This is a genomic window from Leptospiraceae bacterium, assembly GCA_016708435.1.
In the GTDB taxonomy this organism is placed as follows: domain Bacteria; phylum Spirochaetota; class Leptospiria; order Leptospirales; family Leptospiraceae; genus UBA2033.
The window spans coordinates 1-57,671 of record JADJFV010000009.1 but is presented as its reverse complement, the minus strand read 5'-3'; the positions used below and the strand labels follow the sequence as shown (position 1 = coordinate 57,671).

55 protein-coding genes and 2 pseudogenes (1 of these 57 running past the window's edge) are annotated in these 57,671 nt (G+C 35.8%); 14 read left to right on the top strand and 43 right to left on the bottom strand.

Annotation, left to right across the window (positions count from 1 at the left end):
• On the top strand, window positions 1-305 hold the end of the coding sequence (locus IPH52_14620) for a hypothetical protein (GenBank protein ID MBK7056251.1). It extends 1,957 nt beyond the left edge of the window; 305 of the gene's 2,262 nt are visible here — the last part of the coding sequence; its start codon lies off the left edge, out of view; it ends in the stop codon at window positions 303-305.
• 103 nt (window positions 306-408) lie between these two features.
• Here IPH52_14620 and IPH52_14615 read toward each other — a convergent pair whose 3' ends face one another.
• From IPH52_14615 to IPH52_14525, 19 genes and pseudogenes are all read right to left on the bottom strand, one after another.
• A complete protein-coding gene (locus IPH52_14615; GenBank protein MBK7056250.1) occupies window positions 409-876 on the bottom strand; it encodes a hypothetical protein in 468 nt (155 codons plus the stop codon).
• Between the two features lie 45 nt (window positions 877-921).
• Window positions 922-2,799, bottom strand: a complete 1,878-nt coding sequence (locus tag IPH52_14610) for a 1-deoxy-D-xylulose-5-phosphate synthase (protein MBK7056249.1) — start codon at window positions 2,797-2,799, stop codon at window positions 922-924.
• Window positions 2,800-2,801: 2 nt separating this feature from the next.
• Window positions 2,802-5,087 carry an adenylate/guanylate cyclase domain-containing protein gene (locus tag IPH52_14605; GenBank protein MBK7056248.1) on the bottom strand — a complete coding sequence of 762 codons (2,286 nt, stop codon included), beginning with the start codon at window positions 5,085-5,087 and terminating at the stop codon, window positions 2,802-2,804.
• Window positions 5,088-5,182: 95 nt separating this feature from the next.
• Window positions 5,183-5,983 (bottom strand): tryptophan synthase subunit alpha, encoded by an 801-nt coding sequence (locus IPH52_14600; GenBank protein MBK7056247.1) that lies wholly within the window; start codon window positions 5,981-5,983, stop codon window positions 5,183-5,185.
• A complete protein-coding gene (gene trpB / locus IPH52_14595; GenBank protein MBK7056246.1) occupies window positions 5,983-7,179 on the bottom strand; it encodes a tryptophan synthase subunit beta in 1,197 nt (398 codons plus the stop codon). Before trpB ends, IPH52_14600 begins: the two co-directional genes overlap by 1 nt.
• 225 nt (window positions 7,180-7,404) lie before the next feature.
• A complete protein-coding gene (locus tag IPH52_14590; GenBank protein MBK7056245.1) occupies window positions 7,405-10,713 on the bottom strand; it encodes a proline--tRNA ligase in 3,309 nt (1,102 codons plus the stop codon).
• Between the two features lie 8 nt (window positions 10,714-10,721).
• Window positions 10,722-11,865, bottom strand: a pseudogene (locus tag IPH52_14585) (1-deoxy-D-xylulose-5-phosphate reductoisomerase).
• A gap of 9 nt (window positions 11,866-11,874) precedes the next feature.
• Complete coding sequence (locus tag IPH52_14580) at window positions 11,875-12,792, bottom strand: phosphatidate cytidylyltransferase (GenBank protein MBK7056244.1); 918 nt, start codon at window positions 12,790-12,792, stop codon at window positions 11,875-11,877.
• On the bottom strand, window positions 12,789-13,466 hold the full coding sequence (uppS, locus tag IPH52_14575; protein MBK7056243.1) for a di-trans,poly-cis-decaprenylcistransferase: 678 nt from the start codon (window positions 13,464-13,466) through the stop codon (window positions 12,789-12,791). The genes IPH52_14580 and uppS overlap by 4 nt, the downstream gene beginning before the upstream one ends.
• Window positions 13,467-13,513: 47 nt before the next feature.
• Window positions 13,514-14,062, bottom strand: a complete 549-nt coding sequence (gene frr, locus IPH52_14570) for a ribosome recycling factor (protein MBK7056242.1) — start codon at window positions 14,060-14,062, stop codon at window positions 13,514-13,516.
• Window positions 14,055-14,816 (bottom strand): UMP kinase, encoded by a 762-nt coding sequence (locus IPH52_14565; GenBank protein ID MBK7056241.1) that lies wholly within the window; start codon window positions 14,814-14,816, stop codon window positions 14,055-14,057. The genes frr and IPH52_14565 overlap by 8 nt, the downstream gene beginning before the upstream one ends.
• A complete protein-coding gene (tsf, locus tag IPH52_14560; protein ID MBK7056240.1) occupies window positions 14,817-15,716 on the bottom strand; it encodes a translation elongation factor Ts in 900 nt (299 codons plus the stop codon). It lies immediately after the preceding gene.
• A gap of 4 nt (window positions 15,717-15,720) precedes the next feature.
• Window positions 15,721-16,605, bottom strand: coding sequence for a 30S ribosomal protein S2 (rpsB, locus tag IPH52_14555; protein ID MBK7056239.1), 885 nt, complete (start codon window positions 16,603-16,605; stop codon window positions 15,721-15,723).
• 2 nt (window positions 16,606-16,607) lie between these two features.
• Window positions 16,608-16,838, bottom strand: a complete 231-nt coding sequence (locus IPH52_14550) for a hypothetical protein (GenBank protein MBK7056238.1) — start codon at window positions 16,836-16,838, stop codon at window positions 16,608-16,610.
• Between the two features lie 89 nt (window positions 16,839-16,927).
• Window positions 16,928-17,929 (bottom strand): PQQ-binding-like beta-propeller repeat protein, encoded by a 1,002-nt coding sequence (locus IPH52_14545; protein ID MBK7056237.1) that lies wholly within the window; start codon window positions 17,927-17,929, stop codon window positions 16,928-16,930.
• Between the two features lie 154 nt (window positions 17,930-18,083).
• Window positions 18,084-18,458 carry a hypothetical protein gene (locus IPH52_14540; GenBank protein ID MBK7056236.1) on the bottom strand — a complete coding sequence of 125 codons (375 nt, stop codon included), beginning with the start codon at window positions 18,456-18,458 and terminating at the stop codon, window positions 18,084-18,086.
• A gap of 90 nt (window positions 18,459-18,548) precedes the next feature.
• Complete coding sequence (locus IPH52_14535) at window positions 18,549-19,496, bottom strand: hypothetical protein (protein MBK7056235.1); 948 nt, start codon at window positions 19,494-19,496, stop codon at window positions 18,549-18,551.
• Window positions 19,497-19,592: 96 nt separating this feature from the next.
• Entirely contained in the window at window positions 19,593-21,467 is a 1,875-nt protein-coding gene (gene topA, locus IPH52_14530; protein MBK7056234.1) for a type I DNA topoisomerase, read from the bottom strand.
• Entirely contained in the window at window positions 21,464-22,609 is a 1,146-nt protein-coding gene (locus tag IPH52_14525) for a deoxyguanosinetriphosphate triphosphohydrolase (GenBank protein MBK7056233.1), read from the bottom strand. Before IPH52_14525 ends, topA begins: the two co-directional genes overlap by 4 nt.
• 53 nt (window positions 22,610-22,662) lie before the next feature.
• On the opposite strand from IPH52_14525, the gene IPH52_14520 reads away from it, so the two are divergent.
• From IPH52_14520 to IPH52_14510, 3 genes are all read left to right on the top strand, one after another.
• Window positions 22,663-23,268: a DedA family protein gene (locus IPH52_14520; protein ID MBK7056232.1), complete on the top strand. Its 606-nt coding sequence runs from the start codon at window positions 22,663-22,665 to the stop codon at window positions 23,266-23,268.
• Window positions 23,269-23,826: an HNH endonuclease gene (locus IPH52_14515; GenBank protein MBK7056231.1), complete on the top strand. Its 558-nt coding sequence runs from the start codon at window positions 23,269-23,271 to the stop codon at window positions 23,824-23,826.
• A 75-nt stretch (window positions 23,827-23,901) separates the two neighbouring features.
• Entirely contained in the window at window positions 23,902-24,381 is a 480-nt protein-coding gene (locus IPH52_14510) for a hypothetical protein (protein MBK7056230.1), read from the top strand.
• Here IPH52_14510 and IPH52_14505 read toward each other — a convergent pair whose 3' ends face one another.
• From IPH52_14505 to IPH52_14395, 23 genes and pseudogenes are all read right to left on the bottom strand, one after another.
• Entirely contained in the window at window positions 24,382-24,852 is a 471-nt protein-coding gene (locus tag IPH52_14505) for a hypothetical protein (GenBank protein ID MBK7056229.1), read from the bottom strand. It abuts the gene before it with no gap.
• Between the two features lie 33 nt (window positions 24,853-24,885).
• A complete protein-coding gene (locus IPH52_14500) occupies window positions 24,886-25,197 on the bottom strand; it encodes a hypothetical protein (protein MBK7056228.1) in 312 nt (103 codons plus the stop codon).
• A complete protein-coding gene (fliS, locus tag IPH52_14495) occupies window positions 25,197-25,643 on the bottom strand; it encodes a flagellar export chaperone FliS (protein ID MBK7056227.1) in 447 nt (148 codons plus the stop codon). The genes IPH52_14500 and fliS overlap by 1 nt, the downstream gene beginning before the upstream one ends.
• A gap of 237 nt (window positions 25,644-25,880) precedes the next feature.
• Window positions 25,881-26,018 (bottom strand): hypothetical protein, encoded by a 138-nt coding sequence (locus tag IPH52_14490; GenBank protein ID MBK7056226.1) that lies wholly within the window; start codon window positions 26,016-26,018, stop codon window positions 25,881-25,883.
• A gap of 646 nt (window positions 26,019-26,664) precedes the next feature.
• Window positions 26,665-28,947: a hypothetical protein gene (locus IPH52_14485; protein ID MBK7056225.1), complete on the bottom strand. Its 2,283-nt coding sequence runs from the start codon at window positions 28,945-28,947 to the stop codon at window positions 26,665-26,667.
• A gap of 64 nt (window positions 28,948-29,011) precedes the next feature.
• The gene (locus IPH52_14480) at window positions 29,012-29,170 is read right to left on the bottom strand and encodes a DUF45 domain-containing protein (protein MBK7056224.1); all 159 of its coding nucleotides are present in this window, start codon (window positions 29,168-29,170) and stop codon (window positions 29,012-29,014) included.
• 36 nt (window positions 29,171-29,206) lie between these two features.
• The gene (locus IPH52_14475) at window positions 29,207-30,841 is read right to left on the bottom strand and encodes an NERD domain-containing protein (GenBank protein ID MBK7056223.1); all 1,635 of its coding nucleotides are present in this window, start codon (window positions 30,839-30,841) and stop codon (window positions 29,207-29,209) included.
• A gap of 3 nt (window positions 30,842-30,844) precedes the next feature.
• Entirely contained in the window at window positions 30,845-32,677 is a 1,833-nt protein-coding gene (locus IPH52_14470) for a DUF1998 domain-containing protein (GenBank protein MBK7056222.1), read from the bottom strand.
• Window positions 32,678-32,680: 3 nt separating this feature from the next.
• Window positions 32,681-36,082 (bottom strand): helicase, encoded by a 3,402-nt coding sequence (locus IPH52_14465; protein ID MBK7056221.1) that lies wholly within the window; start codon window positions 36,080-36,082, stop codon window positions 32,681-32,683.
• Window positions 36,083-36,146: 64 nt separating this feature from the next.
• Window positions 36,147-37,088: a hypothetical protein gene (locus tag IPH52_14460; protein MBK7056220.1), complete on the bottom strand. Its 942-nt coding sequence runs from the start codon at window positions 37,086-37,088 to the stop codon at window positions 36,147-36,149.
• Window positions 37,085-38,593 carry an AAA family ATPase gene (locus IPH52_14455; protein MBK7056219.1) on the bottom strand — a complete coding sequence of 503 codons (1,509 nt, stop codon included), beginning with the start codon at window positions 38,591-38,593 and terminating at the stop codon, window positions 37,085-37,087. Before IPH52_14455 ends, IPH52_14460 begins: the two co-directional genes overlap by 4 nt.
• A gap of 86 nt (window positions 38,594-38,679) precedes the next feature.
• Complete coding sequence (locus tag IPH52_14450; GenBank protein MBK7056218.1) at window positions 38,680-39,291, bottom strand: hypothetical protein; 612 nt, start codon at window positions 39,289-39,291, stop codon at window positions 38,680-38,682.
• Between the two features lie 26 nt (window positions 39,292-39,317).
• Window positions 39,318-39,965 (bottom strand): hypothetical protein, encoded by a 648-nt coding sequence (locus tag IPH52_14445; GenBank protein MBK7056217.1) that lies wholly within the window; start codon window positions 39,963-39,965, stop codon window positions 39,318-39,320.
• Complete coding sequence (locus IPH52_14440; protein ID MBK7056216.1) at window positions 39,962-40,213, bottom strand: hypothetical protein; 252 nt, start codon at window positions 40,211-40,213, stop codon at window positions 39,962-39,964. The genes IPH52_14445 and IPH52_14440 overlap by 4 nt, the downstream gene beginning before the upstream one ends.
• Before the next feature lie 89 nt (window positions 40,214-40,302).
• A complete protein-coding gene (locus IPH52_14435) occupies window positions 40,303-41,586 on the bottom strand; it encodes a hypothetical protein (GenBank protein MBK7056215.1) in 1,284 nt (427 codons plus the stop codon).
• Window positions 41,583-42,272, bottom strand: coding sequence for a hypothetical protein (locus tag IPH52_14430; GenBank protein MBK7056214.1), 690 nt, complete (start codon window positions 42,270-42,272; stop codon window positions 41,583-41,585). The genes IPH52_14435 and IPH52_14430 overlap by 4 nt, the downstream gene beginning before the upstream one ends.
• Entirely contained in the window at window positions 42,254-43,039 is a 786-nt protein-coding gene (locus tag IPH52_14425; GenBank protein ID MBK7056213.1) for a hypothetical protein, read from the bottom strand. Before IPH52_14425 ends, IPH52_14430 begins: the two co-directional genes overlap by 19 nt.
• A gap of 249 nt (window positions 43,040-43,288) precedes the next feature.
• Window positions 43,289-43,534 (bottom strand): hypothetical protein, encoded by a 246-nt coding sequence (locus IPH52_14420; protein MBK7056212.1) that lies wholly within the window; start codon window positions 43,532-43,534, stop codon window positions 43,289-43,291.
• A gap of 70 nt (window positions 43,535-43,604) precedes the next feature.
• Window positions 43,605-46,367, bottom strand: coding sequence for a hypothetical protein (locus tag IPH52_14415; GenBank protein ID MBK7056211.1), 2,763 nt, complete (start codon window positions 46,365-46,367; stop codon window positions 43,605-43,607).
• A 236-nt stretch (window positions 46,368-46,603) separates the two neighbouring features.
• Window positions 46,604-46,981 (bottom strand): GxxExxY protein, encoded by a 378-nt coding sequence (locus IPH52_14410; GenBank protein MBK7056210.1) that lies wholly within the window; start codon window positions 46,979-46,981, stop codon window positions 46,604-46,606.
• Window positions 46,982-47,037: 56 nt separating this feature from the next.
• Window positions 47,038-50,176: pseudogene (locus tag IPH52_14405) on the bottom strand (DEAD/DEAH box helicase family protein).
• 314 nt (window positions 50,177-50,490) lie between these two features.
• Window positions 50,491-51,024, bottom strand: a complete 534-nt coding sequence (locus tag IPH52_14400; GenBank protein MBK7056209.1) for a hypothetical protein — start codon at window positions 51,022-51,024, stop codon at window positions 50,491-50,493.
• A gap of 257 nt (window positions 51,025-51,281) precedes the next feature.
• Window positions 51,282-51,452, bottom strand: coding sequence for a hypothetical protein (locus tag IPH52_14395; protein MBK7056208.1), 171 nt, complete (start codon window positions 51,450-51,452; stop codon window positions 51,282-51,284).
• A 2-nt stretch (window positions 51,453-51,454) separates the two neighbouring features.
• Here IPH52_14395 and IPH52_14390 point away from each other — a divergent pair, with 2 nt between their 5' ends.
• Together IPH52_14390 and IPH52_14385 are read left to right on the top strand one after the other, a co-directional pair.
• Entirely contained in the window at window positions 51,455-51,658 is a 204-nt protein-coding gene (locus IPH52_14390) for a hypothetical protein (GenBank protein ID MBK7056207.1), read from the top strand.
• Window positions 51,659-51,812: 154 nt separating this feature from the next.
• On the top strand, window positions 51,813-52,244 hold the full coding sequence (locus tag IPH52_14385; protein ID MBK7056206.1) for a hypothetical protein: 432 nt from the start codon (window positions 51,813-51,815) through the stop codon (window positions 52,242-52,244).
• Here IPH52_14385 and IPH52_14380 read toward each other — a convergent pair.
• Window positions 52,225-52,422 carry a hypothetical protein gene (locus IPH52_14380; protein MBK7056205.1) on the bottom strand — a complete coding sequence of 66 codons (198 nt, stop codon included), beginning with the start codon at window positions 52,420-52,422 and terminating at the stop codon, window positions 52,225-52,227. The genes IPH52_14385 and IPH52_14380 overlap by 20 nt on opposite strands.
• Window positions 52,423-52,973: 551 nt before the next feature.
• On the opposite strand from IPH52_14380, the gene IPH52_14375 reads away from it, so the two are divergent.
• The 8 genes from IPH52_14375 to IPH52_14340 all read left to right on the top strand — a co-directional run bounded on the left by IPH52_14375 (window position 52,974) and on the right by IPH52_14340 (window position 56,922).
• Window positions 52,974-53,327: a thermonuclease family protein gene (locus IPH52_14375; GenBank protein MBK7056204.1), complete on the top strand. Its 354-nt coding sequence runs from the start codon at window positions 52,974-52,976 to the stop codon at window positions 53,325-53,327.
• Window positions 53,328-53,562: 235 nt separating this feature from the next.
• A complete protein-coding gene (locus IPH52_14370; GenBank protein MBK7056203.1) occupies window positions 53,563-54,177 on the top strand; it encodes a hypothetical protein in 615 nt (204 codons plus the stop codon).
• A 196-nt stretch (window positions 54,178-54,373) separates the two neighbouring features.
• Window positions 54,374-54,943, top strand: a complete 570-nt coding sequence (locus IPH52_14365; protein MBK7056202.1) for a hypothetical protein — start codon at window positions 54,374-54,376, stop codon at window positions 54,941-54,943.
• 89 nt (window positions 54,944-55,032) lie between these two features.
• Window positions 55,033-55,527: a hypothetical protein gene (locus tag IPH52_14360; GenBank protein MBK7056201.1), complete on the top strand. Its 495-nt coding sequence runs from the start codon at window positions 55,033-55,035 to the stop codon at window positions 55,525-55,527.
• Window positions 55,528-55,565: 38 nt separating this feature from the next.
• The gene (locus tag IPH52_14355) at window positions 55,566-55,769 is read left to right on the top strand and encodes a hypothetical protein (GenBank protein ID MBK7056200.1); all 204 of its coding nucleotides are present in this window, start codon (window positions 55,566-55,568) and stop codon (window positions 55,767-55,769) included.
• A gap of 31 nt (window positions 55,770-55,800) precedes the next feature.
• Window positions 55,801-56,175: a peptidoglycan DD-metalloendopeptidase family protein gene (locus IPH52_14350; GenBank protein MBK7056199.1), complete on the top strand. Its 375-nt coding sequence runs from the start codon at window positions 55,801-55,803 to the stop codon at window positions 56,173-56,175.
• Between the two features lie 250 nt (window positions 56,176-56,425).
• Window positions 56,426-56,566, top strand: a complete 141-nt coding sequence (locus tag IPH52_14345) for a hypothetical protein (protein MBK7056198.1) — start codon at window positions 56,426-56,428, stop codon at window positions 56,564-56,566.
• 155 nt (window positions 56,567-56,721) lie between these two features.
• Window positions 56,722-56,922 carry a hypothetical protein gene (locus tag IPH52_14340; GenBank protein MBK7056197.1) on the top strand — a complete coding sequence of 67 codons (201 nt, stop codon included), beginning with the start codon at window positions 56,722-56,724 and terminating at the stop codon, window positions 56,920-56,922.
• The last annotated feature ends 749 nt before the right edge of the window (window positions 56,923-57,671 follow it).

Sequence of the window (57,671 nt, the reverse complement as noted above, 5' to 3'; positions counted from 1 at the left end):
AAGAAAAGAATGATGATAAAGTTATTTCTACAATTGAAAACGCAATGCTTTTCTATTCTGCTATCATTACAATTCCAGCAGACTTTGTGCCTAAGGGAAAACCAACCATGATTATCCTCCAGCGAAGTGATTTAAAGAATCCACATATCCGATCTCAAATCGCTGAATACTTTAAATTTCAATCGGCAGCAGGAAGAAGCACAGGACTTGCAGCTTATTACAATTATTTATACCAAGCCGTCGAGCGTGATTATTTTAAATATGTTAAAGGTAGCAATATTCATAAATTGAAGAAAGAAATTTGACGCTTTTGTTGAGTTACCGGATAACGCACATTATTCTACAACTCAAACCTAGATTATGAAATTGTTTTTTCTCAGCCTATAAAGCTATTAACAAAGTAAGAAGTCAATCTAACAATTGCTTTCTAAGATCAATCGCCTCTTTAAAAGATGGCGCGATCATAATTGCCTTGTGTAAATACTGAAGGGACCGCTCTGGTCTATTCCACATTTTATAAAGTGTGGCTAAGTTGAAAAGAGGAATATGTGGTGCATCGTTAATAGAACATCTGATAGAGCGCTTTAACCAAAATACCGCTTCTCTATCTCTTCCATGTCTGAGGAGGATGACGCCGATTTCGTTGCATGGATTTCCATAATCAGGATTAAGCAGTATGGCACGGTAATAATAAGAAAGCGCTTCTCTATAATTACCGTCTTGATTTTCAATTAAACCTAAATAAAAGAGGCTTTCGTAGTTTTCATCTTCCTCCATTGCTTTCAGAAAATAAAAATTAGCTCTCTCTATGTCACCTGAATTAAAATGATCTTTACCTACTTCATTATGTGCTGATATAAAGTTTATTTGTTCCATGAAACTAACCGCTATATATATAATCGGTTATGCAATTTCAGGTCTTTAATTTTTGAGAAAAGAAATAATTTCAGCGGCGATTGAATTCTCATCTAGATGATAGTGTTTAAAAATTTCACTCTTTTCTCCGTGGGTGATTATGTCAGGTGGAAATGCAAACGTCTTTATGTATCGATTCAAATACATTGGATGAATTCTGTTTAAGACATAACCTGATACACCGGCATCTAAATAACTTTCATCTAGAATCACGAAATGTTTTGAATTGGATATAATGCTTGTTAGCCCTTCTACATCCAGTGGACGAATCCAAAATAAGTCTATCATGCCAGTGGAAATATTAGACTTTTCTAATATTTGTTGAGTTTTCTTTGCCGTATCTAGCATAGATCCGACAGAAATAATTGTGACATCTTTGCCTTCATTTAGAACTCTTAGTCTTCCTTCCGTCAAACTATTTCGTTTGGTATAATTTATATTATCCGCTGACTCGCTCGCTTTGGGAAAACGAATTGCAATAGGTCCCTTCGTATAGTCTTCCATGAAAAACATGGAGTCAATTAAATCCTGAGCACTAGAAGGAGCTAGAATACTCATATTAGGAAGACTACAAAGATATCCCAAATCAAAAAGTCCTTGATGCGTCTCTCCATCCGCCCCAACACACCCTGCTCTATCAATTACAAAACGAACAGGCAGATTCATTAGGGAAATATCTTCAACCATTTGGTCCAAGGCACGAGTCAGAAAAGTAGAATAAATACACATAAACGGTATTACCCCGCCTCCTAACAAAGCACCGGCAAAGGCTACTGAATGTTGCTCCGCGATTCCTACATCAAAGGTATTTTCTGGAAATTTTATCGAGTAATTTTTTAATCCGCTTCCTTCTATCATCGCAGGAGTTACTGCTACAACAGCAGGATTCTTTGTAGTCATACGAATCAAACATTCACCAATGATTTTACTATATCCAATTTTCGAATCTACGTTCATCGCTCCATCTTCAATATTAAACGGCGTTACTCCGTGGTATTTGATTGGATCATTTTCTGCCGGTATATAGCCCTTACCCTTTTGAGTGATTACATGGAGTAACAAAGGTCCTTCCATTTTTTTAACCTTTTCTAAAACGGTAACTAGATTTTGAATATCATGTCCATCAATTGGACCTATATAATGAAAACCTAAATCTTCAAACAGGGCGCCTGGAACAAGGAAGTCTTTGAAACCTTTTTCTAATCTTCGCGATACACTAACAAGTGCAGGACCTATGAGTGGTAACCATTTTAGAATAGTGTAATATACTTTTTTCCATTGATTGAAAAAAGTGGAAGTGATTATATTGTTTAAATAATTTGAAATAGATCCAACATTTTTAGAGATAGACATATAATTGTCATTTAAAACAACCAAACAATTCGGCTTTATATGCCCCCCATGATTTAGTGCTTCCAGTGCCATACCTGTTGCAATTGACGCATCTCCAATGACTGCTATACAATTATAATTTTTATGCAGCAAATCACGAGAAACCGCTTCTCCTAGAACCTGCGAGATAGAAGTCCCTGCATGTCCGGTGTTGTATAAATCATAATTTGACTCTTCTCTTTTCGGAAATCCAGATATTCCTCCGTATTTTCTAACAGTTTTAAGAGATTCTCTTCTACCCGTTAGAATTTTATGCGGATAAGTCTGATGACCCACATCCCATATCAAACGATCTATAGGCGTGTCAAATACATAGTGCAGTGCAACTGTTAGCTCAACAACTCCGAGGTTACTAGCGAAATGACCTCCAACGCTCGCAAGTGTATCAATGATATAAGTGCGAATTTCAGAACAAACTATTTCTAACTCTTCTTTAGAAATTTTTCGTAGGTCAGTTGGATCATTAATTTTATCTAAATACTTAAAACTCATTTTCAGGAAATAACCAGCGGCTTTGTAACTTTTTTAATATCTTCATCATCGATTAAACCTATTAGCTCATAAATTCTTACAGGATGAGTTTTTCCTTTTACTTGCACTAAATCTAATTCTCTTGCGTATACTCGGTCTTTAACTCTCTCAAATGTATATTCCGAAATAATAATATTTGTCCCGTAAGTCTTATTAGAACCTTCCAAGCGTGAACCTAAATTAATCGTATCACCCATACAAGTGTAATCCATTCGCTGCGAACTACCCATATTACCCACAACAGCAGATCCAGTGTTCAAACCAATCCCTATATCAATGGAAGGTAGATTTCTCTGCTTCCAGCTAGCTTGCAATTGCGCTAATTTATCCATTTGAATGAGCGAAGCAACGCACGCATAATACGCATGATCCTCTAAGTCAACCGGCGCGCCCCAGAATGCCATGATAGCGTCACCCATGTATTTATCAATGGTTCCTTTACACTCAATGATTATCTCTGTCATAGTAGAAAGATATTCGTTTAATAATTTTACAAGCTCTTCTGGACTTAGAGCTTCGGATAATGTGGTGAAACCTCTAATATCTGAAAAGAAAATTGTGATTTCTCTTTTGGCACCGCCTAGTGCTATTTTTTCAGGGTGTCTCAAAAGCTCATCTACTACATCTTTTGAAACGAATTTGGAAAAAGTATTTCGGATGTATTTAACGTTTGCTTCTTCTGTTAAAATTTTAAATCCAATAATTGCAACAAACACCATTAATTGTTCAATGACTATGCTTGGAAGGGGAATTATCAGATTGAACTTTGAAAATAAACCGAGGCTAATTGCTGTATACCCTATAACAAATAAGAAAATGAAAATAAAAGCAAACCATGTTTTTACTTTGGGTTGAATGAACCCTATAATTATTGCAACGATTAAGAAGATAAATAGATTTACCCCTTCAGGCGAGTCAGCCATAAAACTCTGGTTTAAAATCGTATTGATCGCATGCGCGTGATGCTCAATTCCAGACATCTCCCCATATGGTGAAAGGTGTGTATCCTTTGAAGCACCTCTACCGGTAGCATAATACATTGCGACAAGAAAGATTGTATCAGAATACTGCGTAGCATATTCTTTGCCCCATTCAGCTACGTCGTATAAATCATCATCTCTAAAGCAAAAAAGAGAGCCTACAAAGTTAATTTCCATTTGCCCGTAAATATCTATTGGAATTACAATTTCTCTTTCTGGATTCGGGATGGTCATGATATCATGCTCGCCATTCTTGTCTTTAATCATCTTTTTCGGAATGTTTTTGATTTTAACATATTTTCCCATTACAACTTCTGTATCTTCTACAACATCAACTCCTAGAAAACGAGCCGTTGCAATTAAGTCAATCGATGGATAGTATTCTGTTTCGTTATTCGGACCATGATTGTAAACTTTGGCAACAAGCGGCATATGACGATTAGACGAACTTTCTTCTTTTCGAATATTCGCAAATCCAACTCCAGCAGAATTTTCTGTTACTTGCTCAATCGGAGGAACGGCAAAACTTAACCAGGATACTCCCTGATCATCTTCATCTTTCACATGCTTCAATTTGAATCGGCGTAGTTTTTCAATTCTTGAATCAAGATTAATCACTGAGCTTCTAGACTCAGCAGTCGATTCAATCGAATAGTCAAACATTACATTATTAGTTCCTTTGAGTGCCGCCTCCATTGCATCCTTTTGGACAGGCTTATAGTCTACAAAGAAAATATCGAATAAGAGCATATTGCTAGTTCCCTTAAATGCATTTACAAGCTCTGCATACTTTTTCCAATCAATAGGCCAGTTGCCCTGCAACTTCTCGAGAGTTTCTGTTTTGATTCCAATGATTCGAATATCTTTACGTGCCCCTTCAATTTCGTTTACTTTTTCAATGTATCCTTTATCAGAGCTTAGCGCGCCTTTGCCCGGACTGCCTTTCAATAAATAGAATCTCCAAGCAATAGAAGACTCCTCAGCAGTTTGCATTAGTTTCAAAATATTCTTAGCGGTAAAAATCGTTAAGGCAAGACCTACAGCAATGAGGATACTTCCTATTACCTGCTTCTCCTTTGAAATTTTTTCTATGAATTTATATACATAGTAAAAAGAACCAAGAAGCAGAATGACTCCTAAAATACTCATTTGCGCAGACAGAATATTCGGCGGCAAAAAAGCACTCATTGAGACAGCGAGGGCTCCAATAGAAAAAGTAGTCAAAGATATGATATCTATGATTGACAGCTTACTTTGTTTTTCACTCATTTGGGTAACTCCGGTTGATTTGTTTGAATTTAGGGCTTTTAGAATGATTCAGAATGAAACTAGAATCGTCAAGAATTTCCTTTGAAGTAACAAGATTAATGAACAGCCCTAGCAATTTCTTTTGCATATTCATGCAATGCCTTCGCACAGGCATCTACATGAGAGGATTTTTCCTCAATGATTCTTTGAATTGCGGAACCTATAATGATTCCATCAGAATAAGCAGAGATTGATTTTGCTTGTTCCGGTAAAGAAATTCCAAATCCCGCACAAATAGGCAGCTTTAAAGATTTGCGAACCATTTCAATTCTCATCTTTAAATCCTGCGCAAAGTTCGCCCTTTCTCCTGTAACACCATAAGACGTCACATAGTAGATGAATCCAGAAGCTACTTTTTTTATTTGCTCAATTCTCTCTTTAGAACTTGCAGGCGTAATCAAATGAATAATGTCAATTTCGCTAGCTCTCGCTTTCTCAAGCACATAGGCGGAATCTTTTGCATCTACAGGTAAATCCGGAATAACAATTCCTCTTATTCCTGCCAAGTAAGCTTTTTTAAAAAACTTTTCTTCTCCATAGGAAATCACAGGATTCAAATAAGTTAGATATACAAGAGGTATATTCGGCTTATACGCATGAATCTGTTTCGTAGTCTCTAGAACTTTATCCATCGAAAAACCTTTTGCAAGGGCTCGCATATAAGACTTCTGAATCACAGGACCGTCAGCGGTAGGATCAGAGAAGGGAATTCCTAATTCTAAAATATCTGCTCCTCCGTCAATGAGTGCCTTCGCCCATTCGACAGATAGCGCATACTCCGGATCACCTAGCGAGATGTAAGGAATAAAATTACTGCGATTCTTTTTGTTCTCAAAGCATTCTTTTAAGCTTCCCATTATTTATCTCCTAATAAGCGGCTAACTTCCATTGTATCCTTGTCCCCTCTTCCTGAAAGACAAATAACTAAATCTTTTTTCTTTCCCATCTCTTTCGCTAATTTCTTGGCAGCAGAAAACGCATGAGCAGTCTCTAAGGCAGGAATTATTCCTTCCATCCTAGAAACTTCAATAAAGGAGGCTAACGCTTCTTTGTCGCTCACACTTACATACTCAACGCGTTTTATGGAAGCAAGATAGGCGTGTTCAGGACCGACACCTGGATAATCAAGACCTGCGGATACGGAATGTGCCGGAACAATTTGTCCACCCGCATCTTGAATGATTAATGTCTTAGTTCCATGTAAAAATCCAGGTCTACCAAATGTAATCGTCGCAGAATGCTCTCCTGGTTTATTTCCAAGTCCACCTGCTTCGACGCCATAGAGTTTTACTTTCTTGTCTTTCAAAAATCCGTAAAACATACCAATTGCATTCGAACCACCACCAACACAGGCAATGACAGCATCAGGAAGCTTTTTATTTCTCTTTTTGAATTGCTCTTTGGTTTCTTTTCCAATGATAGATTGAAAATCTCTTACTATAGTTGGAAACGGATGAGGACCAATGGCTGATCCTACAATATAATGCGTATTTGCCACACTCAGTGCCCATTCCCGCATTGCTTCACTCGTTGCATCTTTAAGCGTTGCAGTCCCAGACGTTACAGGAACTACCTTGGCACCTAAGAGTTTTATTTTATAAACGTTTAATTCCTGTCGTCTAACGTCTTCTGCCCCCATATAAATAACAGTTTCCATATCAAAGAGTGCTCCAACAGTTGCAGTGGCTAATCCATGTTGCCCCGCACCCGTTTCTGCTATGATTCTTTTCTTTCCCATAGCACGGGTTAGGAGTGCCTGACCTACCGTATTATTAATCTTATGCGCACCTGTATGATTTAAGTCTTCTCGCTTGAGCCAAATTCTAGCACCACCCCAAGACTTGGTTAATCTTTCTGCAAACGTTAGTAGAGAAGGTCTTCCAACATAATTTTGATTGTAGTATTGAAGCTCTTTTAAAAATTTAGGATTGTTTCTAAGTTTTAAATATACTTTTTCCAATTGAACGAGTGCATCCGTTAATATCTCCGGCGCATAACGTCCCCCGAAATCCCCAAAATAACCTTGCTCTTCCCCAAAATTTTTATCTTTCATAAATTGCTCCTAAGATTAATTCTTTGCCACAGAGGCACTGAGAGTTACCCCTGTCACCTCGAACAGCATCATCGTGAGAGGTCTATCTAGCTTAATACTACCGTTCTGTTGCAAAATAGATTTCTCACATCCACCCTTTTACTTTGCCACAAAGCCTTCTGCCAAGCGATGTTCGAAATGACAGTAAAAAAACTCAACACTTTCTACCTCTGTGGCAAATCTTCCTCACACTAATGCGTTATACAATTCCTGTCTCAACTTTTCTACTTCGCCAAGTAATTTCTCTTTCGATTCGAACGATATATTTTGTTCTACCCCTGTTTTACGATTGAGTAGAGAAAATTCATTTTTTTCGAAATAGTTTTTTCCAAGCGTTAGGCGAATTGGAAAACCTACAATCTCCGAATCTTTGAATTTAAAACCAGGACCTAAATCTCTATCATCCCAGAATACTTCAATTCCATTTGCTTTCAAATGATTGTAAATTTCTTCAACCTTTTTCATTTCTTCTTCTGTTTTTGAAATACTAACCATAGAAACTTCAAACGGAGCAACTGATATTGGCCAGATAATTCCTTTTTCATCATTTGCTTGCTCGATAATTGTAGCCATCGTTCGATTGAGTCCAATTCCATAACAACCCATTGCGAGTAATACCATTTTGCCGGACTTATCAGAAACTTTTATATCAAACGCTTTCGTATACTTTGTTCCTAATTTAAAAATATGACCCACTTCAATTCCCTTTTCGAGAGCTAAAGGCTTGCCAGAAACAGGACAGGGATCCCCTGCTTCCACCATGCAAAAATCTTTCTGATTTACTTCTTTTTTTAAATCACGAGAAAGCACAAAATTACGAGTATGCACATCTAGCTCATTTGCCCCTACAACATAGGCTTCGTTTGGATCAATGCTTTTATCATATAGGATTTTTAATTTGGAGGCTACTGCTTCTTCCAAAACAGGTCCTGTAAATCCAACTACAATTCCCAATTTCTCGCATTCAGGATTGGAAAGAGGACGAACCTCAGACGACGCAAACTGGTTATTAACCTTAACAGGATTCACTTCTCTATCCCCGCGAATAAAAACAAGAACATCAAATTTCTCATCCGCTTTTAAAAGCACTGCTTTGATTGTATTCTTTGCTTCTATATTTAGAAGTTTTGCTACATCTTCAATTGCTTTTGTGTTGGGAGTTGGAACTTTTTCCATCGTTGGATAATCTTTCTTATCCGTTGAATGATTCCATTGCACGGGAGTCTTCTCTACGTTACCCGCGTATCCGCTTTCCAGATTAATTGCAAGTGTGTCCTCTCCGATTGGAGAAATCACCATGAACTCTTCGGATCCACTTCCACCCATTGCACCAGAATCGGCTTGCACAGGGATTGTGCTTAGACCACAGCGGTTAAATATTTGACGATAAGTTTTACGCATGAGCTGATAGGTTTCATCAAGAGAACTGTCATCTACATGGAAAGAATAGGCATCTTTCATAATGAATTCGCGCGAGCGGATAACGCCAAATCGCGGACGAATTTCATCTCTAAATTTTGTATGAATTTGATACACGTTCTTCGGCAAATCCTTGTATGACTTAAGAATTGGCTTTAACAAAGAAGTAAACGATTCTTCATGAGTAGGACCGAGACAATGCGGAACATCATGACGGTCGTTTATTCGAAACATTTCCTTTCCCATTTTTTCCCATCTTCCACTTTGTTCCCAAATATCAGCAGGAGTTAAGATTGGTAATTCGAATTCAAGTGCTCCTGATTTATCCATTTCGTCACGCACGATTGCTTCTATCTTCTTTAAAACTCTTAGACCCATTGGCAGAAAATGATAATTGAACGTTACATAAACTCCCAGTATTAATAAAAATATAAATCCGACTTTAAAAATCATTTCAATGGCTCTTGGCGGTAGTGGTTTACCAGCAATAGCCTCATAAAGATAAAGAACAAGATGTCCTCCATCTGCTACAGGAATTGGCAATAGATTCATGAACATGAGTGCGATAGAAATATTGGCAACAAAGTTCAAATAAAATAGCCATCCAAATTCAAGGCTCATTCCCGCTGAGTGAACTATTCCTACAGGTCCCGAAAGATTATCTTTTACAGAAATTAATCCACGAAATAGCATACCGATTGCCTTTACTGATGTGGCTACGGCACGGTAAACTTTGTCAGCAGAAATCATGAATGCTTCTACAACGGAATTTTTCTTACTAACTCTTTCCGGCTCAAATTTCATGTCAGCCATAAAACCTAAAAGTCCAATTGGCTTTAACTTAAATTTTGCAGTATAGACAAGTTCGCCTGCTTCGAAACGAATTTCATTCGAAGAAAGGCTCGCTAGATATTTTTTCATCTCTTCAAAGTTTTTAAACTTCTCTCCATTAATGCGGATATTTAGGAGTTTGCGCGAAATCTTTGGATCATGTGCTGCAATCGCCAAATTCGGTATTGCAAAAGAAGGATTCCTAGAGTCTGCAATAGAGAATAATTCCAAAATATCAGAGCCTCTAACTGGAACCTGAACTGTTTTGTCTTCGGTTGACCAGGGAGAAATAAGTGGAATTGTTTTTCGAAGCAAATGGATATTTACCGTTTGATTTTGATAATTACCAAGAACAGTTTGCAATTCTCCAATTGTAGCAACTGGCTTTCCTTCTACATCTAAAATCATATCTCCATCTTTTAGATAAGCGATTGCTCGAGAGGCAAGCTTTGAATGTAAATCTTTTTCGGACTTTTTGTTTTCTAATTCAATGACAGCTTCTTTCGGGAAATTCTTTGTGTAATATTCTTCTGCTTTTCCACCACTATCAAATGTTTTTTTAAACCAGTAACCAATCTGCTCTGTGTATTTAAAGGTAACAACTATATGCCTCTCTCCAAACGGTTCAACCATGAGTGTAGGTCTACCGCCGGCAGAAAAAACGTCGGGAGTTATTTTGACAGACTTAGTCTCATTCTTTCGCTCATACGCTACTTCAATTTCTTCTCCGCCCGAAAGACCTACATGAGAAAAAATATCTTCAAAGGAATCAATGGATTTGCCATTAATAGAAACAATTCGATCCCCTGTTCGTAGACCTGCTTTATACGCTGCCGAATAATCTCGATTAGCCTTATCAATGAATATCTTATTTCCCCAGGAATTGTCTTCGCCTAGAAGAGCAATGATAAAGAAAATTCCGAATCCTAAAAATAGATTAAAGAGTGGTCCTCCAAGAACAGGAATCATTCGTTTGAGTGGAGGGGTTGATAGCAATTCGCCGCTAGTTCCTTTTAATCTCTTTCCATATTGGTCTCCCTTAAACATGACGTAGCCGCCAATGGGAATTCCAGTAATTTGATAGGTAGTCTCTCCAATTCTTTTTTTCCAAATACCTCTACCATAGCCAAGAGAGAAAATTCGTGCTTTCACTCCCACTAACATCCCGCAAAGTAAATGACCTAACTCATGAATAAAAATCGAGATGCCAAGCATCATTACAGCACCAAATATAACTAATAGCAAAGATCCTCCTAAGAATTACCTCTGACAAATTCTCTGGCCTTTCTATCTGCTTCTAAAAAAGGTTCGAGTTCATCAGGGTATTCGATTACTATAGATTGTAAGACAGAATCAATTTTCTCCGGGATTTCAGAAAATTGTATCTTGTGAGTTAAAAACAAATTAACCGCTTCTTCATTTGCTGCGTTAAAAAGTGCCGGTGCTGTTCCACCTTTCTTACCGGTTTCAAAGGCAAGAGCCAATGCCGGATAACGTTTCGCATTCGGTTCCCAAAAATTTAATTTCTTCCATTTAGGCGGTTTACTTTCAATTAACACCTTAGGGGTAAGGCTTCGGGTAAAAAAGGGAATGTGCTATTGGATAAATCATATCCGGATGAGAGGCATACATAAGAGTTGCCCCGTCAATTAGTTCAATCATTCCATGCACAATGCTTTCCGGATGAATGACAACTTCAATTTTTTCGTAAGGAAACCCGAATAAAAAATGTGCTTCAATTACTTCGAGTCCCTTGTTAATTAATCCAGCAGAGTCAATTGTTATTTTGGGTCCCATCTTCCAGGTTGGATGATTGAGTGCTTCTTCCACAGTGACATGCTTTAGTTTTTCTAGCGGCAAATCACGAAAAGACCCACCGGAAGCAGTTAGAGTAAGAGATGCAATATTTTCACGCTTTTGAGATTCAACCAATTGAAATAATGCGTTATGCTCCGAGTCTACCGGAACCAAAGTGACTTTATATTTCTCTAATAAAGTATTGATATAAGGCCCGAAGGTGACTAACGTTTCTTTATTCGCGATTGCAATTTTTTTCTTAGCTTCTATTGCGGCTATCGTTGGATTGACTCCGAGAGAGCCGACGACTGCTGTGACAACAATATGCACAGGAGTCATTTTTACAATTTCACTCATTCCACTAGCACCATAGAGCACTCGTGTGTTTTTAAAGCGATTTCCTAGTATGGATTTATCTGCTTCTTCGGAAGTGATTACCGCATAACTAGGATTAAACTCCTCAATGATAGCTTTTGCTTTATCAAGATTAGAATTTACACTAAACGAATATAGCTGAAATGATTCTGGAAATAAGCGTATAACTTTTAAAGTAGATTCGCCTACGGAACCAGAAGCACCCAGAAGACAAATTCTCTGCATAGTTAAATCCTAAATACTAAAGCCAGCCATTTCTTTGAATACCAAATACACATATGCGGTTGGTATCGTGAATAGGAGAGCATCGGCTAAGTCTAATACTCCGCCATGACCTGGAATCGTTCCAGCGGAGTCTTTGGTATGTGCATCTCGCTTCATTGCAGATTCAGATAAGTCACCGGCAACGCTGATAATAGAGAAAACAAATCCGAATAGAATTGTCTCAATCGTTCCAAAGGCTGGCGTTTTTCCAAGCAAGTGAATCCATATGGCATTTATGATCAAACAGTAAATAATGGCAGTGACACTACCTGTAACATAACCTTCGATAGTCTTTTTCGGAGAGATTTTTAAACCCGCTGGATGTCTTCCGAAAAGTCTGCCTCCGAAATACGCTCCTGCGTCTGTAATCATTGTTAGCCCGCAGACTATGTAAATATAATAAATTCCAAATGGAAGGGAAAGAAGCTTTAGAAAATGTCCGAGTGGTATTGCAAGATAAATTACACCGAGCACAGTAGTACTTACAGAGAAAATCGCTCCATCGAGGGGTCTATGCAATATTTGCCATACGAAAGAAAAGAAAGTTACTAGAAATACTGCAAGCATAACTAGTTCATAATCAGCTTTTAAGAATCTTCCTGAATTTGCTAACCAGTATGGAACTTCAATTTGATTTTGGCGTAATAGGAGATTGAAATAATAGATTGTAAAAATAATTACAGCTAGAATAAAACCCGTTGTGCGAAATGGTCTACCTTCATCTCCGCGATCCGAGAGTTTATAGAACTCGATTAAGCCAAGATAAATCACTGTTAGCCCCAAAAGGAACAATGGAATGTAATATAAAAATGCACTGTATTGAAAAGAGAATATGAATATAGGAAGCAAAATAGCCGCCGACAAAATTCTCATAATAGTTTCTTTCATTTTTCTAATCCCCCGAATTTTCTAGTTCTACTTGCATACCAATCCAACGCATCATGAAGCGATTTCTTATCAAAATCAGGCCAAAGCGTATCGGTAAAATAGATTTCTGCATATGCTATCTGCCATAGCAGAAAATTGGAAACTCTTTTTTCTCCTGCGGTACGAATTAACATATCAACCGGCGGAAGTGGATAAGTGTAAAGCGCTTCTTCCAATTCTTCGGGTTTTACCTCTTTTTCTAAGTTCTTCTTTTTTTTGATTCGATTTTGTATGATCTTATGAAATGCATTTAAGATTTCATCTTGCGAACCATAGTTCAGACAAAAGTTAATTACGATTCCGGTGTTATCTGCTGTAGCATCAACTGCTCGATCAATTCTCTTTAGTGAGCCTGGAGGAATCATCTTTCGAGATCCAGAGTGCATAATTTTAATATTTTTACTTAATATAGAATCAAGTCTAGAGTCTATAAAATTTTCTAAGAGTCCAAAGATAGCCTTCACTTCTGCAATTGGACGCTTCCAATTTTCTGTAGAGAAGGCATAGAGAGAAATATTTTTGATTCCAATTTCAATCGCTGTATCCATGAGTCTGTCAATGGCAAGCGAGCCTTCCTTATGTCCTTCTTTACGTGCAAGACCTTTGGAAGTTGCCCATCTTCCATTGCCATCCATAATGATAGCAATGTGCTCGGGAAGTTTTGATTTTTGCTTCACAAGAATTAAACTGTCGTAACTTCTTTTTCTTTCAAATCGGTCATCTCTTGAATTTTAGAGATGTAGGAATCAGTAAGCTTTTGAATTTGATCTGTTAGACCTTTGATTTGGTCTTGAGAAGCTTCACTGTTATCCTTCTTGATATCATCGTTGATATCGCGGCGAATATTACGAATAGCTACTTTCTTTTCTTCACTTTTTTGTTTTAATACTTTTACAAGTTCTTTTCTTCGGTCTCCCGTTAGCTCTGGAAGCGGAATGCGAACAACTACCCCATCATTGTTTGGACTAAATCCCATTCCTGATGTCATGATTGCCTTTTCAATATTCTTGATTACAGTCTTGTCATAAGGGGTAATCATGATTAGCCTAGGCTCGGGAGTAGTAATTGAACCCATTTGATTGAGTGGGGTTAATGCCCCGTAATACTCAACTTTAATATCTTCGACCATAGCTGGATTTGCGCGTCCGGTGCGAATTTGTAAAAAATCTTTTTTTAATGCATCGATGGTTTTATCCATCTTCACTTTTGCCTGGGATACATAGTCAGTCATTTGCGAATTTTACCTCTTCTGAGTTTGAGATTAATGTGCCGACAGTCTTTCTGGAAATTAGATCCGCAAGATTGCCAGATTTAAAAATATCGAATACGATAATCGGCATGTTGTTTTCCATGCAAAGGCTAAGGGCTGTTTGATCCATCACCTTAAGTCGATTACGAATTGATTCTGAAAAAGAGATACTTGCATATCTCTTAGCTGTCTTATCGATCTTTGGATCAGCGGTGTAAACGCCGTCCACTTTGGTCGCTTTTAAAATTACTTCACAGCCTACTTCAACAGCCCTTAGACTTGCCGTCGTATCTGTGGTAAAATATGGATTACCCGTTCCGCCTGCAAAAATTACTATACGCTTTTTTTCAAGATGGCGAACAGCTCTTCTTCTAATGTAAGGCTCAGCAATTGAATTGACTTCAATTGCTGAAAGAACTCTTGTAAATAAACCTATCTTCTCACAAGCATCCTGCAAAGCGAGAGCATTCATAATCGTAGCCATCATACCCATATAGTCTGCGGTTGATCGCTCGATTCCTTTTTCTACTCCACGAATTCCACGAAAAATATTTCCACCACCAACGACAATTGCTACTTCGATATTCTGTTTGTGAATATCAAAGATTTCCTTTGCCAGCGCACTGGTTTTATTTCCATCTATTCCGTATTCACCCTCGCCTGCGAGAGCTTCCCCCGATAACTTAATTAAAATTCGTTTATAGGGTTTCTGCTGATTCGGTTCTTTCGAGTCCAATTAGCCTCCGATTTGGTAACGAATATATCTCCCGATAGAGATTTCTTCTCCAAATTTTTTAGTCGAATCCTGAATGATTTCTTTCATAGTTTTCTTATTGTCTTTAATGTTTTGTTGCTCTAACAAACAGACTTCAGAATAAAAACTAATAAGCTTTCCAGGAATGATTTTATCAATTTGTTCTGGTTTTTTGCCTTGCTCTAGCAGTTGTGATTTCAAAATTTGAGTTTCTTTTTCAATTACTTCTTTCGGAACATCAGAAATGTTCAGATAAAGAGGATTAACCGCTGCTATTTGAAGACTGATTTCTTTTCCGAGTTCTTCAAATTCTGCATTTTTAGCGACAGAATCAGATTTACAATTTAATTCTAACAGAACTCCAATCTTTCCATTGCTATGAATATAAGAAATTACACGACCAGAACCTGCGGTTTGAAAACGAGCAGATTTTCCTATCGTAATATTTTCTCCAAATTTTGCAATGAATTCTTGGATATGAGTTGTCTTGTCTTTTGCAGGAGTCTTTGACTTGAATTCTTTTCCAGCAGCGTTTAACTCACCGGAAACTTCGATATAAGAGCTGTTAGCCGCAGCCATCTGAACTGCGATCTCTTTTCCTAGTTTTTCAAAGTCTTCGTTCTTAGCAACAAAGTCAGTTTCACAATTGAGTTCAAGTAAAGAACCAACAGTGCCTGATTCGTGGATAAACGATATTACCCTGCCCTCTTTCGTTTCTTTGTCTACTCGCTTTGCAGCTTTCGCCATACCTTTCTCGCGAAGATAATCAATAGCCTTTTGCATATCAGCCCCGTTTTCAATCAGGGCTTTTTTACAATCCAAGAGACCGGCTCCGGTTGATTCTCTTAGTTCTTTAATTAATTCAGATGATACTTCTGCCAAGTTCTTAACCTTCCTTATCTTCTTCTTTCATTGCGTGGACTTCTTCTGTTACCACAGCAGTTGCAACTACTTCTTTGAATTCTTTTTCAAAAGTTGCATCATCGTCCATGATGAAACGACCTTTCTCGTCGTATTCTCCACGGTAATCCATTCCCATGTCACCTTCCATATCATCTGTAAATCTAGCAGACTCAGGGATTTCTCCACCGGTTCCTTCGATAACAGCATTGGACATAGTTTCAAGGAAAAGAGATATTGCGCGTATCGCATCATCATTACCTGGAATTGCATAGTCGATTAATTCTGGATCACAGTTGGTGTCAATTACGGCAAACACTGTTAGTCCGAGTGTTTTAGCTTCTTTTACTGCGATTTCTTCTTTTTTAGGATCAATTACAAATAAAATATCAGGAATCGTTGTCATATCTTTGATTCCACCGAGAGTTTTTTTCAACTTCTCTAATTCTCTTTTAAGTCCTAAATGTTCTTTTTTTGTTTTTGCTTCTTGTTCGAATGTATTGTTGTCTAACATTTGCTCTAGCTTTTTCAAGCGAGCGATACTTTTTTTAACGGTATTCCAGTTGGTTAATAAACCACCGAGCCAACGATTGGAAACGTAAAACATATTGCAGCGTTTAGCTTCTCTTTCGATTGCACCGCGAGCTTGTTTTTTGGTTCCCACAAATAAAACAGTTTTCTTTTGAGACGTTAGACGCTTGAGAGCATCATAAGCTTCTTTAGCTTTTTGGACTGTTTTTTGTAAGTCGATGATGTGAATTCCATTTCTCGCTGTGAAAACGTATGGAGCCATTTTTGGATTCCATTTGCGAGTCTGGTGACCGAAGTGAACACCTGCTTCAAGCAGATTTTTCATTGAAATTACTGACATATTTACCCCTTTTTTATCACGAGATAACCTGTTACTACCATTCCAACAAGAGCGGCAGGGGTTAACTGTATCTCGATCTTAATTATATAAAGTTCAAACGAAATCGCTTCTCTTAACAAATACTTAGAAAGCATATGCAGATTCAAAATCTTGTCTACTAATGCTCCAGCCACGGCTCCTATGAAGAGTCCGAGAATAAGCGCTATTAGAAAATTTCCGATAGATACTTTCAAAGAATTTCAAGCATTCGAATGACTTTTAACCAGTAAAATTGACATAGGTTTATGGTCAAGTTTGTATTGGTTGAGTTGGCTTGAGAGATTTACTCTGGGGTCAAGCGACTAAATATTTTTTGTTTAGCACCATTATGATAGCTAAATAATGCGCTGTTAGCCCCATGAACAATAAATCCACTATCTGAATCATTCATACGATCCACGGTTCCCATAAGGGAATGATCTCTCCAGCTTGCAGAAGCATCTGCCATCCTAATCGCATGAAGATAACCACGGGAATTCGTTGCAATTAAATTATCACCTCTTAGAATTGGACTTGGCACTGGCATTTCTTCTAATAAGTATTTATGACGTAAGGAACCTGTATCAGGATCTAACCAGAACATATTTCCGCTGTCATCAAAAAGGATTATACGATCATTATATAACATTGGCTCAATGAGTATAGAGCCGGGACTTAAAAACATCCAATTTTTCGCTCCAGTAATCAGATTCAGGCTAATTACTGTTCCATCCTGTGCGCAAATTAAAACTTGATTTCCAATCCTAGTTACTGGCAACGTTGGTAAAAACGGTAAAAAATAAGTCCAATTTATTCTATTTGTCCCGCTTCTGGCAAAAACAATTCCAGTTTGCGTTTCTATATCAATGTTTGTTTCAAAAATTTGATTTTCATATTTCACGATTTTAAATCCTACTCTTACTTGCAGATCAAATTTTCGACTCTTTGGATTGTAGGTAAAATAATAGTAACCCTTTAAATCAGAATAATATACAATTTCTATTCTAAAAAAATATTTCAATTGAAGAAACTCTTTATAGTCCGCTCTAAATTGAAATTTGCACTTAGCAACCGAACAAGTAGAAAAATCCGCCTGCGGTTCCTTTGGTAGAGGATTTTTACTTTCACTATTCAAATTATTTGTGTTCTGATTGACCGTTGATTTTGAAACAGAATAAGCCCCATTATTCTCTCGGTTACTTATCACTAACGCTGTCAAGTATTGAACTGATTTATCATTTTCGTCCTTATTCGTCGAACAAGAAATTGTAAATAGAAGCGCAATTATATAGAGAAAGACTTTCACGGCAGAACCTCGTATTATATTTCAAGTAAGCAATTAAACTAGCTTCGTATTTTTATAATACTGGTTTTCAATTATGGATGCAATAGGTATATTCTGCAATTTAATAGGTATTAGGGATAATACCTATATGTTACAATTCATTTCATTAAAAATATTATTCAACTATATTCAACGACTCAAGCAATTCTTTTGCATGTGCGACATTACTTTGCCCTAACTGTTCATAGATAAGAAGATACTTAACGTTATCCACCAGAACATAAAAGAAACCTTCTCCAATATGCTCTCGATGGGAAAATTCGAGTTTCAAACCCAGTTCTTCAATTAATGCTGGAGGACATTCATTCCAAAGAGAATCTAGCCATTGGGCTAGATTTCGCAATTTTTCTAAAGGAACATTCGCTCTGCGAGTAATAGTTATTTGCCCGTCCTTGGTAATCTGTATCTGACATTCTACTTCAGATGAACTTGCTAATTTCGAAAATAAAAATTCAATATTATTTTCTGGACCGGTATCAAATAGTTTCATTTTACTGTAATGCCTTGGATGAAAGATACATCGCTGGACATCATCTATTTCTATGCGTGTCCATCTGCATTCATCCGTGGAAGGCTATCTTTACTTTTTCTTCGTATCCTTCAAATCATCTTTTTTAAGCAAAACTTCTTTTTTATCTTCTTTATCTTTTGGTTCTTTGCTTTCCTTTTTCACAAAGCCACAAGCGGCTGCGTAATCTTTGCCTGTAACCGCATTTGGAACGATTGGATTATACTTCACTGTTTTCTTTTCGATACGTTTGAATTGGTTTGATTCAATTCCATAAGCAAGATCGGCGAAACGAAGCAAATGACAGTTCTTTAACATTTTGTATTCGCTTGATACTGTTTCTTTTTTATAACGACTGGTTTGCTTTTCTTGTGATTCGTAGCACATAGCTAGTAGTTTGTGAGGCTCTGCTTCTTTTTCATACTGATCACCTAGTGCAATATACATTTCCAAAACTTCACCAGATTGATTGTAGTTTTTTAAGCGAAATTGGTGTTTGATGTATTCTCTATAGATACTTGCTTTTAAATCAATAAAAACGGGAGATGTGATTGCATCTGGATTTTCAATTTTATCTAGAGCATTCATTGCTTTTACTAGTTCTATAACTGACTTCTTTCGTCCTTCTAGCGACATACGCTTGTAATCCTTATCAAGTGTATTCTCTCTCGCTTTTTTTTGCCACTCAAACTTATCTTGGGTATTTGTTTCTTTCTCTTTTGTGTTTATTTCTTTTTTTTCTTTGATGGTCTTCTCTGTTGCTTTATAAATTGCCAAAGAGGAGTTAAAAAAATCTCTCGCTTCTTCTAGGCGCACTTTTGTATTTTCTTCACTTAAATCATCAAAGATTTTCACATCTTGAAATGCTTCGACTTCATCAGCTTCCTTTCCCCAGGAGCCTTCCGCCTTTTTGGGATCAGAAATAATCAACTCAACTTTGTCTTCTTGCTTTGCGTCAGACAATAAAGGAAGAAATGCGCTTGTGGTTAATAGTATAATTAGGATGCATGTATATCTCATGCTTAGTATTTCGGTAAAACGCCAATTTTTCTTAACGAGAGAAATGAAAAGATTCCTCCTTCCCTCTTTTTCAATTAAATGCAATTTATACTGAAATCAGCTTAAATAGCTCATATACTCGCAATCGGGGAAACGAGAACATATATAATATTCCTTTCCCTTTGCATTTTTTCGTTTTAAAATTTTACTCTGACAGGTAGGGCAAATTTCATCTGTTTCTGACTTCTTCTTTTTTGAAATTGGCTTTTGAAATTCAATTTGCTTTATCACTGCTTGAAACTTTTCATAGAATTTTTTAAGGAAAGCCACACGTTGTAAAGATCCGGTTGCAATTTTATCCAAATCCTCTTCTACATCACGAGTGAAATGATTCTCGAAGAGATAAGCAGTATTTGCCGTTAAAAAGGAATTCACATCAAGACCAAGATCGGTCGGAAAAATAGACTTCAACTTTTGAAATGCATATTTTCTTTTATACAATACTTCAATTGTATTGGAATAAGTTGAAGGTCTGCCAATTCCTTCCTTCTCCATTTTCTCAACAATACTTGCTTCTGTAAAACGAGATGGAGGCTCAGTATGTTTTTTTTCGGACCTAGCTTCTAAAATTTTAACTCGATCCCCTACTTTTAAATCTGGAAGCGATTTATCCTTTTTCCAGTCGGGGTAAATACTTGTAAACCCCGCGAAGCTAACCCGTCTACCATTGGCAATAAATGTAAAGCCTGCGATATTTCCTTCCACACTTTGATTGATTCCTTCTTCGGGACTCATCTGGGACGCAATCGTTCTAGTCCAAATCAAATTATATAGATTCCATTCATCCGGCGGTAAAATACCTTTTAGTTTTTCCGGCAAAATGGAAGTATCCACAGGTCGAATAGCTTCATGAGCATCCTGCACTTCTGGCTTATTGTTTCTAGATTTAAAACTACCAATGTATTCTTTTCCGAAATTCTTCTCAATAAAAGTTTTCGCTTTTCTCTGAAATTCTTCACTAAGTCTAGTCGAATCAGTTCTCATATACGTGATGAGTCCAGTCGTGCCATATTCTTTACCAGCAAATACACCTTCATATAACCTTTGTGCAACAGACATGGTCTTCTTGGTTGAAAATTTTAATTTTCCGCCTGCTTCTTTTTGGAGACTAGCTGTAATAAAAGGCGGTGGTGGATATTTCTTTTTTGCCTCTGTAATTGATTTTGAAATTTCTAATTCTTTTTTAAAATTTCTTACATCTACTTCCGAGACTTCCTTTTCTAAATTGATTTTTTGTCCTAGTATTTTCTCCCAAATCTCTTCTGCCTTTTTCTGATTTACAATCGCCTTGTCCATGTCCTGTAATAGCATGAAGAAATTCTCTCCCGATTTTTTTTCTACATTTACGGATAATCGCCAGTATTCTTCCGCTTTAAAGTTTTGAATTTCCATTTCTCTTTCACAAATCCAGCGAAGAACTACCGACTGAACTCTTCCAGCAGAAAGAGTTGGATTGTGCAAATGTTTCCATAGAACCGGACTTAGGCGATAGCCAACGATTCTATCGAGGACTCTGCGGGTTATTTGCGACTCTACTAAATCCATTTGAATTTTCTTAGGTGATTTGAGTGCGGTAATTACTGCTTCTTTTGTGATTTCGTGAAGCTCAATTCTCGAAAAGGGAGATTTATTCCTGGAAAGCAACGTAGAAAGATGATAGCAGATTGCCTCTCCTTCTCTGTCGGGATCTGCGGCTAATACTATTTTGTCAGCGGTCTTTGCGATTTGCTTAATTTCTCGAACGGTTTTCATTGCCCTTTTTGTGATAACTAATTCTGGAGTAAAATCATTTTCGATATCTACTCCAAATTCTTTTTCGGGCAAATCCATCACATGACCAAAGGAGGCTACTACCTTATAGCCGCTTTCTAAATACTTTTGAATTGTCCTTGCCTTCGAAGGAGATTCAACAATGAGTAAAGTAAAACTCATGAAATAGAATTTGCCTGTAGCTCTGCGTAGCGATCTGTCATTCCAGAAATATAATCACACACTGCTCGATATTTTCCATCTTCTTCCATTCGCTTTCGATAGGCTTCAGGAATTTCTTCTAAATGATTTAGGAAATAAGCAAATAGTTTTTCGATTATATCTTGTCCTCGCGTAGACATTTGCACGACTCTTTCATGATGATAGAGATCATCGAGTAAATATTTTTTTAGAACCCTTACTTGATGAAATACTTCTTCTGAGTAACCTACAATTCGTATTCCCTCTGACCAGATTTTTTTCAAGTCAGCCGATGTTTGGATTTTATTTTTTTGTAAATTCATTTCTATAGTCGTAGTAAGATCAGTCACTAATAGATTTAAAATTCCTCGAATGGTTGAACGGGTTAGTAAATCCATACTCGCTTCTTTGTATTTATTTTTCATAATCGTATACATCTCTTTCCAGAGGCTAACTTGCATTAAGCTCTCAACAGAAATATATTCCATTTCCAAACCATCTTCTATATCATGACAGGTGTAAGCAATCTCATCAGACAAATCAGTAAGTAGTGATTCAAGGCTCGGTCCTTCTGTAAGTCTTAGTTCGTTTAATTCTGATTTTGCGTAATCGCCTCCATGCTTCATGATTCCTGAAAGTGTAACCTTGCATAAGTTAATTCCAGGAAATTCAGGATAACGTTTTTCCAATATTTGGACAATTCGAAGCGATTGTTTATTGTGCTCGAATCCTCCATTGCCTTGCATAAGCTCGGATAGAATATCCTGACCTGCATGTCCAAAAGGAGCGTGACCCAAATCATGCGCAAGTGCAATGCATTCCGCTAAATGAGAATTTAATCCAAGGTTTGTTGCAACAGAGCGCGCAATTCCAGACACTTCTAAGGTATGCGTTAGACGCGTTCTAAAGTTATCACCCTCCGAGTTTGTGAAGACTTGCGTTTTATACTGTAATCTCTTAAAAAAACGAGAATGATAAATCCTATCTCGATCTCTATGAAGAGGCAACCGAAGCTCATGCTCTTTTTCTTCATAAACGCGTTCCCTGGATGCAAGATGTTTTACTCCATAGGGTTGGATCTTTGCATCTTCTTCTTTATACAATTCTTCGATGTTTTTAATCATAAAAATTAATGCTTGTAGAATTGCCTTAATTGGCAACTTAGTATTTACAAAACATGGATTTCTTAAACTTGCTAGTCAATTTTTTTTCCGACTATGGATACTTTGCGGTATTCGGTGTTCTGATTCTTTGCGGATTCGGATTACCCGTGCCGGAAGACATTTCCTTAGTCGCGGGTGGCGTCATATCTGCCCTTGGAAATACAAACGAGCATATCATGTTTGCCGTCGGTATGGCGGGTGTTTTAATTGGAGACGCAGTTGTATTCACTGCAGGTCTAACGTTTGGAGAGAAAATTTTGCAAAACAGGTTTGTAGCAAGAATTATCACTCCCGATAGGTATGACACAGTGCAAAAACAATTTGAGAAATACGGAAAATGGGTAGTTTTTATGGCAAGGTTTATGCCTGGACTAAGGACACCTATTTTTCTAACAGCAGGCGTTTCCAAACGTGTCAGCTTTCTTCGTTTTTTTATTACAGATTTTTTAGCAGCAATCATCAGTGTTCCTGTTTGGGTTTATCTGGGATTTTATGGGGCTAGTAATTTTGACCAACTCATGACTTGGGTAAGACAGGGGCAAATAACAATTTTCCTTTTATTAGCAGTCGTTATCATTGGTTTCGTAGTAAAAAAATATCTCAAAAGAAGAAATGCTTAAATGGATATACTCTCACAGCCTGTATTAATTTTAAACACCAGTTATATGCCTGTCTCGGTTAAGAGTGTAAGAGATGCAATTTGTATGGTGCTATTAGAAAAAGCGGAAGTGATTAAAGCAGCAGAAGATTCCTTTATCCGCTCGGAGAAATTAAGAATCCCTGTTCCCTATATAATCCTTTTAGCAAATTACTACCACGTTCCGCGTAAAAGAACAAAAGTATCAAGAGCGAATATTTTAGAGCGAGATGAGTATACTTGCGTATACTGCGGAAAAAAACCTGTGCAAAGTAAATTAACTCTAGACCATATTGTGCCAAGAAGTCGATGGGAAAGTATTCCAAAAGATAGAAAGCCATCCGAATTTAATTCCTGGGAAAATGTGGTGACAGCCTGTAGAGAATGCAATACAAAAAAGGGAAGTAAACTTTTATCTGAACTTCGCTGGAAAGCTCCTGAGATTAAGAAAATGGATTACAGGCTAAATCACATTCCACATATAAACAATGCATCGGCTGAAAAATATGGTTGGAATGATTATCTGCAAATCTTCAAATAATGAATCTGATTCGATTTTCTATGTTACCATGGAGTTGACACCAAACTGAAATTATTAGTAATGGTGAGTATATTTATGAAGCTTTTAGTTTTATTCCTTAATCTTATTTTAGTTTTAGGTTGCACGAATTATTCCGTAAGTAAATCCAAGACTGTTCCTCCCATTCTTGTTTCCATTGCCCCGATTTCAGGTGTAACAGGCGGATATACAATTAAAATGCGTGTAACCAATCAAGAACCGTTCTTTGCAGGTTATAAAGTGTATGTCGGAGCTACAGAAAATGCATCCCGAAATCCAGCGGATCTAAATTCCGGATTAGATTGCAAGAGCGGTCCTTCGATTATTCCCAATCAACCAATTGAATATGTTCTAGAAGTTGCAGCCGATGTAACAACTCTGCCAGCAAACAGCCTTCGACTCTGCACCTACCAAACCAGTCTCACAGCCGGTCAATATATTTCTGTTAGAACCCTGCTTATTTCTATTCAGCCATCCAATCAAGGGGGAAATAAAATTAACCCCTCCTTGCCTTCGAATACTTTAATAGTTCCCTAACTACTTCAACCAAACATCAATGCTTTGGATTGAGTCTTTTGAATCAGGAATCCAAAGAGATGTCGGGTGTTCTTGCATTAGCTTAATATACTTTGCTTTGGCTCGGATCAATTCTTCTTTGAGTTGAATTTCGAAATCTGCGTTGGGGGAAGTTTGATTGTTGTTCTTTTCTCTTGATTTAAAATATTTTAAAATGGAATCGTTTTGAATTTTCTTTGCTTCTTTATAGAGCGCATAATCATTCGTTGCCTTACTGAAAGCTTCTTCGTGCTCGTGCCTAGTTTCAAAAAACTTTTCGAGCGTTTGCCGATGCTTCATGAGTTCTAAGAAAACAACCTCAGAGTTAAATTCCCCTTTGTCTGGATGATATTTAAGAGCTAATTCATGAAATCGATGCTTAAATATTTCTTCCGTAGTCGTAATCTCAAGACCGAAAAATTGAAACGCGTCGTCTACATCCATTGCACTCATACTTTTTACATAACACCATTTTGGATATATGACTCAAGTATTTTTTAAGTGCCGGTGTAATTGATTTTTGATTAGATGAATGTTTAATTCTTTTTTGTATTCGAGAGCAATGGATCCAAGCTTCCTGTCACAATCTTCTTGGAGAAGTAAACAATCTTCCACTAGCTCTTGTATTCTGAGTTCATCCGTTGCTTGCGCATTTTTACAAGAATCTAATAAAGCAATGATTCTTTCGTTTTGGAAAGTGATTTTTACAGCAGACTCTCCATCTCCGTAAGAGAGAAGAGTTTGCATTTTCTGTAGATTGGATTTTAAAATTCTAAGAAGACTAAGGCTACGGCTCATTACCCCTGAATGGAAATCCCGCTCGTGCGAGGGGTTGGAGAAGAAGATACCACACCTTCTTTTTTAGCAATTTCTTCCCATGAGCCTTTCAGCTCAGAAAGAATTCGAACTACTTCTTTTAGTATCTTCGCATCTTTTTGCACATTGGCTTCTAAAAGCCTTTTTTTCATATAAATATATAAACTGAGTAAGTCTTCTGCAATTTTGCCACCTTCTTCCATATTTAAAGAAGTCAAAAGCTCGGTGATAATGTCTTGTGCTTTAATGATGTTTCGATTTACGATTTCATATTTGCGCGGTGTCATGTTTTCAATCGCAGTATTGGCAAAACGAATTGCCCCCTCATACAACATCACCACGAGCTTCCCTTGGCTCATTGTAGAGATTTCATTTGATTTATATGGATCGTATCCCGAATTATATGTAGACTTTCTTGCTAGAGACATTCATTACTCCTGTTCAAAATAACATTCGACCAAAACACCGAACTGCTTGACGGTTACCTAGACATAAATTTTTCCTTTTTTAATAAAATTTCAAGGATAAAAAAAGTAAAAATGAAATTTTTGGGGATTTAAAGGGAGTTTTAGGTGTCTTGCTTAGGAATGCTTCCTAAGACCTTAACTTTCGTTTAAATGCTGCGTTCCCTAGACTGGCTTTGGTTTTGGGTAATGGGCGTTCCGCTACTCGTTACACGTTGTTTTATCCTGTGCAGGATTTGCTTTCCTTTGTCCGACAGAGCGTCGGGCTCGCCTTCCTGAATGGATTCCTGCTGGAGTCGGTTGGTGAGCAGCAGCTTCCAAACTTGCTTGTCGAACCATTCATCCAGTTGATCCCTAACGCATCGTCGTTGGTGGACTCTACTTTTTATTTCAGGGATTCTCCCTAAGACCCGGAATTGCTTTCTTTCAAAAGTTTCACTTTTGAGATTCTCTTTTCTTCTCTTTCCAGAGTGGGATTCTCTCTATATACCGCTTTCCCAGCAGGGGGATTCTTTTTTATTCCGCTTCCCAGCGTGGGTGATTGAATCTTACTTTTTTTTCTTTTTTATGGGAAAAAAGAAAAAAAGTAAGCAAAAAAAAGAAAAAACCCGCAGCTCAGGCATTTTCGCATTAACACTTCGCCAATGCTCCTTTAAGACTCTGGTGGGGTTCTGGTTTTATTTCTAAAAAATATTTTCCATATGTGACTTATTATTTGTATACTAATAATCTCCCTTTAAAGGTTGAAGAATCAGAAGAGTTATCTCTTATCGTTGATCAAAAGTTTATTGATAAGAGTGTTAAGGAATTTTCGGACTCTATCGAGTCCGGGGAGTTATATAAGAAGTTGAAGAGAGAGGAGAAGGGTTATTAGGCTTATTCACAGTTAAGTAAAGAACTTTTCTCCAAAGGATATTAGCCTATCTAGAACTTTCATTGTATTATCCGCTATTTCTCCGATTTTTTCTAAGATCCGAAATGCCCTTTATCTTTCTATATGTAGTAATTTATAATTGTCTTCAAAAGTTTTAATAGAGATTTGATAAGGATGGTATGGATTAAATTTACTTTTATAATTTGACCAAATTTTATCGTCTTTTATAGCATTATATAAGTCCTCCCCAGAACATACTTTTGGATCTTTCCAGAGATTATAATCTACTTTCTTATCATCATCATTATTTCTTTGGAATTCTGGACTGTCTAAATTCATTAATCCCATTATTGTAGTAAAATTCATTTTACCATCTCCAAATTCAATACTATTCCAATTTATTAATCTTTCTAGTGAATTATTTAAAATAATAATTAACTCTAAAAAGGATATTTTTAAATGCTTTGCATGAAATGTCTCATCGTCTGAAAAGAAAGAATTAGAAACTATCAAAGAGATTATTTGAATTTCTTCAATATTTTCTATCCCTAATGTTTTTTTAATTTCTTCATTCTTTTTTATAAAAGTGATTCCATTATCTAATTGTTTTGAAGCTTTATAAGAATAGATTTGCTCTTCCTCGTAATTATATAATCTTTCTGTATCTGAAGTAAAATAAGTCATTTTTAATTCTATTAAAAACAGATACCCATCTTTATATGCACAAACGTCTAGATCGCCAGCGGATTTTTTATTTTCTCCGAAATATTCATATCCTGAAACTACTCTAAAATTATTTTTTTTAAATTCATTTTCCAATTTTTTTTCTAATCTTTGAGTCTGTTCTTGAATATTATATAATCTTTCTCTAATAATTCTTTTAAATAATATTTTTCTCCAATTCAAATCTTTTAGTAGTTTACTTGTCCAATAAAAATAATCTCCATGATAAATGAATGGTTTGGACGGATAATCATCAGGATCAAAATCTTTTTCCATATTTAATGTAAGAAACTCTACAATTTCTTCTGAATACTTAAGACTCCATTTAAAATAATTATGAATTTTTTTTATTAGTTCTCCTTTTTTAAAAATACAAATTTCATAATTATCAAACTGCTTTTTAAATTCAGAATCTTCATGGTTCTTTTCAAAAAATTTTAATTCCTCGAATTGCTCATTTTCGTCAAATAACCCATAATAATTTCTGCCCAGAGGTTTTAGTTTAAATGAGAAATTATATAATACTTTAAATATATCTTCTATTTCGATATCTTTTTCTTTAAATCTAAATTCTTTAGGAATTTCATATAAATTTAAAAACTCTCGAACCATACTAAGATTTCTATTAATATTATTTTTAGCTTCAGAATCTTTTGAATTGTATAAAGAATTATCTAAATAATTTTCCTCAAATACTATTTTCATATCATTCATTTTATAATTTCCTAATTCTGGAGTCGCTTCCATCACTGAATTCAAATTATTTATATCAGTAAAATTAAATAATCCAATGGAATAATTATTAAAAAGATTTAAAATGTAACTTTTATCTATATAAAAATCAATAACTTCTCTGATTATTTTTTTTTCGTTGCTTTCTTTTTCTGGTGGCTTTGAATAAAAGTTCTTTTTTCTTAATTCTATAAATTCATTTGATTTCACTTTAGGAAATTCCTCTATTAATCTTTCAATGAAATTGTCTTTCCCCATTTTAGCTAAAATTATTCCTTCTGCTTTTATATTCTCTTTTAGGATAATTGGAAAATTTAAAATAACATTATATATTACATCAGCCATATGTTTAGAATTTTTGTTATATTGTTCACTCCCATACTCATAGGAAGTAAAATAGGAAATAACATGGATTAAGACTTCTTCCATTGTGAAATTTTTCAATAATGTAAAATAGTATTCTTCCTTTTTCTCTATATAATCTAAGTATTGTTTGATATATTCCGTTTCATATCTAACCTCATAAAATTTTTGCTCTTTTGTATATTTCAAAAAAGACGTAGACTTAAAGTGCATTGGTTTTAAATAAACTTTTGATTCTCTATATATTGTATAAAATTCTTTTGGATGCTTTATACTAAATTCTTTGATAAATTCAGAATTTACATTTTCTTCTTTTTCAAAGTATCTTTTTAAAATTATTTTTGCTTCAGGTGATTTTAATAAAATAGAAAGTATTTTTTGAGGAATTTCAGTGATCCAAAAAAAACAACCTTTATTTCCTTTATAACATTCAGATCGGATCGTAAATTCTAAAATAAAAGTTTCATCTTTAGAAATTAAATCATTAAAAAAAACCCTCCATTCAGCATCATCTTTATTTTTTTTTAATTTAGAATAAATCTCTAATATTATTTTTATATCATTTTTCTTATCCAATCAATACCTCACTCCTTCCAATCTCCTGCTTCAATGGCAAGAGATTAAACTCTTCCTTAATCAATCACCGGTTGGGAAGCGACTTATCAAGATAAGCCACAAATCTATCGTTGTGTTTCTTTTCTATTAGATGAACCATTTCATGAAGGACTGTGTAATCCAGACAATGGGATTTGTGTTCTTCTTCTACTTGAACTAAGGCACATGGATAATGATGAGACATTACTAAAATAAAATCCCAAACCTATATTAATTTTCATCAAAATCTATCCAATACTTCACTCTTTTCTAAAAGAATCAAATGCGAGGTCGCCCGAGTTAGACCGACATAGATTGTCGAATAATCTTCATTATCCAATAGTTGTTTTAATCCAAAAAGTATGATAACTTTTTTCTCTAGTCCTTTAAAGCGTTTTATAGAATCAAAGACAATTGAATTTGCACTAAAAGAATCCGATTTAGTAAAGTTTAAATTTTTATTTTTTGATTTTAGTAAGTCTATAGAAATGTTTAAATCGTTTCCATAGAGAATTGCAATATCTTCCAATGTGATTAATTCTTTTGTGATTAGATCAGACAGTATTTCGCTTAACTTAGGTATTAAATCTAAATCCTTACAACTCGCTTTCTTTATAGGGACTCCACTTATCTCGGAAGAATTAATTGATAAATCTCCATGGTAAAACTTCTTAGCTAAATCAAAAATTTGATTTGTATTGCGCATATTCTTTGGTAAAGGAAAGGAAGGCTCTTGGAATGGATATTCGATTTTCTCGCTATTGTTAACCTTCTGAAAATTGTCACAAAAAATATACATTAGATTGCTATCATAATCATCCAATAGGAATGCAATTGTGGTCCACCATTTAGAATGAAAGTCTTGTCCTTCGTCTACGATAATCGCATGATAGCGATGCTTAATTTTATCGAGTGAAGTCTCTAAAATATTTGGAAGAACTAGATCAAAATATTCTTTACTATTTGTATCTACTTGGCCTTTAATCAGTCCAGCTTCTCTACCATATTTATCACAAAGTTCATGGAAAGTATATACTTCTAAATTTGGAATTTTTCCGTATGCCTTCCTTACGTATTCACAAAGAGGACGATTGTAACACAAGAACAAAGTTTGAATTCCTAGCTCTGCCATTTGTTTGGCTTTTTCTAGGGCTAATATTGTTTTTCCACTACCAGCCGCACCTTGTATAATTGCTTTCTTTTTATTAGCAATAAATTGTAAGAGCATTCTTTGACTGTTAGTAAGTTCTAACAGCTTAGTTGCGATCTCATTTATTTTTACAGCGAGAGGTATTTCTAATTTAAAGCTAAAGGCAAATAATTTCTTTAACGCTTGAATGCCAGTCTCACCAAGTCGAATTCCTTGCGGGTTATAATACTGAAACATTGTAACAAGTCTTTTTTCTAATTTATCCACGTCATCGTAGAACAAAAAAATATCTTCAAAGGGAAGTTCTATTTTTTTTAAACTTGGAAAAAAAATCGCAAATCCTATAGGCTGTTTTGCTTCATTGGTTGATTTCTTTTTCAAATATTCAATTAATCCATATTTATTTTTCTTTGCTTGCTCATATGGATCGATATCATGTGAATCTTTATTTCTATCGATTGTTACCCACTTCCCAGTGTCAGCGGAATATTCTACTTTACCCCCTTTTACTTCAATGACTAGAATTCCTAGATCAGGATGAGCAATTAGGAAATCTATTTGATAGTCTCTAATATTTCTACCTTCGGGAAGTTGAAATTTTATATCATAGAAAATATGAAATTTATCGCTAAGTTTTGACAGATATTCAAATGCAGATTCTTCTGCTTTTAAGAATGGATTTATATTTAAATCCATTGGAAATTTTTGTGGGTATAGATTAGCCATAGATTAAAAGAAATACTCCGAAAATTTACTTACTGTTTCAACGAGTATCTTTCTATCTAGAAATTTGTTTCCTTTTTCACAGGAAGTTTCTGGAATAAAAAGACAGGAATGACAGGAAGCTCCATGCAACCTAGTCCCACTTAAATCTGGTTCATGTTCTGCACAATGCGGATCGGACGAGCAAAGCTTCATGTCAGATTGTAAATCCAGCAACAATTTTTGTATATACTCTTTGGAGGCAAGATTTACGAGACCACCAAGTGTTCCCTCGCTATCTGCTGCGGCAGTATAAATCAATACTCCCGCTCTTGGCTCTGGAGCCTCTTTACAATAGATCCTTTCTTTTAAGGATGCTAACGAGTAACCACATTCTAAAGATAACTGTCTCATAAATGCATGTGAAAAAGAATGAATTAGAATATAACGCATCCCAGGAAATCCGATATTTTCATCCAAGCCAAAGTTTCTTCTGCTTCGTTTATAACTTTCCAAAAATTTGCTCTCTAATTCCTTCACGCTGTTTCTGCGTAGCCATTCTTGAATCACTGTTTCATTGAATTGAATAAAAATTCCTTCCCCTTTTACTTCAATGGTAGGAACCCAATCAACAGTTGAGTCAGTAAATAAGGGTGCTCTCAATTCTTGTGGTGTATCTTCTTGATCTCCAAATTCGCCAGGGGAAATTAGCCTCGAAAATCCAACAAGCGAAACAACTTCTTTAAGCCGTTCAATTTTTTTTATTGCAGTAAACTTGGCTTGAAACTCTACACTTAATTCCGTGTTTTTCATGACAAATTCTGGTTTAAATATTTCTTCTTGCATCGTAAATAAAGTCCATTCCGGTGCCTTTAAATCTGTTTTCTGAGTCTCGCTACTAGCACTGTCTTGATTCTTATTCTTATATCGATTAATTGCGCTCCATATCTCCTCGTCGGAAAAGCTATGTAGAGATCGTAATACTCCTGCACTTCTAAAACTTGGTATTACTTCTTTCGTAGTAATACCACCAATTAATTGAATTTCTTTTAATATGGCTTCATCTACCTTTGACAGACTATCATCCAATCGAGGCAAAGAAATAATTGATAAAGCCATAGGAAACCAAATATTACTTGCACCTAATACAATTACCCTTGGTTCCTCATCACAATCCTCAGAAGTATCCAAATGAGGATGATAGCCTGAACATTTAGGAGGCAAATTTTTCTTACCCGCATCTCCTAACGCTTCTACCAATGATCTAGTTGTATCACAGCCTTTGCATTCTATCGAAATATCTTCTGGTTCACCAGTAGCATTTTTTTCTTTCCAATACAATGGACCTTGACATTCCGTATTACCCCTATGCACAAAATACATCCACGGGAAATCATCTATATGCCCCTTAGAACAAGCCATAAGTCTTCGAACAGGAAACACAGTTGGTAAAACCTTTCCATTAGACTTAGAACAATTTGCATGAACGTATTGATTTCGATCTGATCTATAATTATCTACTTTCAATTGAAAAATTTCTTTATTATCTACTGTAGTCATTCTTCCACATAACGGACATCGCATCCATTTAGGAAATGTTAAAACTGGTATTCCTTTAGCCGCATCTGAAGGAGGAGCGCTTAAGAATGAAATTTTTTTTCCTAAGAATCTTTCTATCGCAAATTTTAACCTTGGTTCATTAAAATATTTTGTATATTGACTTTTGACATCCCAAAAATTTAAGCCTTTCACCATTGCTGATATATTTGGGAAATCTATTATGGAACCAACACCAAAATTATAAATAATCTGGCTTGGTTTTAATTCTCCGAGAAACGGATTTGTATTGTCTTGGTTCATCGTTTAGTCCTGTAAATAAAAGCTAACACTGCTTTCCACATCTCTTAAGGAATTTAAGCAAAACAGATAATTGTCTCTTTCTGGATGATTTAAATCTACCAACAATTCCACATTATCTCCTTTGCTTTTCTTAAATTGTAAAGTATTACCGAATTTTGCCGCTTCTTCAATTCTGCTAGTCCAAGTTTCGATTCTATCCTCGATAAGCCTTTCTAAATCCGACAAAACATCTTTGTTTATCAATTTTGCTCTCTCTTTTATAATTGAAATTGCCTTTTGGAGTATTTCCAAATCAGGTTGAAACAATTCAGCGGATGCATTTGGATTGAACGGTTTATCTAATAATCGAATTAGTCCGACTAACACGCCATTTAACGCTCTGTCCAATGCTCTTGGAGAAAAAGGAGTCACTGAATTTACTTCCACTTGTCTATAAAATGTATCATGGTAGTATTCAAACCGTTCATAGTGAGATATATCCCTCGGACGAGTCCAATTGTAAACAGTGCAAACAATTCCTGGAAAGGATCGACCTACACGAGATGTAGCCTGAATGTATTCCGATGTAGTCTTCGGTTGACCGGCTACTACCATTAAACCGAATCGTTTTACATCCACACCCACAGAAATCATATTTGTGGCTAAGAGAACATCTATATATCTTTTGTTAGCTTCTGTGTCATTAAGAGGGTGTGGAGACTCCAAAATTTCTAGTATCTTTGGAATTTCTAATGCAGATTTTCTAGACGTTAGTTCCTCAATGCGAGGTCTTTTTCTTTGACTTAATCCTCGATTATCCATCCTATATAGACGACTACTTACATCATCTTCAATTAACCGTCGCATACCGCCTAACTCTCGAATAGAATTAAAGTATCCAACTAACGTCATATACGGATCTCCTGCACTACCATATTGGTCTTGTAAGGTTTGGGCGGCAGCCAAGAAAGCCAAGTAGACTCTAATCATTAGAACCTTAACTCTTTCTCCTATCGCATTTATTCCTAAATACAATCTCCCAGGTTTCTCATCTGTTGGTTCCACTTGACGTAAGAAAAAATTATTTTCAATGCGAAGTCCCGGCACAGGAAAAATAAAAGTTTTACGAGTATACAATCTGGCTATTTGTTCACTTGCCATTCGAATTGTTGCAGTAGAAGCAATAATTTTAGAGCGAACTTTTTTTCCATTCACTTCCCATGAACATAATTCATCGATAGCAGTCTCATACAATCCTACCAGGCTTCCAAGAGGTCCGCTGATTAAATGCAATTCATCCTGGATTATTAAATCTGGAGGTCTCAAGTTTTTATGCTCTTTTACTTTTACAGACTTAAATCCACCAGACGCAGTATGAGAAGTAGCCTCTTCTGTTTCCGAGGAAGCAAATCCATGTCGTTCACAGTGTCTATCCACTCGACCAAATAACATTTGAATCTGAGGTTCCCAAGGCATTTGGGCAAACTTATCAACGGTAGCAATGATTAAAGCGGGTAATAACCTGTATATCTCTTCGTCGACTACTACAATTGGTATCCCTTCAAGGTTTGCTCTTCGTTTACTAAAGCTACAATTACCACTTGGATCACCACAATAAGTAATCGTCCTAGCCAGTTTTGGATATGTTTGAACTTCTAGGTTTTTCCTAGAAATTTCATTTCCACACCAAGGACAATTTGTAAGCTGTAAAGGATTGCCACTTGAAAAATTGCTCGTTGAAAAGTAATTATCAGTCATCGAAGCTAATGCTTGTTTACTCCCTTCTGTTTTATTGGGAGTAGTTTTTTGTCCTACCCAAAGTCCAATTCTAAAGGGTGTATTTCCCCATTTGACTGGATCTTCTTTTCTAATTTCTTCACAGGCACAGATTAATGCAGTAGATCTTTGGAATTGTTGCAACGTAAGTAGGCGAAGCGTATAACGCATGATTACCCCTACACCATATTCACTCTCCCTATCTTCTACGACTCCATCCAATCTACGAATAGCCAAACAAAAAGCAGTCACTCCTAGATAAGCTTCCGTCTTACCACCACCAGTTGGAAACCAAATTAAATCAGCTACTGATTCCATTGGATCAATTCGATCCTTATGCATTAAGTTAGAAAGCGAAGGCAAAGTAATCAGTAAAAATGCTAACTGAAATATACGCCAAGAGCGATTTTTTTCTATATCTGCACTTTCTAGCGAAGAAGGATTTCCTTTTCGTTTTTCTTCTGAATAAATAGTATGAATTCTTTGTTGGTACATCGCACTATTTGCAAAGCGAAACGCATCCAATGCTTTAGGAACACTTTCTAGAACTTGAATTCCTTCTTTTAATCTGCTCAGAAGTAAATTAAAATTAGCCACAACTTTTTCGGATGTTTCTGTATACTCTTGCAGATTTTTATTTTTCAGAACTTGCAATTCTTCTTTTATCCATGATTGGTATGCATCCGGCAAACATTGTAACGATTGAATCAGATTTGCTTTGTTTATTTCAGACAATACTTTCATATCCAAAATAATTCCAGATAATTCAGAATAAGTGGAAGGCTCTGCTTGTTGAAAATATGGTAGTTCAAACACAGGAACAAACTTTGTTTTTATACTGACTGCTCTATGGGAATGAATTTCTTTCTTATTTGTATGTGTGCTTACATTATGACCGACAGCAAATTCAAGATGATCATGATAAGCCATTTCATTTAATTTTTCTTCCTCTGCTAAAAGTCCCTCAGCAAATCGAGTGCTTTTCTTAAATACACGTTTGATGAATATTTCTTTATTTTCTCTTCCAAATACTTCCATTTCCGGTTGAAATAAAATGTTCTCAGACTTTTTAGAAGTGGCTTTAAATTCATTCACTAGAAATAAAGAAACCAACCATTCTTTTTCTGGGTTTTGTCTGATAATTCCTTTGTAATAAATTCCACCTTCAATTTCTTCATTAGAATAAACTAAGATTCGTTCAATCAATCCTTCTTTTAAAAATATTTCTTTAGCTTCATTTTGAATCGGCTTTCGTTTCCAAATATTTCTTCCTTCTGTATTTTTGACTCTATTGTAAAATCCCCAATTCGACTGAACAAAAAAAGATTTTTCACTTTTATCAATGGCAAAACTTAAACCCATAGAAGAAGGAAGCATTGTTTTAGGTGGAGCTTTCGTTTCTACAGGAGCATCATCGTCTGATCCCATATCCAAAGAATCAACCTCTGTCTCCTCATCCTTTTCTTCTTCCTCCTCTTCCTCAACTTGTACATTTTGTGGAGCAAGTTTTCCTAAAATATAACGAGCCTCTATTCTTTTTTCTGTTACTTCCTCTTCCTCTCCCTGCTTAGGTCCTAACAAATCTAACGTTACTAAGTCGAGTAATTGCTCTCTGATTTTAGTTTGACTGATAACTTGGGGGTTACTCATGTATTATCCTTACGGGTGTATTCATTGGAAAGTAATTCTTTTCGAATTTGCAGTGGTGATGGAGTCAAGGAACGACCTCCTGAAAGAATTTGGCGATTCTCTGACAATACTGATTTTCTTTTATTTCTTCTTCCTTTAAAAAACCAGCATGAACGTAAACCCCTTGATTGTTCCTCTTTTCGTCTTTTGCAATTACAGAAAGCGCTGAGCCTGCATTTTTATATTGACCAGCACTAGTTAGCGATGCCTTTTTAATTTTAGTTAGCCTTGCAGCTTCCTCACCACTCTTTGGAAAATTTTCTGTGTAATGCTTTTCAAAAAAACCTAACTCATCTTTATTATCTACAATCTGAAATAAAATATCTTCTAAACTACCTGTATGATTTGTATCATCTAAATGAAATACATAAAACCCAAGTTTTTTCTTTTCATCCCATTTATTATATTGTTCTAAATTAACTTTTTCATTGAAGTTTTCTTTATAATTTGTTTCGAATTCTTCAAATCGTTTTTTTGCACCTTTGTCATCAGCATCTACAAAAAAACAAAATGTAGGTTCTTCATTAAACATTTCATTATCGTTGTTCTCTGGTTGCTCCAGCTTTATTATTTTTTTTAAATGCAATTCAAAGTTCTTCTTTATTTTCTCTAATTCTATCTTAACTAAATTTTTCTTGCTTCCTACTTTTTCAGCTGCACCTAATTCCTTAGTCCATGTCAAGATATTGTCTATTCCACCACACGGATAAAGAAATATAAAAGTATTTTCAGATGCATTTAACATGACGCTTCTTGGCAGAAAAGGAGCAACAATATCTTCATTATCAATAATGGGTTCATATTGACCATATTTAATTTTATAATAATCATTTAAAGGTAGCGGCAATTCAGAAATAGCCCTATCTCTAAAATCTTTATATCCATTTATAATTTTTAATACCTTTGAAATAAAAGCAACATCATGAGGTCCTTCACAAAATACAAAAATCCCTTTATAATTTTTCATAGAAACGTCCTCACATCAGTATTCATATCTTCAATGTATCCTTTTAAATCATTTCCCGAATAATAAAAAGAAGTAACCGTTCCATCTTTCTTCGGAAGGAGAGTATAAGCCGAAATATCCTCTGTTCTATAATCATTCAATATAAACGCATCCACACACTCCTTACTATGCGTTGTGAGAAATACTTGTACATTAAATTCAACGGCTAGATATTGAATTAGCTCTGTAAATTTTGTAAGCAAACCAAAGTAAACTGCATTTTCAAATTCGTCAATACATACAATTCCATTCTCTGCATAAGCGAATAAAAGAGAAATGTAGAATATTCGTTGTAAGCCTTCGCCGTATTCCCAGAGAAACATCGTATCCAGTTCCTCATGTGTAACTTTGAAATTTTTTTGATCCATTTCAATGTATCGAATTTTTGTATCTACGTATTTTTGAATGAATCCAATGATTTTATCTTTCGCAATAAACTTTTCTCCATTTTTTTCAAAAGAATTTAAACTCATAGAATGACAGGCTTCTACTAATTCAGAATGACTAGCTGAAAATGGACTGGAATAAACAGAGCGAACTAACTTTCTATTATTTCCAATATTTGCTAATTCTTTAATATATCCAAATGCTTGAATTTGTACTTGCACTGATTGTCTATCTGAATTGTATTCAGAAAATACTTTCAGTAAGTTAGATTTAACAATTCCATCTTCTATTTCTTTTTCTGAATGATAACTTACTTTTGTGTGCTTTCCATCAATGTTTCCTTCAATCTCTACAAGTTTATGAAGAGCTTGAATAACCAATGAAAAAGTCTCTGCAGTAGATTCTACATGCTTTGCCCTTTTCATTATAATCTCAAAAATTGCACGATAGTTATTTTGATTGGCTAATAACAATATTGCTTCCAATAATGTAGTTTTTCCTGCATTGTTTTTTCCAGCAAATATATTGATACGATTTAGGTTTTTTAATTCTAGATTTTTAAACTTCTTATAATTCTTTATAAATAGTTCACTAAAATGCTTTGTATCTTTTCCTTGTATGTATAATTCTTTTTTATCATTCTCTTTATACAATACAGGCAAAAAGAATTGTTTACTCTTTGAGATTAAAGTAAGTTTTTCAGAGCCACCAGAAATTTCATATAACTCTTCTTGAGTCAAACTCTCTCGCTGAGTTTCTAATTCTAAAATAACTTGATTTAATTCTTTTACTTTGTCAGGAATTTCTTCTTCTCGTCGAGGAAATTCTCCAGTTCTCTCAAACTGCTCTAATTTTTTGGGGTTACTAATGATCCTTGCTAAGTCCCTCAAATGCTTTGAATCTCTAATTAACGCTTTGCCAGAATGGTATGAATTGCTTTCTTCATATTCATCGTCTTCATCAGAATTTCTATCTTTAATATCAGCCCCACCTTCTAGGAAATAAGAAAACAAACGATGAAGATTATCTAAATTCTTTGCTTCATAACTATATTCATCCCAACCTATCCAATTTCTCAAATCAGGAGAACGAATGATTTCTAAAAAATAATTATACTTATCTGCTTTAAAATCATTTTTATAGCCTAACCGGATAAACTGATTAATTAAAAAAGAGTTTTTCTGGATTGATTAAATTGACGGCTAGAGATACCCAATTCTTCACTTACCATCTCAGGCTTTGATTTATACGGCTCAACCTTTAATAGTTCTTCTATCATTAAAGCTTGGTTATAGGCAGGCCATGGCTTTTTACGAGTAACATGCTGTAGCCCCATCATAATCAAACTCTTTTCTGGAGAAACTGAATTATGAACCGCAACTGGAAGTTCTTTTTCGAATAGATATTTTTTATCTAATTTTCCGAGATCAATATGTTTGGATTCGTATTCACTTTTTATATACTTCAAAAATGCAGTTCGACGGTTTCCTTCTGTGACAAGATACTTTCCAATATTTTCTAAGAAAGTAACCTGGATATAATCATGTTCTAATAAACCATTCGATAAAAAACTTCTGGTTAAATCTTGCACATTTTCTTTTTTATCGCCCAATAATATACTTTGAATTCTTAGCTGTATATCAGAATCAGCATATTTAGCCTTATCCTCAATCTTTACATATCGTTCGTCATCTACAAAACGAAAATTATTTGGATCTAAGATTAAATCATCTAACTTTACTTTTCGAATAACTCCCAACTCTTCTACTTCAATCATTTGTTGCCCTCATTTTTAAATTATTTCTATTGCCTATTCATGCTTACTAATAAATGATACAGATTTACTTCTTTTCCATTCCGATTAAATAGAGTCCGAAGTATGTTCATATCGGTTCCAGTATTGTAATCCGAGGAGACATCTTTTACTTCCGCATTTATTAATGGATATTGATAATCAATTCTTAAAACTAAGTCTTTATACTTTCGGACAAACTCACCGTAATTCACTACATTTATATAAGCGATTATAAAATTTTGAAACAGACCGTTTGCATCATAAGTAAATACTTTTAATATATGATCTTTAATATATTGCTCATTCAAAGAAGGTAAAATCATTCCTTCACATATCGCCAAAGACGAATTATCCTCTTTTAATATTTCTATATCAATTTCTCCCGGATTTCCTGTTTTTAGAGTAGCACCTTTTCTACTCTCTAGATTAACTTGGTAACTCTTGGCTTTTAAAATCGACCCAATAAAATCGTTATAGGAATTTTCCGATTCTTTATGAAATCCCTTTTTGCTCTGAAGTTCACTACACGCAAATAATAAGTCTTTTACTAAATCTTTTGTATCTTCTTTTTTATTATTCTGATTTAATACTAAGTTCTCAATATTAGTAGCAAATACATTCTGGCCGCCTGTAACATTAAAGTTTTGAATATTCATTCTTCCTTAACTCCATTTTGTGTAAGATTATTGATCGTCTCGCTAATTACGTTTGTTCCACCGTAAATGTGATAGACGGGTGCTATTGCCGATGCTTCCTCAGGGGTTAATTGGGAAAGTTCCATTTGAATTGCCTGCCCGTAAAATTCATAAAGCTTAATGGACTCCTTCTCTTTTTCTTTGTAAATTTCATCAGCTAAAGCATTTGCATAATCAAATCTTTTATGTTTATAAATATTAGTAAGCATATTGGGCAGAGTAAATATAGCCAAAATAATCATAATTGGAGTAAGTGCATAAAGGAAAACGCTAAGTAAAGTATGCGGAAACAAACTTTCTAAAAGCGATTTAAAATCAGGGATAAAAATAGCATTAAAACAAATACTAAATAGAGACAGCTCAGACTCGACAAACCTAAAATTTTTAAATATTTACTTTGTTCTTTTTTATGGTATTGCTCTGACTTTCTAGCTAGCGAGTCTTTTGTTTTTTTCCAATCCCCTTCTAATTTCTTTATTTTTCTATCTCTTTCTTTTTCCTTACGCACACTACTAAACTCTACTAATAGTTTATTATAATGTTTTTCGATCGTTTCTATTTTATGAACTCTTTCGTCTACTTTAGCCGTTAGCTGCTCCATCGTTTTTGCATCTGATTGATGGTATTCATTCAATCTATTTTTTAAATCAGATTCTAAAGTTTGCATTTGATAAGAGACTACGGATTCTAGCTCTACCTGCTCCTTTAAAGATTTATCTATCCAACTAAGTAATAAATCATTAACTGTAGCCACTAAAGAATTTTCCAAATTTTTTAAAGAAGAATAAGAGTTTAAAATAACAAGAAAGGCTCGAATAATTAGCGGATAGTAATTAGAAGTATTTTTAAAATCTAATTTTAATTTTGTCCTTTCGCATTTCATGAGATAAAGACAAGCCTTTAAATGCGAAGAAAGAAATAAGGAAAACTCTTTTTGAAAATTAGAGTCTAGATAAGAAATCCACTCTACAGTTTTTTCAATTTGATAAGTTTTACAATGTAAATTGATTGACTTTACTATTGATTTAAAATCTTCTTTTTTATCTGTTTGGTTTAATTTATAAGCCAACAGACAGACTAAAGTTAATATTAATTCATGAAAACTTTCCCACTGAGATGCTTGATCTCCAAAGCCTTCTAATATTTCTTTTTGAATTATATTGTTACGTATCGTTTGATATTGGTGGTTAGCTTCTTTTTTGTAATTATCATAATTGTTTTTATGACTTCTATATACAGCATCATTCAAAAAATACTTATTAGCATTATGAAGAATAAATCCTTGCTTATCTAAACTCTCAATAGAATTAGATAACGAATCTACTTTGTAGAGATATTTCTCTTTTAATAGATTTTCCAATTCTATCCTAGAGAAGCCAGAATTATTATGATCTAAAAGAATAATAAATAGGAGGTTAACGCAAGGTAAATCCTCACTAGCCCCAGACAATAAGATATATAAATTCTTATTCAAAAAAGAATTATATCCTAATTCATCTAAAATGGTTTCTTTGTCCACAATCACATCCATCCCACTCACCAAATCAATCCTGAAAATCCTGTTAATCCTGTCTAAACTCACTTCCTCTTTCGTCCCTTCCCGGATTCAATCTCTTTCCCAAACAAATCCGACGCAATCTGTTCTCCGAATAAATCTTTCGGATAATGAATAGTTTCCGCTTGAGCATCCGCTTTCTTCTTAGAAGTAGATTTCGATTTCACATTCAAACGCTTTCTTTCTTCTTCCTCGGCTACCTCCGCCGCATAACGCGCATGATTTAATTCCAACAACCGATCCAATATCTCAACTCGTGCGCGGTCACTCACTGTAAACCGCACACCTTGTTTTGTTTCGTGAAATCCATGTTCTAAATCTAAATCCATCCACCCGTAGGCATCGCGGACGGCGTAGTCCATTGCCACATGCAGTTCCCGTAGAGACGCGATGAATCGCATCTTTACGTCGGTCGTATTTTTATCATTCGCATATTTCGGATCATGAAAACGATTGTATGTCTTCGTCAAACCTTCGTTATTCGCAACCATACTCTGTTTGCGTAAATCGTAATATTGTTCTCCAATATCGCGTAATGATGGGGAATCCAAATCAGGAAACGGGAATGTTTCAAAACAATCGGAAGGCGTATAACGAATTCTAGTTTCTAACAAACTTGTATTTTCTATTGTCCATACGTCATGTAAGCTTGAAGAAATTAAAGTATAAGTATGTAGATCGGGAATTAGAACAGCTACAGCATTTGAAAACATTGTCTCACTCGATGTATATGAGAATAAAACAAACTTTGTACTTGAGGTCGATATTCCCAACACCCTTTCCATACCAGCAATTCTAGCAAATAAATCAGGACGCTTTTCCCATACTGCCACCACTTCTTTCTATAGACGTCTCTGTTATTATTATCCCTCTCCGGTTTTACCTTCTCTTCTACGATTTGCAGCAAATCAGGATAATCCGCAGCAACTGGGTATGGATAATCGGAAGGAACAATTCCTGCTCGTAACCAATCTCTGCGCTCTATGGAAAGAGGTTTGTCTATGTCGGGTGGATCTTTGTAAAAGGTAAATCCACTACTCGGTGTTACATTTTCCCCATAAATCGCTTGACTAATTCTTTGTCTCATTGTACCATTAAATTCCTGCCGGAGAGACGCTTCGGGCGTGAGTGGAAGGGGGCTTTTGCCAGCATTCTCACGCTCCGGTTTTTTCTTATAGAGTGTAGTCCCCATAAGTTCCTTCTTCCCCGTTCTCACTTCTTCAAAATAATACAACACCCCGTTTATATCTTTGGTATAACGAATGGTCTCCAAATTCTTTTTGTTCTTTCCCGCATACTCTATCGTATCCGGTCTATAGAGAATTTCTGGAATCTGAAAAATTTCTTCTTGTGTGATTGCTTCCTGTCCGCGTGATTCTTCTGAATTTGCATTGCCATGTTTTTTTAAGATATGCTTGATTGTATAATTTTCTATCGAGTGAGTATATTCCAGTAGTTCTAAACCGGTTTTATTTTTCAACTGCACTGCTTCGAGAATCTACCTTCCAAAGATCAACCACCATTGCCTCATTGGAATCAACTGTAATAGTTCTATGAATCAAAATATCTAAATTCTTATAAGCGTGTTCCAAAGGATTTCCCCCATTTGCCGCTTGCGCTTCGATTAAGTGGCCAGTCGAAGAATTGAATCACCCAACGAGAAGGAGATTGATCAGGACGAGAGTTTAAGTCTTCTCCGTTCAGATAAGGATAAAGACAATTTTTGTTCTTAGGATTTTTTCGTAATGAGTGCTTCTGCTTCTTCTGGCTCTAGGACAAATCCCATTCCTAATACAATCGAGCCTTGGAACGACTTACCCTCGTTAGCCTTTAGTTGGAATGGTTTTCCTTCTACTCTACTTTTTTGGGAAAGATAAGGATTAATAGAACTAACGTTCGTTTCTTTTCCGTGTTCGTCTACCAACGTTACCGAAGCTTTCCAATCTTGTCCTTTATGAATCCAAACATTCGCCACATAAACTGCCGCCGTATTCGGCCATTTCTGAGAAGGAATGGCTCTGTAGATTGTTCCAATACTCTTTGCATTACGTGTCGGAGAGGGGTTGGGGAGAGGTAATTTGATCCAAACCAGTCTCTCTCGTATCTCCCTGTGCAATCGTGTTGGTAGAAATCAGTCCAAAGTTTCCACCTTCTTTTAAAAGAGAAAAATTTCGTAAGAAAAAATAAGCTACTAAATCAGCACTTCCTCTTTTTTGATTGGCAAGATGATTGACCAGATACTCTCTGTATGCCTCTCCCATATTTCCTGTAATCTTCTGCCCGCCCATAAACGGAGGATTTCCCACAAACGCATCGAAGCCACCCTCTTTAAAGACCTCAGGAAATTCTAAATGCCAAAGAAATGGATTTTTGCCTTGTAAGACTTTTAATAATTTTTCAGGTTCACCAGATTGAGTAGCATATTGCTCTCTGGTGATTCCTTTGTACAAAGCCGCAGTTATTAAAGTCGCAGTTGCTCTCGGGACGTTTAACGCCTCATTTGCTTTTTCTAAGGTGATTCTTTTTTTATTTATAAACTCAATTGTATCATCCGGAGTATTTTCCAATTCTTCTCTAAGGGAAATAGAATCCCGCAAAGCATGTTTTAAATATCCATCCATCAGGATTTGATCTCCAAGATACTCTTCTAATTGAGTATTCGTAACTCCTAATAAACTATCTCCACATTTAAACGCATGATCTAAGAAACTAAATGGTTTTCCCTCATCGAGTGTCTCAAGCCAGATGGATAGTTTTGCCATCTCCACTGCCATAGGATTGATATCTACACCGTAAATGCATCTATCCGCTATTAGCCGCTTTGCTTGGAGCTTGCGTTTTTCTTTGTCTTCGGAAAAAAATTCTTCTTTTTGATTTCCCTCGGATTCTTTTCCAAATGGTAAAATTCTAGGAGCGCTTTCAGGATAAGTATCCAATGCCTCTAAGAGTCTATCTGCCATATACCGCAGAACTTGGACAAGGATTGCACCACTCCCCATCGCTGAATCACAAATTTTTAAAGTCAAAATTTCTTCTGGAGTTTTGATTTTCCATTCCGATTGAGGTTTACCTTCCATAACTCCCTTGTAAATCAAAGGCTCTAATGTATGAACTACGAGAGGAATGGACGTTTCTTCTGGAGTGTAGTGCGTTCCTGTTGCTCTTCTTTCATTTCCCGGTGCAACATACACACCGTTACCTACAACGACAAGCGGCTGATCAAATGTATCCTCTTCCAACAAGTCTAGATAGGGAGCAATTCTTTTTACTAAATCTTCCTTTCCCTCACAGACAGAACGAAGAAGCGTTAAGTCTTGGTCTTTCTTTTCTAATGTTAAATTCTTCTTAAACTGGTTTAGGTTTTTGACTTTTCTTTCTTCCAGATATTTTACAAAAGAGTTGATTCCTTTTTTAAATTCTTTTTCAATCTCGCTTAATTCTAAAATTGCTTCCGCGTCTTTTTTAGTTTTGAGTTTTAATAGAGTATCCTTTGTCGTTTTTGCTGTATGATCTAGAAGTCCTTCATAGACATGACCGATTTGTTTTACATCTAAAGATCGAAAGCTAATCCGTCTTGATTCCACTTCACCAGGGGCTAGTTTAATACGCAAAGTTTGAATTGCTTCTAATATATGCAATATAGTCCTATTGTGAATAGGCAGTGGCAATGCTTCGGATAAGGATTGTTTGCTACTGGTTCGCCCTTCTAAAAATGGATACCGATTGGGATCAAATAAACTTCCCCCATAGGCGGGTAAGGACAAATCTTGGTGATGAATTCCTTCATAGATAGCTCTACACGTTGCTAAGATTCGAATGTAAGCATCTTGTCTTCTTTCTAGAACTTCTTCTCCCTTTTGGTCTGCAATTTCTCTTAGTTCTTGGCGCAGGTTTAACAGACCATAAGAAGAAGCCTTGTCACCTATCTTTGGATTTCCAAATAACAGACCGTTTTCTTCCGCATAAAAAAGAAAAATGATACGCATCATAAACGTCAAAGCAGAGTTATACAGTTCAATCAGTGGAATTCCTTCCAGTAATTTTCCATCTCTATCTCGATTGATTCGATCCATGTTTTGGATAAAAATTTCCACCGCACGCTGAACTTGATCTCCAAGTTGTCTGGTAATTTCTATTTGTTCATTTTTACTCTTTTCATACAGGGCTAAAAGTGTTTCTTCTTCGGAAAGTCCATAAAATCGTCTAAGTTCCAATAGATTCTGAAAAGAAGAAAGAGAAATTTTTTCTTCCTGCCAGAATTCGCTGTCCCAAGTCGCATATCCGGTAGGCTCCTCCCTTTTTGAATATACAAGAGTCCAGATTCTTCCATTGGTAACAAGCCCAAGAGGAACGTTAGTTGCTCTAAGTAATTCTCTCATTTCATCAAGCGGCTTATCCTCTGTATGCACAGATGATTTTTCTAAATTTTTATTTGGTTCTAATACTCGAATGAGTAAGCTAGCAGATTCATTAAATAAAACATAGTCTGGTTTTAAATTTTTTCCCGTTACAGATCGAGCAGAAAGATTCTGTGGGATTTTCATAAAATCCAAAAGAAATTCTCTATATCCAAGCAGTTCGGCTAATACATATTCCACCCATACTTTATGAAAACGCAGATCGCCTTTATTTAGATTTATTTCTTCTTTCCATCGATTGTATGCGATAAATAGATTTTCTTGCATTCTCCTTTCAACAGGAAAAAGCCCATTTGGAAAAGCAGAGTTGAGCACACTCGGAACAAGAAAAGGACCAGAGACTTCAATGAGACTCAACCATTCAATATGATGTTTAATAATCGGTTTCAATACCACATTTTCCTTTTTTAAAAACTTTCTCAGACAGGATTTACAGGATGCACAGGATTATCATCATCCAAATTCCAAATTAAATCCTGAAAATCTTGTTAATCCTGTCTATATTCCTTCTTTTGGATTTTTATATTTTCCTTTTTTAAAAACTTTCTTAGACAGGATTTACAGGATGCACAGGATTATCATCATCCAAATTCCAAATTAAATCCTGAAAATCTTGTTAATCCTGTCTATATTCCTTCTTTTGGATTTTTATATTTTCTTTTTACTTGTACTGATTTACCAAAATTAATAAGTAATCCAAACTCATTATTTGAAGCCTTTAAATAATTTACTAACTGAGCTTCATGAATTTTAGCTAATGTCTCCACAGTCTTTATCTCTACTACAATGTTTTCATTCACAACAATATCAGCAAAGTAATCACCAACTAAGTTATCGTCATAATAGACCGGTAGTGGATATTGTTGTTTGACCTCAAAATTATTTTTCAATAACTCAATTTTAAAAGCATTCTCATAAACTTTCTCTAAAAAACCAAAACCTAACGTGTTATGAACCTTAAAAGCACAAGCTATAATCTTTTCTGTTATCTCTTCTTGTTCCATAAAACCAATCCTGAAAATCCTGTTAATCCTGTCTAAATAATCTCTTTATAAAACCATCACCTATTTAAGTCCGAAGGGATGAAAATACATACTCCCACCGGAAACACTTTGGGAACTTGGCTTGCGTATTTATCCTGAATCTTTTTTGTTTCCAACTCTATTTCTTTCGGAATTAATCCAAGCCTTCTGTTCAAATGCTCTCTGTCCTTTTTGTATTGATCTTTTTCCAATTCCGAAAATTCAAATGTCAATTGTTTTTCCTCAGGAGTGTTTAATAAACTATTAATTCTCTTTTCCAAATCTTTCAAAATCTCAGTGATATTTTTAATTTCCGTTTCTTTTCTTTTTTCTAATTCTTTTGCGAGTTCTTTTGCTCTAGAATCTACTCTTTGGCTTTGTGCTTTTTCCAGTGCAGGGCTAATCTTTTTCCAAAGTTGTAAAATATCTGATTTTCTCTTTGTAGAAATCGATTGTTTTAAAGGAATTGTTTTCTCTATTCTAACTAACTCTTCATGCTTAGAAATTTTTTCAATTTTTCCTTCTCGTAGATAACCACCGGAAAGTAAAATCTCTTCCTGAATTTTTTGATTGTTAGATCCAAGTATGAGTAGTCTTGAATAGAGGACGATTATAATATCTGAGGCAACATCAGAAGAAACAATTTTTGCAGTTAATCTCTTCAAATATTTACTTGGATTGGTTGACCAAACTTCTGCACGAAGTAGATTGAGCGATAGTCGAACGAGCGGGTGATTCATGTGGGCTAACACAACATCATCTCTACCTCTAATTCTTTCTGGATCAAATGTAATCGGGCGAACTTTACCAGAAAAAGGATGAAGCAAACCTTCATTAGCCTGTGCCCAGCTTCCACTAAAACTCGGAACTTTAAATAACAAATCAGAATCCGGATAGAGCGGAGTATCGCTAGTAACCGGAATCAATTCAGGTTTTGCAGAAATCTTTAAAGCGAGTTTTACGGAATTGAAAATTTCGTTTGGTGAAATATGAAGAGTTGTCTTTGTTTCTTCTAGCTTTCGTTTACTTTCTTCGATTTGTTTTTTTAAATCCTGTTCTAATTTTAATACTTTCTTACTAACAGAATTATCATCGTCTTCTCTAATATCCAACGAATTTCTCTTTCCAAGCATCGCTTCTTGCACTTGTTTGGCAAGAATCGGTCCGATCTTTCCTAAGTCTTCTCGAATCCTTTCTATTTTTAAAGCGGCTCTCATTAAAAATTCTAAATCCGCTTCAAGATCACCGACCTTAGCCGCTACAACATTGTTTTTATACCCAGAGCCTACAAAGTGATAAATATTCACTTTATCAGCTTTTTGTCCATGTCGATCAAGCCTACCATTTCTTTGCTCCATTCGATTCGGGTTCCAAGGGATTTCATAGTGAATTAAATCATTGCAAAAATTCTGTAAATCAATTCCTTCCGATGCAGCGTCAGTCGCTAACAATATTCTGACTTTTGATTCTTTAGGATCCGCTTGAAATGCCGCTTTTATTTTTTCACGGTCTTCTACTTTCATGCCTCCATAGATACTCATGATTCTGTCCTCTCCTGAAATTCCAGCAGTAGAAAAAATCGTATCCAGAAGCCATTTCTGTGTATCCCTATATTCAGTAAAAATTAGAACTCTTCTATCATTCCATTTTCCATTTGTGAATAAATGTTCCTTTATCCAATATACTAATTTATTTGCTTTAGAATCTTTATTTCCACTTTCGCTAAAATTAGAACCGTACTCTTTTAATTTTTTAAGGATGGCTAATTGGTCTTTGTTTAATGATTCAAAGTATTCAGATACTTCTTCGACAACAGATTCAGTAGAGGAATCAAACTCTTCATCATCATTAAACTCATCGTCTATGATGGATAACTTTTGTTGAAAAGAATTTTCTCTGATTGCAGTTGATTTATTAGTTTTTTCTAATATTGTTTTTTCATGTTTTTCAATTGTTTTTCGGAAAGCCGCCGGCGAAGAGAATAATCGTTTTTTTAATAACTTCATTACAAAATCAAAAATTACACCTCTATAACCTTTTACATCATCGGTGAATGAATCAGCATATTCCTGCAAAAGCTTATGTGCATTTAATTCTTCTTTTGTATATTCCACAGAAAGATGCTGAATTTCCCTTGGAGGAAAAAGCATATTACCCATAACTCTATCTTTAAATTCTGATTTTAAACGACGAATCATGATAGTTCTAAGTTGTTTCTGATCTATTTCAATTCCTCGTGCAAAACGCTGGTCGTCCAATAATTCTAACAGAGCTGTAAAACTTTCCGGATATCCATTATGAGGAGTTGCCGTTAAAAATAACTTATGTTCAAAATGAGGAGCAAGAACTCGGATCACTTTAGTTCTTTGTGAATCAGTAGCATACTTTCCTTTGCCCGAAGGAGCAACGTTATGCGCTTCATCTAGGATGAGTAAATCAAAATCTCTTTGAAATTTATTTTCATCTGATTTTAAGGAATCTTCAAATAATCGAAGAGGTCTATCTCTTTTGATATAATCAATCGAAGTAATCAATCTTGGATAGTGTGTCCAGGGATTGGTATAAATTCCTCTTTCTCTTCGCAAGGATCTCATCAGTTCAGAATCAACAATTTTAAAATTGAGACCAAATTTATCTCTCATTTGTTCTTTCCACTGGAGTTGCAAAGCAGAGGGACAAACAATCATTATCCGTCTGGCTTTTTGACGAATGACTAATTCTTGCGCTATAAGTCCTGCTTCAATGGTTTTACCAAGTCCTACATCGTCGGCTATTAGCAAGTTGGCTCTAGGCATATCTAATGCACGAATCAGAGGTTCAAGTTGATATCCTTCTATTTGCGCACCAGACCGAAAAAGGAGCTTGTAGGTTTTTAGAATAACTAGAATAAATTACATTCCAGCGAATCGCATTTAGAAACGAATCAAATTCAGAAGGATCATCAAAATCCTCTCCAGATGGAAGTAAGTTTTCATTCACTTTTGCACCGGGCTCAATTTCCCAAGCAACAATGATTTCTTCCCCAAAACCATCTTCTTCTATGCTGGATAAATAAACTAAATGATGCTTTTGTTGATTGCGTGTTAAAGAACTCTCAATACTTTCGGATATATCGCGAACAACGTACTTTCTATTTCTAACTTCTGCAACTTGACCAATATCCGGTATTAAACTCACAATGATTTCCCCAAAACTAACACTCTAGAATATGCAGTTTTAAAGCAAGGAAAATAACGATTTTCCCTTGAAAATTATAGGATTACGAAACAATTCTATAGATAAACAGGATTGACAGGCATGATCCCCTACGGATACAACTTATCCCTATCCTTCTCCGGTTTCTCAAGAAAAGTCTTCAAGGCAAGATTCAAAATAAGGTTATTTTTCCTTTCTTTTCTTTTTTATCTATTTTTAGGGGGGATGGGCTGTATCCAAAAATAGTCCACTCTCTTAGTTGATACGCCATCTTGTGTGAAAAACGCGCGTTGCATTTACCATTCAACATATTTTTGGTTTTTAATACACGAAAAAAAATATGCTACAACATCGGGCCATAAAAGGACAGCATTAGTTGGACTTCGACTAGCCGGCAACCATTTCCCAATGATTTTACCTTTTTCTATACTTCCCCGTGCATACAAAAATGAGTAAACGATATCCTTTTCGTTTTTTGAGATAAAATTGTATTTATCTTCGCCATCAAAGTAAAGCATGTTAATTTCAAGTAAAAAGGGTGTCCATCCATGGTCAGAATATCCCCAAACATTTAATAGTTCTCCGATAACAATGTCTTCATCAGTATTAGGCTTTATATCAATTATAAATGCTTTATCTGCGTAACCATTTTTGCTTAGCAGTAATGGAACATCTAAACTCCATTTATATGGCTCTGTTTGATCGGGCTGCATTGTCTTGGTTAGTAACCAAGGTATCCAACCTTGATTACAACCAAAAATATGAGCTTCCTCAGAATAATTAAATTTGACTTGGTTACCGATTATTTTTTTTTCGTATATTGAGTACATGACATTTCCTTAAGCACGTATTTTACACAACTTTTATTATGCTTACTTTACATTCGTTTAATGCTATCGATTAATACAAAAGCCAAATCGAAACCAATTACGATATCATCAATTAATAAAGTCAAACATACATGGAAACTAAAATAGGTGTAAACTTTGTCAATGTAAATGCTCTGTGCTACTTTAAAAACCAAGCTTTCATTAGTTAAAAATTATTGGAGAGAAAGTAGAGAAATAAAATTAAAATATCAAAAAAACTACGGATACAACTTATCCCTTTCCTTCTCCGGCTTCTCCAGAAAAGTCTTCAAAGCAAGATTTACAATAAAATTCCTAGACCTGGACTTTCGCTTGGTTTCTTCTTCTAACTCTTCGCTCATCTCATTAGGAACTTGAATGGAAAAGATTGTTTTTTCTTTGTCTGCCATGATTGTTTCCACCCAAACAAAGCAATGATTTATTCACTCTGGTGAATTTAGAATATAAGATAGATTCTGACATTGCGCTAATCAAAGAAGAGCGGGTAATCTACTGTAGACTCTTGCAGACTGTTAGAGGAATTTATTTAGACAATTGTGTGGTTCGATACGCTTGCTTGGACGCTGCTACTCACCAACCTTACTTTTTTATTTAACAAAATCTAATCTTTTATCGGTGTCCATCCGTGTTCATCGGTGGTAATCTTTAATGAGTTACTATTCCATTGGAAATTGTAATGGACATTTATTTTTAAAAGACAAAATTGTAAACAGGGGACAATGGGCAGAATTCGCTCGGCATTTTAATCTATGAATATTTCAGAACTTACTTTAAACCAAATCATTTCCACAAGTGGCGATTCTACTTTACTCTCATACAAGTATGAAAACCAAGTCCTCGAATTTACTCTTCATCATTCTGAATTGGACAATGATATTTTATTCAAAGTCGAAACCTCTGAGCTTCGTGTTTTGCTTCCTAATAATTATGTTGGTGATACTACTTCTAAAACTTGTTTCATAGAACTTCTCGAACTTTCGAAAGCTTTACCAGTAGCGAATAATCACTATATACCTTCCTCTGATTTTGGTAAACTTAGGCAAGAATGCAAATCCGGTTTTAATCTTGCCTATGGCAAGAAAGTTGAGGATAATCAGTATTTACTCTCACTCAAAGGCACACACACTTTGCTTTGCTGTGTGGTGAAGGATTTGAGCGGGGTTAGTTTTTCCATTCACTGACAATCAAAGTAACCCGGTCATTTCGAACTAGCAGCATCCAAGCTTGCGCCGTGAGAAATCTATCTGGCAATACAACGATAGTTCTAAGGATGATAGACCTCTCACGATACTGCTGTTCGAGGTGACAGGAGTAGTAGTTTCCTTTTACCTTTGTATAAGAAGACGATGCACATAACATAGGGTAGCAATGGGTTCCCTAATACCTTTTAATGGGGTTAAGGGCATAGGGAACCTATCCCGTATAGCTTTGAACCTATCGCTACCCTAGCTTTGATAAAACGTTATCTTATACGCAGCTTATACAAAGCGTATACACAGCATTAGCCTCAGTGCGGTCATTTCGAACTAGCAGCATCCGAGTTTGCGCTGTGAGAAATCTATCTGGCAATGATACGATAATAGACATATCACGTGCGAAGGCGTTGGGCGCGACCAAGCGCAGGGTGGAAGGCTGTTCGATGTGACAGTCAAATATACCTTAATTACGCAGTTCAGCGGGAAAAGTGTCGAACTACGTAATTATTGGAAAAAAATATTCCATTAGAAAAAATTTAAGTTTACTTTTTTTCTTATTCGAGTATTCTCATTTTCCGAAAAATCAATTTCACAGGAGTATTACAAAGAGTATCCACTCAAATTATTTAGATTCATAACATAGTGGGTAACAATACTTTACCTCATTTTCACAGACGATGAGATTAAGTGAGCTTGATTAAGGAAATTTTATTTATGAAATTATTTTTATTATATTCAGTAACAGTGATTGAAGTGATCGATGGGGATACATTCAAGGGTGAAGTCGATCTTGGTTTCGATGTGCGGATAACAAGACATTTCCGCGTATTCGGATTGGATACACCGGAGATATTTCGACCATCATCCGATTCGGAACGAGTCAGGGGCGTGCTTGCAAAAGACCGAGCCTGTGAACTCCTCCTGGATAAAGAAGTCGAAGTAAAACTTCACGGCACTGAAAAATACGGACGTGCTCTTGTGGAAGTTATTTTACCGGACAAACGTGATTATACAACTCTCATGATTCAAGAGGGATTTAGTAAAACAAAAGGTATGGTAGTGGCTTAAAACGGTCACCTCGAACAGCTTCATCGTCCGCCCTACGCTTGACGCGCCCTTCGCCTTCGCAAGGTCTATCTTGCTTAATACTCTGTAATTTGTCAGATAGATTTCTCACGCTCGGTTCGAAATGACTGTGTAGTAGCATAATCATCATTATCCACACGATGCGAAAAAGGATGACAATTAAAATCAAATAACTCAGCCCCGCAAAGATCGGGGCGAGAAAAAGGAACTTATTTATATGGGAAAATTAACAAGAAAAATTTTAGGAAACGTTGCCGGAGCTGTTGGTGACATTACATTTTCAGATTGGAACGGACAGACTGTTATCAAGGCAAAGTCAGAAGGTAGCAAATCAGCACCAACCCCTGCACAACTTTTTGTTCGAGAAAAGTTTAAGGCTATGACCACCCTGAGTAATGCGTTTACTCAGGTCATTCCTCTTGGCTTAGATGGAACAGCAGAGGGCATCACCAAATACAATGTTTTTAGAAGGATTAACTATCCAACTATTTCCGGCACTGCTGGTGCATTGGTTGTGGATAACGCGGCTATTGTGGTCAGCCGAGGAAAGTTAGAAGCCTTAAATGACATAGCCCTTGCCAACGCAGGACAAAACATCACAGTTACTTGGAACTATGGAGGCTATGGAATCGGAACCGACAAGGTGACAATGGTTGCCTATAACCCTGTTGCAAAGCAGACAGTTGTAAACACAGCCTCTATCCGTTCTGGTGGCACATCTACATTAGCCGTTCCAGCAACATGGGCAACCCAACAAGTTTTTGTCTACATCTTCACAGGCAATGGTGACATTTCAAGCACTTCACAATACGCAGGTAGTGTGACAGTTTAAGTAGGAGGCTTTTTAGAAATTCAAATCCCCCCTGCCCCCGGCGAAGGCGTTGGTCAGCGAAAGCTGAAGGGCGGATAAAAAAGGGGGTTTCGATGAAGAGTGACTTTTTACAGAAAGTCACTTCTTAGAACAAAACCCCCTTTCGCAAAGGGGGATCAAGGGGGATTTTTCTAACGCCTACTTTGGAGTAACCACCATGGCAAAATTAACAAATGAATTAAACAAAGGACTTCGTGGTAGATTGGGAAACTTAGTCTACTATGAATCAAAAGGACAAACATGTGTCAGGAGTCTTCCTAAAAGCTACAACGACAGGAAGAGTGATAAACAAATCGTGCACCGCGCGCGTATTAAAGGTATGGGATCTTTATTTCAAGTTTTCAGACCTGCACTTCGGTATGATATTGCAAACAAGAATTCAAACAAAGCGGCTGTGTTTTGTTCTTTAAATTGGAAGAATGTTTCCTATGACTTAGACTCTGATGCATTGTCTATCAAATACGACGAATTGGTATTAACTAACGCTAGTATGAAAGAACTTCTTGGTCTGCGTATAACGCATAATTTCAATCAAGTTTACTTTCAATGGGAGCTTGATAATTTACAGGATGACAGCTATTATGTGCTCTGTGTTGTCTATGCAAAGGGAATACAGCAAGTCTATGTTTCGGATGTAAGAAGAAGAGAACTTTCTGCTACTGTAAATCTTCCTGCCGATGCGGGGGAGATTATAACTTACACAATCGCACACAGGCGGACAGCATGACTGATCTATTGGTAAATATCAAAAAGAATGTATACGAGCTAGTATCTGCTATTTTTTATTTATTGCACTTTATTTTTTAAAACAAGCTCATGCATGATTATTTTAGTTATCAAGGATTCTTTCAGTCTATTCGCTTTAAGATTTTAAAGATTGAAAAGCTTGCTCAGTTATTAGTTCTATCTGGTTCGGATAGAGTAGTTCTTTATGAACTAATTGGAGATTTTTTTATTCCTACTGCGTTTAGTTTGCGGGATGGAATTAGTTTTCAACATTCTGAGAGAATTCCCAAAGCAAGTGGATTCTTTAATTGGTATCAGGCACTCGAAGAAGGAGGAGCAGAGATTTACAATGATTTGCCTGTATCTTCGCTTAATACCTGTAAGTCGATTCAATATTCACTCATCAAGAACCAAGAAGGAAGACCAAAGGCTATCTTAATGTTGCACTTTGTTTTCCAATCAGAAGGACATCTCACCTGGTCTTCTCAAACAATACAAATTAAAATTGAAGGACATTTTATATATGCAAAAGAAGATTCAAAAAACTTCTCGCTGTTCTCATTTCTTTTCTTACAAGACTTGTAGAACTCATCACAATTAAAAATATTTTACGAATTGCTTTAATGGCTCTAAATATTCGTATCATTCAGTTTGAGCTTTCCCGCGAGGGGTATACCTTCGTTACCCTCCCGATTTATGGATTACCCACAGAGATTCCGCTTGTTTTGCTTTTGTTTTTTGCGGCTCTTGCCAATTCTGGACTCTTAGAAGGATTTCTGTTTTTATATACCAAACTTTTCACACCCAAGACTGGGAGGAAAGCATGAAACAGGTTAAACTTATTTCGCCCACTGGTAAATCGGTTCGACTCATGGATCATTTTGGGTCTGGCTTATTCAACGCTCCAAGAGGAAACGAAAACACAATGGAATCGATTTTATCTGTGAGCCTGGGCAAGTCATTGTTAGTCCTGTTGATGGAATTGTAATTCGACAGGCATTTCCCTATACTGATAAGAATTATTCAGGTGTTCTTTTGGGAAACGATTCACTTAGTTTAAAGATGTTCTACTTTATTCCTGATAAGAAAGTTTTAGGAAAACGAGTCAAGCAAGGAGACAGACTCGGAATCGCTCAAGATATTTCCAAGCGATACAGCAGCAAGGATCGAAAGATGATTCCTCATATCCATCTCCAAATCGAGTGCCTAGACCCAACGGTGCTTATGTTATAATATTTTAGAAAGAAAACTTCATTCGGGGGTGCGAACATCCCCATTTTTTAAATTGTATTTTTATTCGGTTTTCAGTCCTTCTTTCGTTCCCAGTATTCGCGACCAACTCATCTCCCTCTCTGTGTCTTCTATACTCTGTGGCAATCCTCCATTCAAATCAGGAAATTTTTTCGCAAATAGATTAATTTATGTAATTGTGATTTTCCCATAGGATGCCGATAGAAATTATGGAACAGAAAAAAGTAAGTTTATGTCGCTTATTGAGAGAATCACTGCAAAGATAGAAAAGTTAGACCATCTTTGTGGTAATATTATCCCAGAAGAATTAGACAGCAACGAGACGAAAGAAGTAAATGGAACAGTTAAGTATTCCGAATGGAAAAAGGCTTGATTGATAATTTGATCCTTTCTGAGTGAAAGCTGAGAAAGAAGAGCGCAGAATTGGTGACTTATTACCACTCGCTATCAGCAGTAGATTAGCCAGTAGTTTCGTTTTCTTCTAAATTCCATTTCTAATTAGGAGATTCTGTAGAGGAAGAATTTAGGATGACAATCGCAAACGTAAACAATAACTTAAATACTTATCTTTATAGTTCTCTGCAAGAGGACTTGCAAGGACTTGTCAATCAAGCTCGAGCTGAAATATCGGAGCAAGAAGCAATTGAAGTTCCAAAGCCTGCCGCAAATCCAATAGAAGGACCTCGCGAAATAAAAGAGATGAATATGTTCTGGAGTATTAAAACCTAAAGAAGTTACTTTAGAAGAAAGAATGAGTCAGTCATCAGTCCTGAGGAAATGAAGGATTTACTTTCTATGCTCATGAACACCACGCATTTACACACCAGGTCAAATGGTGGATATAAAAGGGTAAGGGGTTCCTCTCTGGATCGCAATCATTATACAGGATAGTTCTTTCTGGGCTTCTAGGAATATTATTTATTCTTTGCCTAGTTGACTACTCGCATTTTACAATCAACTGATAGCTCCCTTTATCCAGCAGAAAATTTCAGAAATTGAATATCCTCCTGAGATTGGGCAGAAGTTTGTTCATAGGGAACGAAACAGATCGTGTATCTTATTTTTCCATTGCGTGGGAATACTGGTCAGATACTCTACAAAATGTTCCGCTATTTCAGAAGACCATTTATCCTTTACTCTTCAAGAAAGATCCTCGTGGAGAAGAATATACAATTACCATCAAAAGAGAGGTCCTGTTCTTTATAAGCATCCTCGTATGAGTCATTTTTTAAAGTTGGCTTCCACTGAAAGATTAAGAAAGTCACGGAACTCATAGGCAAAGTTGCCGAGTTTAGACTATCGAATAAAAATTTCTAAAGAGAGAATGACAGATTTTATCGAAAATCACCTTTGACTTCTGCATTTAAGCCATTAGCCGGTTCTGGAGTCGAAAGAATGAAATTTATTTTTACATTCAGCAAAGTTCATCCTGGTTTTAACTTAAAAACTAAAAATCGAAAAGGACTTTTTCCTCTCGG

Excerpts from the sequence above, each read along its gene's own strand:
- trpB (MBK7056246.1), bottom strand. The coding sequence starts at position 7,179 with ATGAAAGATAAAAATTTTGGGGAAGAGCAAGGTTATTTTGGGGATTTC.
- IPH52_14510 (MBK7056230.1), top strand. The coding sequence starts at position 23,902 with ATGAAGCTTTTAGTTTTATTCCTTAATCTTATTTTAGTTTTAGGTTGC.
- IPH52_14430 (MBK7056214.1), bottom strand. The coding sequence starts at position 42,272 with ATGTTTTCAAATGCTGTAGCTGTTCTAATTCCCGATCTACATACTTAT.
- uppS (MBK7056243.1), bottom strand. The coding sequence starts at position 13,466 with ATGGATGGCAATGGAAGATGGGCAACTTCCAAAGGTCTTGCACGTAAA.
- IPH52_14410 (MBK7056210.1), bottom strand. The coding sequence starts at position 46,981 with ATGGAACAAGAAGAGATAACAGAAAAGATTATAGCTTGTGCTTTTAAG.
- IPH52_14515 (MBK7056231.1), top strand. The coding sequence starts at position 23,269 with ATGGATATACTCTCACAGCCTGTATTAATTTTAAACACCAGTTATATG.
- IPH52_14365 (MBK7056202.1), top strand. The coding sequence starts at position 54,374 with ATGGCAAAATTAACAAATGAATTAAACAAAGGACTTCGTGGTAGATTG.
- IPH52_14540 (MBK7056236.1), bottom strand. The coding sequence starts at position 18,458 with ATGAAACTATTTGATACCGGTCCAGAAAATAATATTGAATTTTTATTT.
- IPH52_14375 (MBK7056204.1), top strand. The coding sequence starts at position 52,974 with ATGAAATTATTTTTATTATATTCAGTAACAGTGATTGAAGTGATCGAT.
- IPH52_14370 (MBK7056203.1), top strand. The coding sequence starts at position 53,563 with ATGGGAAAATTAACAAGAAAAATTTTAGGAAACGTTGCCGGAGCTGTT.
- fliS (MBK7056227.1), bottom strand. The coding sequence starts at position 25,643 with ATGTCTCTAGCAAGAAAGTCTACATATAATTCGGGATACGATCCATAT.
- IPH52_14340 (MBK7056197.1), top strand. The coding sequence starts at position 56,722 with ATGACAATCGCAAACGTAAACAATAACTTAAATACTTATCTTTATAGT.
- IPH52_14345 (MBK7056198.1), top strand. The coding sequence starts at position 56,426 with ATGTCGCTTATTGAGAGAATCACTGCAAAGATAGAAAAGTTAGACCAT.
- IPH52_14460 (MBK7056220.1), bottom strand. The coding sequence starts at position 37,088 with ATGAAAAATTATAAAGGGATTTTTGTATTTTGTGAAGGACCTCATGAT.
- IPH52_14465 (MBK7056221.1), bottom strand. The coding sequence starts at position 36,082 with ATGAGTAACCCCCAAGTTATCAGTCAAACTAAAATCAGAGAGCAATTA.
- IPH52_14450 (MBK7056218.1), bottom strand. The coding sequence starts at position 39,291 with ATGATTGAAGTAGAAGAGTTGGGAGTTATTCGAAAAGTAAAGTTAGAT.
- IPH52_14470 (MBK7056222.1), bottom strand. The coding sequence starts at position 32,677 with ATGAACCAAGACAATACAAATCCGTTTCTCGGAGAATTAAAACCAAGC.
- IPH52_14615 (MBK7056250.1), bottom strand. The coding sequence starts at position 876 with ATGGAACAAATAAACTTTATATCAGCACATAATGAAGTAGGTAAAGAT.
- IPH52_14480 (MBK7056224.1), bottom strand. The coding sequence starts at position 29,170 with ATGTCTCATCATTATCCATGTGCCTTAGTTCAAGTAGAAGAAGAACAC.
- topA (MBK7056234.1), bottom strand. The coding sequence starts at position 21,467 with ATGAGTTTTACTTTACTCATTGTTGAATCTCCTTCGAAGGCAAGGACA.
- IPH52_14520 (MBK7056232.1), top strand. The coding sequence starts at position 22,663 with ATGGATTTCTTAAACTTGCTAGTCAATTTTTTTTCCGACTATGGATAC.
- IPH52_14385 (MBK7056206.1), top strand. The coding sequence starts at position 51,813 with ATGAATATTTCAGAACTTACTTTAAACCAAATCATTTCCACAAGTGGC.
- IPH52_14525 (MBK7056233.1), bottom strand. The coding sequence starts at position 22,609 with ATGATTAAAAACATCGAAGAATTGTATAAAGAAGAAGATGCAAAGATC.
- IPH52_14380 (MBK7056205.1), bottom strand. The coding sequence starts at position 52,422 with ATGTTATGTGCATCGTCTTCTTATACAAAGGTAAAAGGAAACTACTAC.
- IPH52_14395 (MBK7056208.1), bottom strand. The coding sequence starts at position 51,452 with ATGGCAGACAAAGAAAAAACAATCTTTTCCATTCAAGTTCCTAATGAG.
- IPH52_14475 (MBK7056223.1), bottom strand. The coding sequence starts at position 30,841 with ATGGCTAATCTATACCCACAAAAATTTCCAATGGATTTAAATATAAAT.
- IPH52_14400 (MBK7056209.1), bottom strand. The coding sequence starts at position 51,024 with ATGTACTCAATATACGAAAAAAAAATAATCGGTAACCAAGTCAAATTT.
- IPH52_14360 (MBK7056201.1), top strand. The coding sequence starts at position 55,033 with ATGCATGATTATTTTAGTTATCAAGGATTCTTTCAGTCTATTCGCTTT.
- IPH52_14610 (MBK7056249.1), bottom strand. The coding sequence starts at position 2,799 with ATGAGTTTTAAGTATTTAGATAAAATTAATGATCCAACTGACCTACGA.
- IPH52_14490 (MBK7056226.1), bottom strand. The coding sequence starts at position 26,018 with ATGGTTCGACAAGCAAGTTTGGAAGCTGCTGCTCACCAACCGACTCCA.
- IPH52_14440 (MBK7056216.1), bottom strand. The coding sequence starts at position 40,213 with ATGCTTACTAATATTTATAAACATAAAAGATTTGATTATGCAAATGCT.
- IPH52_14600 (MBK7056247.1), bottom strand. The coding sequence starts at position 5,983 with ATGGGAAGCTTAAAAGAATGCTTTGAGAACAAAAAGAATCGCAGTAAT.
- IPH52_14445 (MBK7056217.1), bottom strand. The coding sequence starts at position 39,965 with ATGAATATTCAAAACTTTAATGTTACAGGCGGCCAGAATGTATTTGCT.
- IPH52_14355 (MBK7056200.1), top strand. The coding sequence starts at position 55,566 with ATGGCTCTAAATATTCGTATCATTCAGTTTGAGCTTTCCCGCGAGGGG.
- IPH52_14605 (MBK7056248.1), bottom strand. The coding sequence starts at position 5,087 with ATGAGTGAAAAACAAAGTAAGCTGTCAATCATAGATATCATATCTTTG.
- IPH52_14535 (MBK7056235.1), bottom strand. The coding sequence starts at position 19,496 with ATGAGATATACATGCATCCTAATTATACTATTAACCACAAGCGCATTT.
- frr (MBK7056242.1), bottom strand. The coding sequence starts at position 14,062 with ATGACTGACTATGTATCCCAGGCAAAAGTGAAGATGGATAAAACCATC.
- IPH52_14500 (MBK7056228.1), bottom strand. The coding sequence starts at position 25,197 with ATGAGCCGTAGCCTTAGTCTTCTTAGAATTTTAAAATCCAATCTACAG.
- IPH52_14580 (MBK7056244.1), bottom strand. The coding sequence starts at position 12,792 with ATGAAAGAAACTATTATGAGAATTTTGTCGGCGGCTATTTTGCTTCCT.
- IPH52_14505 (MBK7056229.1), bottom strand. The coding sequence starts at position 24,852 with ATGAGTGCAATGGATGTAGACGACGCGTTTCAATTTTTCGGTCTTGAG.
- rpsB (MBK7056239.1), bottom strand. The coding sequence starts at position 16,605 with ATGTCAGTAATTTCAATGAAAAATCTGCTTGAAGCAGGTGTTCACTTC.